Origin of the sequence: Coprococcus phoceensis, assembly GCF_900104635.1 — a bacterium.
GTDB lineage: Bacteria > Bacillota > Clostridia > Lachnospirales > Lachnospiraceae > Faecalimonas > Faecalimonas phoceensis.
This window is the reverse complement of record NZ_FNWC01000007.1, coordinates 1,553,869-1,611,539: the sequence shown is the minus strand read 5'-3', so window position 1 is coordinate 1,611,539 and position 57,671 is coordinate 1,553,869. Positions and strand designations below refer to the sequence as shown.

The window sequence follows — 57,671 nt, the reverse complement described above, 5'->3', positions numbered from 1 at the left end:
CAGATGATTCTCGAAAAGAACAACATGCACGAATTCGATACATTCAACATCTTCAAGTGGATTTTCAAGACTTTTGTTGCCACTTACCTGCTCACCAACTGTTTTACGATTGTGATGGCGGTCTTTGATGTGGCCCAAAATGTGGTGTCGCAAAGTGCCGGTGTCATAAACGGGAACCTGGATGTGCAGGCGGCGTTGTCTGATCTGGAAACCCAGCTTGAAGTAATGGGAATGTGGGAACTGATTGGACTGTGGCTGGAAACCAACATCATCAATCTGTGTATGTGGGTACTGTCCATCGTGATCTTTGTCATTGTATATGGCCGTATGATCGAGATTTATTTAACCGTGAGCCTTGCACCGATCCCGTTTTCCACAATGGCAAACCGGGAATGGGGACAAATGGGAACCGGGTATCTGCGTTCCCTTTTTGCCCTGGGTTTTCAGGGTTTTTTGATTCTGATCTGTGTTGCCATTTATGCAGTGCTGGTCCAGTCTATCCCATCGTCCGGCGACGTGCACGGCGCGATCTGGGGAACGGCGGGTTATACGGTACTGCTGGCCTTTGCCCTGTTTAAGACAGGTTCGTTATCCAAATCCATATTTAATGCAAGATAGCATGAACAAAACCAATTCTAAAAAGGAGGATTTTATATATGAGTAAAACCAATACAGAAAAAATGGCGCCGGAGACACAGACGCCGGAAATGACAAACGGCATGAAGCTGGATGTCCGCGTGCGTCCGATCGCCCCAATGGGAAACCTGCTGGCGTTTGCCAATGTTACGATTGGCGGATGCTTTAAGATTGACGGCTTCCGTATCTGTTCCAGTGAAAAGGGGCTGTATGTCAATATGCCCGCAACCCAGGATAAGGGAGGCAACTGGAAAGATGTCTGCTGGCCGGTTACGGCAGAGTTCCGCAAACAGCTTAATGACGCTCTGATCGATGGATATGGGCAGGCTATTGAAAATTTGCAAGCAACTCTTGAAGCAACAAAGGGAGCTGCGGAAAAACCTTCCCTGACCGGTGCATTGAAGGAAAATGCCGGTAAGGTCAAAGAACAGCCGGCCAAACCTGCCCCATCTAAGAATGAGCAGGCTCGCTAATGCCGGAAACGAAACAGTACGGCATTATCTATGCCGATCCGCCCTGGCGCTATGATAGGAAACATGGAAGCGGCGTTGCGGAGAACCATTACCCCACAATGAGCATTGAAGAAATCTGTGCCCTGCCGGTATCGGAACTTGCCGCAAAAGACAGCACCCTTTTTCTGTGGGCGACCTTCCCGCAGCTCAATGAAGCCTTCCGGGTGATCGATGCCTGGGGATTCAAATATAAAACGCTGGCTTTTCTATGGCTCAAACAGAACCGGAAAGCGGATAGCTGGTTTTATGGCATGGGCTTTTGGACCCGATCTAATGCGGAGGTCTGCCTGCTGGCAACCAGAGGCCGACCGAAACGCCAGTGTGCGGGAATCCATCAGTTTGTAATCTCCCATATTGAGCAGCACAGCAAGAAACCGGACGAGGTGCGGGATAAGATCGTAAAACTCATGGGCGATCAGCCCAGAGTGGGACTGTTTGCAAGACAAAAGACACCCGGCTGGGATGTATGGGGCAATGAAGTGAACTGTACGCTGACTATGCCGGAGCGAAAGGGGTGATTTTGATAGAACAAGATGCAAAGCGGCTGCTTATGGAACGGCTGGACGAGTGTTTGAAGGTTCATGCGGATATGCTGGATGCACAGAACATCGGCAGTATTTACGAGTTACAGGGACTTTCGGAACTCCACTATTATCTGAAGGTTGAGCATGTATTTACTCCGGCGGAAGTAGAGGCGCTTCTTTCTTTTCAGGACCCGTTGGATGTAGCCCGATGGTGTTGGGAAGAAAATAACCATGAACACAGTTTCCCGATCTGCGATCTTCTCAAAGAAATTGATGCAGAGCAAAAATTTGAACATTTCACAAGCGAGCCTTCCGCACAGGACAAATATACGCTCCTGATGAAACGACTGGGACAGAATTACTTTGCCTACCGGGAAAGCCTTATGTCAAAGGATAAGGAATCCTTAATTGAAAAAGCTGCTGAAATTACAGCCATGCAGGAGGCGTATTCCTATCTGACAACAAAGTTTGAGTTCGGGGATGAAATGCTGGATGATGTGCTGGCGCTTGAGAATCCTTTGAAATACTTTGCAGACCGTTGGCTTTTGCCAGTTTCGGATGTGTTCGACGTGGATATGGATATTCGTGAAAATATTGCCGGAATCCGAGACAGCCAGGAATACCTGTGTCAGAGAGGACCGGCTGTTTCTGTCCTGGCACGGCTGCAAAATGCGGCTCAGGAAGTGCGGGAATGTCCGGCTGCGGAGAAAGCGGTACGCGATTTTGGTGCACGCTAATGGACCGGAAACTATATTACGATGGGAGGTGTATAGATGCCTTATGTACCTGTACCAAAGGATTTAACCAAAGTTAAGACCAAGCTGGCCTTCAATCTGACGAAGCGCCAGCTTATTTGTTTCAGCCTTGCCGGGCTTGTCGGCCTTCCGGTGTATTTCTTTACCCGCGGGGCGATCGGGAACTCGGCGGCTGTACTTTTGATGATCGGGCTGATGATGCCCTTTTTCTTCTTCGCCATGTATGAGCGTGACGGGCAGCCGGCAGAAAAGATTTTGAAGAACCGGCTCCGTTATAAGCTCTGGCCGAAGGACCGTCCATACAGGACGGATAACCTGTATAAATCTATGTCAAAGAAGGAGGTTACAAAGATTGCCAAAAAACAAGCAGCAGGAAGCTCAGGAAAAGCGTCTGCAAAAAAACATCAGGCAGGCCAAAAAGACCAGAGCCGATGCAAAGCAGGGCAAAACTAAGTCTGCCCGTTCCAAGCCGTCTAAAAAAGGCGGCTTTTTTGCCGGGCTGAAAGCAGATGCCCCGCAGACGGTCCAGCAGAGCATTCCCTACCGTGAAATGTACCGGGATGGGATCTGCCGGCTGACTGATACCCTTTACACCAAAACGGTGCAGTTTTTTGATATTAACTATCAGCTTGCACAGGCAGATGATAAAGCACAGATCTTCGAGGGTTACTGCGATTTCTTAAATTACTTCGACGCCTCGATCCATGTGCAGCTTACCTTTATCAACCAGCGGGCCAATATGCAGGATTTTACCAGAAGCATTGACATCCCTCCCCGCGGCGACGAGTATGACGGAATCCGCAGGGAATACGGGGATATGTTAAAGAACCAGTTGCAGAAAGGAAATAACGGTCTCACCAAACGTAAATACATTACCTTTGGGATCGAGGCAGATGACCTGCGTACTGCTAAAATGCGTCTGGAACGCATTGAAACGGATGTGCTGGCAAATTTCAAGACCCTTGGAGTCCAGGCAAGATCCTTAAACGGACTGGAACGTCTGGAGCTTCTTCACAGCCAGCTTCACCCGGACGGTCAGGAAAAGTTTCATTTCCAGTGGTCGGATCTGCCTAAGACCGGTCTTTCTACCAAAGACTTCATTTCCCCATCCGGGCTGTCTTTTTCAAAGGATGGAAAGACATTCCGGGTAGGCGATCATTCCGGTGCTGTCTCCTTTTTGCAGATTTTGGCGCCGGAGCTTACCGACCGGCTTTTAGCGGATCTTCTTGACTTAAACGACGCCGTGACCGTCAACCTGCATATCCAGTCTATCGACCAGGCGCAGGCGATCCGAAACATCAAGCGTAAAATGTCGGACCTGCAGAAAATGACCATTGAGGAACAAAAGAAAGCGGTCCGATCTGGGTATGACATGGACATCATTCCCACCGACCTTGCCACCTATGGAGAAGAAGCCAAAAATCTTTTGCAGGATTTACAGAGCCGCAATGAGCGCATGTTCCTTGTGACGGTACTGGTGGAAAATATCGCTGCCAAACGTCAGAAGCTGTTCAATGATATTTTTGCCGCTTCGGGTGTGGCACAGAAATACAACTGTGCCTTAAAACGGCTGGATTACCAGCAGGAACAGGGGCTTATGTCCTCGCTTGCTCTTGGTACGAACCAGATTGAGATTGAGCACGGGCTTACGACCAGCAGCACAGCGATCTTTGTACCGTTTACCACCTGTGAACTGTTCCAGGAGGGCGAGGCATTGTATTACGGCCTGAACGCCCTTTCCAATAACTTGATCATGGCGAACAGAAAAACGCTGAAAAACCCCAATGGGCTGTTTCTCGGTACCCCAGGAAGCGGCAAATCTTTCTCTGCCAAGCGTGAGATCGTCAATGTGTTCCTTCTGACGGAGGACGACATCATTATCGCCGACCCGGAAAATGAGTATGGGCCGCTGGTACAGCAGTTCGGTTCCCAGGGGCAGGTCATTGATATTTCCCCTACTTCCACGAACTACATCAACCCGATGGACATCAATCTGGACTATTCCGATGATGAAAACCCGATCACTTTGAAAAGTGATTTTATCCTGTCGCTGTGTGACCTTATCATCGGCGGCAAAGAAGGACTTTCCCCCATTGAAAGGACGATCATCGACCGTTGTACCAGACTGGTGTACCGGGAATACCTGCAGGACCCGTGCCCGGAAAATATGCCGATCTTAGGTGATCTTTACGAGCTGCTTTTGAAACAGTCTGAACCGGAGGCACAGAATATCGCAACAGCGCTGGAAATCTATGTCAATGGTTCCCTTAACGTGTTCAACCACCGTTCCAATATCCAGATGGATAAACACCGGGTACTGTGTTTCCAGCTTAAGTCACTGGGAAAAGCCTTAAAGGAAATCGGGCTTTTGATCATGCAGGATGCGGTGTGGAACCGTGTCACGGCCAATCGCTCCAAACATAAAACAACCTGGTTCTATATCGACGAATTCCATCTTCTTTTGAAAGGGCAGACAGGAAGTTTCAGCGTGGAGATCTGGAAACGCTTCCGTAAATGGGGCGGAATTCCATCAGGTTTAACGCAGAATGTCAAGGACCTTCTGGCTTCCCGTGAGATCGAAAATATTTTTGAGAACTCGGACTTTATCTATATGCTCAACCAGGCCCAGGGAGACCGTCAGATTTTGGCAAAGCAGTTGGGAATCTCCCCGCACCAGCTTTCGTATGTGACCCATTCCGGTCCCGGCGAGGGGCTTTTGTTCTTTGGAAATGTGATCATCCCTTTTGTGGACCACTTCCCGAAGGACACACTCTTGTACAGCGTGCTTACCACAAGACCGGATGAAGTAGCGGGGACCAAAGCGTGAGACAAAAATTAAAATGGATCGGAGGTGAGAACAATGGCACACGACAGGGAATTTCAAAGGAGGCGCAAAGATACCCGGATGCCGGTGCGTGATTCCCACGGGGAGGATCAACCGGCAGCCAGGCAGACCGAACAGGATTTTGACCTGCGCAGGGCACGGGACACCCCTTCTTCTGTCAACGGCAAGACACACAGGCAGGACATCCCTGTACAGACGGAATTTTCCCATCTGTCACCGGAAACACCGGCGTCCTTGCTGGAACAGGGCGAAGCGTATGCAACCGCTTTGGATGGTTTTTCGGAACACTTTGAGACACCGGATGCTACCAGGACAGCGCCCCCGATACAGGACAACGTGCGAAGCAATTTCCGGCAGGAGGCTTCCAGGCGTTCTTTTGTAACAGAGGATGTGACAGACCATGATACCGGAAAATATGCTCCTTCTTCCGAAGGCTCAGCCCCACCGAACGGCACAGACAGATCCGGTCAGGAACACCGTTACCGAACACACCAGCATGGGAACAAATATCAGCAGCGTTTTCAGGAAGCGGCACAGGCGGAGGAACAGGCAGCGCAGAAGGAAAAGGGTATGGATAGCGAACCGCCGAAAACATCCAAGCTGGAATTTACTGCGGATGAACTACCGCCGGAGACAAAGGATAAAAAGCTCACCCATGCAAGACGGAAGGCGGAACGGACTGCACAAAAAGCAGAGCAGGCGCAAAATCGTCTACCTGCCCGGAAGAAACTGCGCATGGAGACGGTTTCCGACCCGGAGACCGGAAAAGCCAAAAAACACTTAAAATTTGAAAAGGAGGTCAAATCCCAAAAGGTCCATGTAAAAGGACCTGTACCCCTGCGTCCGGTCAAGGCGGGCGCCAATACTGCCATTGGTTACGCTCATAAAAAGATTTATGAGGCAGAGGATGAAAATGTGGGCATCAAGGCAGCCCACCGCTCTGAACTTGTGGGCGAGGCAGGGCTTCGCACGGCATATCACCGGCATAAAACTGCCCCCTACCGAAAGGCAGCGAAATTACAGCAAAAATCAGCAAAAGCAAACGCAAGACTTGCTTACCGGCAGGCTCTTAGCGACCACCCGGAGCTGAAGAAACATGCGATTGCCCGGATATGGCAGAAACAAAAACTGAAAAGGCAGTATGCCAAGGCTGCCCGTGAAGCCGGGAAACAGGCAAAAAATGCCGCAGTCGCAACAGAGAGGGTCAGCGTCGGTATTGTCCATGCGGTCAAACGGCACCCTGTAATCTGCCTTGTCCTCCTGCTTCTCCTTTTGGTAATTTTCCTGATCACATCCCTGTTTTCCACGTTCTCCAATATCGGGACCGGCGGTTTGGGAAGTCTGGCTGCTTCTACCTATCTTGCAGATGATCAGGACATCAACCAGGCGGAGCTTACCTATACCGAATGGGAAACGGATCTGCAAATGGAAATAGACCGGGTGGAATCAGACCGCCCCGGCTATGACGAATACCGGTATAACCTGGGCGCAATCGAGCATGACCCGTATGTGCTGATGGGGTATCTGACTTCTGCTTATCAGGGATTTACTTACGATGAAGTGGAAAGCGTGCTGCGGCAGCTTTTCCAGGAACAATATACCCTGTCCTTTTCAGAAGAAACCGAGATCCGTTACCGCACCGAAACTTCCGTTGATCCGGAAACCGGGGAAGAAACCCAGGAGGAAGTGCCTTATGAATGGCGCATCTTAAATGTCAAGCTCACAGTCACACCTCTAGAAAACCTGGTCGTTTCCCGGATGAACGCAGACCAGAAAGAGATCTGCGAGATCCTGCTGCAGACAAAAGGAAACCGCCAGTATGTCAAAAATGTCTTTGGCACCAACTGGCTCCCTTATGTGACCAGCTATTACGGCTACCGGGTACATCCCATCAGTGGGGAAAAGAACTATCACACCGGTGTGGACATCGGGATGCCGGAGGGCACAGAGATCCTTGCCGGGCATGACGGAACGGTCACCCTTGCGGGAAATGCCGGCGGTTATGGCTTGTGTGTCGCTATTGAAGGCGAGGCATACGAAGGACATACCCTGACGACCAAATACGGGCACTGTTCCCAGATCCTTGTTTCTGCCGGGCAGGAGGTCAAAGCCGGGGATGTGATTGCAAAGGTCGGGAATACCGGAAATTCTACCGGGGCCCACCTGCACTTAGAAGTCCTGGTTGACGGCCAGTATTTGAATCCCCTGTATTTTGCCGATACCGGCGATACCAGCGAACGGCACCTGCCGGAAGTTGGTTCAGGCGGTACAGGAAACTACTTCGATTATGACATTCCACCGGAAGCCCTTGCGGATGAACAGTTTGCCGCAATGATGGCCGAGGCGGAAAAATATCTTGGCTATCCGTATGTATGGGGAGGCGCAAGCCCTTCCACTTCCTTTGACTGTTCCGGCTATGTGTCCTGGGTGATCAACAACTGCGGCGTTGGCTGGAATTTCGGAAGGCTGACCGCGGATGGTCTTTTAGGTGTATGTACGCCGGTATCAAGTGCGGATGCAAAACCGGGCGACCTGATCTTCTTCCAGAGGACCTACAACACCAGCGGCGCAAGCCATGTAGGGATCTATGTGGGAAATGGAATGATGATCCACTGTGGAGACCCGATTTCTTATGCAAACATCAATACAAGCTACTGGCAGCAGCATTTTTATACATTTGGGCGTCTGCCTTAACAGATTGGAGGTAATAAATTGAATCCTAAAATTGAAAAACTGGAAAAGGAAATTGAAAAGACCAAAACAAAGATTGCGGAAATGCAGGCAAAGCTCCATAAGCTGGAGGAACAGAAAACAGAGCTGGAAAATACCGATTATGTAGCGGTGGCGCGCAGTTTCAAACTGACGCCCCAGCAGCTTGCGGATTTTTTGAAATCACAGCAGGCAGCCCCTTCGGAAACTGTTTTACCGCAGGAGAAGGAGGATGTGCATGAGGCTTAAAAAACTTTCCCTGCTGCTGGCGCTTACGCTTCTTGTAAGTGTCAGCGCATTACCTGTAACGGCTCATGCCGGCGGTTCCAAAGACACCACACCGCCAACGCTGACTGCTTCCATGGAGGGCGATGCCCTGAAAATAGAAAGCAGTGACGATCTATCCGGCGTGGAGGCGGTCTTTGTTGATGAAAACCGTATCAACTCCCTCACCGACGGGAAAGCGTCGGTCGCACTGAAAGATTATGCCGGAACAGAAAAACAGGTAAGCATATACGCAAAAGATTATGCCGGCAACCGTTCTGATATGGTAAAGCTGGATAATCCGTATTACAAAGAACCGGCTCCTGAAAAGAAACCTGCTACGACAGCACCCCAGAGTCCGTCCGGTACACAGACAAAACCGCCTAAGGAAGAAAAACCTTCCGGCTCAAACGCTGCAACCCCTTCCGGCGGCGGAAATTCTTCCGGTTCAGATAACAGTACCGGACAGCAGGAAAATACTTCTGCGATCCCGGAAGGTGCATTTACCCCGGAAGGCACCGGAACGGTACAGGACAACATCAGCGGTACGGATGGGGAAAAACAGTTTTACACCATCACTACGGACGCGGGCAATGTCTTTTATCTGGTGATCGACGGGAAACGGGAAGATAACAATGTCTACTTCTTAAACGGCGTCACAGAGTCCGACCTGATGGCACTTGCAGAAAAGAACAATGGCAGCATGAGCATGATCCCCCAGGAAGAAAGCTGTAACTGCACAGAAAAATGTGAGGCAGGAAAGGTTAATACCGGCTGTCCGGTCTGCAAAAATGACTTAAATGGCTGCAAAGGAAAAGAAAAGCCGGCGGAAACTGAAAAACCGGCAGAACCGGAAAAGCCGAAGAAAGAAACCGGCAGCGTCGGCACGATCCTGTTTATCCTTGCTGCCTTACTTGCGGTCGGCGGGATCGGTTACTATGTAAAAATCGTGCGTCCGAAACAGCAGGCCGAGGACGATGCGGAATTTGAGGATGACGGTTATGGCGAAGGCTTTGACCCGGATGAGGCATACGGGGAACCGGAATATCTTTCCGAGGATGATTTTGACGACAAGGACAGCAAATAAGGCTGTCCTTTTAGATTTTATGAAAGTGAGGATTTTTTCATGGAACATATCATAACCAGACGCCGCGGCTTTCGCAAGCTGTTGGCGTTTTTGCTTTGTATGGCAAGCATTTTGGGGCTTCTTCCGGCTCAGGCTTTTGCCATGTCTGTCGGACAGACGGCAAGCTCCTGGCTGGGCGACCAGTATGTGGGCTCTGATGGGAACCACTACCGTGCCCCGGCGCCTTACACCTATCTTGCCTACCATGCAGACGGAACCATCGATGTACACACCAGTTCCGGGGGCAATGCTTACCGGCACTATATGCTGACGGATTCTGACGGGATCAGCCACCAGGTTTACTGTGTGGAGAGCGGGATTCCTTACCATACTTCGGAAAATACCTATGTTTCGGAAAGCGGGACCAACAGCCAATACCTGAACCTGCTTCCTGCCGAGGCAAGGAGGGGGATCACCCTGACTGCGATCTATGGCTGGAAACCCGGTGCGGCGCTCCCTGTTTCCGGAATCAACGAGGATGACTATAAGATGGCAACCCAGATCATCCTTTGGGAATACCAGCAGCAACTTAGAAGCGATCCGTACAGCCGCCACGGAAACGGCCACGCAGACGCCGACCAGTATTTCAGCGTGATCGCCGGACGACCGGCAGAAAAAGCCTATGACTGGATTCTTGCACAGGTCGCTTCCCATTCCACAGTACCTTCCTTTACTTCTTCTAAGAAAAGCGAAGCACCGGAACTGGAACTGAAATGGGATGTAGAAAAAAAGGTCTATACCCTGACGGTCACAGATACCAATAACTTGAAGATCGATCTGGAGGCTTTGAAAGGCAGCGGCGTTTCTGTGACAAGAAACGGAAATGAATACACCTTTACCAGCAGGCAGATGATGATGGACCCGGTGCTGTTTGAATTCCGAAAGAATATCCCGGTGGCAAACGACATGCTGATCTGGGGCAGACCCGGCTACCAGACCATGATGACCGGCGCCAGCGATCCGGTTTCCTTCTTTGTAAAATTCAAAACGGAAACTTACGGTACCGCAAAACTTGTCAAGACCAGTGAGGACGGCATTGTTTCCGGTATCACCTTCCATATCTCCGGTACGGACATTTTGGGAAATGAAGTCAATGAGGAAGTTACGACCGGAGAAAACGGCCAGATTGAAAAGAAGCTCCTGCCGGGAACCTATCTGGTAAAAGAACTTCCGGTGAACCGCTATGTGACCCCTTCCGCACAGTACGTGACCATTGAAAGCGGGCAGACTTCTTCGGTACATTTCAGCAATATTCTGAAGAAATTTCGCGTCCATGTGGTAAAGAGTGATGCTGACACCGGAAATGCTCAGGGGGATGCCACGCTTGCAGGGGCGGCCTATGGGATCTTCCGTGATGGCGAACTGATCGACACTTATACTACCGGACCGGATGGCAGCTTTATGACCCGCTATTATGTATGCGGGGATGGCTGGACGATCCGGGAAATCGAACCGAGCACCGGGTATCTTCTGAATGAAACCATTTATGAAGTGGGTGCATCCCCTTCCCTGTATGAAGTGGAACTCAATACCACAGAAAATCAGGTGACGGAAACGGTTATTTACGGAAGTATCCAGCTTGTCAAGCACACCGATGACCTGGACCCGGATGTGCCTGAGGGCGAAAATACCGACGATCCCAATGCTGGTATCATCGAACGCCCGGAAGCAGGCGCAGTCTTTGAAGTTTACTTAAAGGCAGCCGGGAGCTATGACGCGGCAAAGGAAAGTGAACGTGACCTTCTTACCACGGATGCGGATGGTTTTGCTTCCAGTAAACCGCTTCCTTATGGACATTATACGGTCCATCAGATCGCAGGCGAGGAAGGCAAAGCCTTTGTCCCGGACTTTACGGTATTCATTTCCTCTGACGGAAAGACTTACAGCTATATCCTGAACAACCGCACCATCACAGCCCGTCTGAAAGTTGAAAAATGTGACGCAGAGACCGGAAAGATTATCCCTGTGACCGGAACCGGTTTTCAGATCAAGGATCTTTCCACCGGGGAATTTATCACCCAGACCGTCTACTATCCGAACCCGGAAACACTGGATACCTTCTATGTTTCTGACGAGGGCTGGCTGATGCTGCCGGAGCCTTTGGCCGCCGGGGATTATGAACTTTATGAGGTGGCTGCCCCTTATGGCTATGTGCTTTCCGATCAGCCGGTACCGTTTACCATTGACGGCAGCGAGGCGGTTGTGACGGTCACTCAGTACAATATGCCGCAGAAAGGCCAGCTTACCATCACAAAGACCGGAGAAGTATTTGCTTCTGTCCAGGAAAACGACGGACTGTACCAACCGGTATATGAGGTTGCCGGACTTCCTGGAGCGGTCTATGATGTGATCGCAGATGAAGATATTTATACCGGTGACGGTACCTTGCGGGCAGAAAAAGATACGGTTGTGGAAACACTTACGACCGGCGAGGACGGCACAGCGAAAAGCGGGTCTCTCTATCTTGGCCGTTATCGTCTGGAGGAACGTCAGGCGCCTTCCGGCTGTGTGTTGAATCCTCAACCGGAATATGTGGAACTGACCTATGCGGGTGAGACCGTAGAGGTTACACAGACAGCGGCCGGTCTTTATGACGAACGCCAGAAAGTGGATGTCACACTTTTCAAGGCAATGGAGACCGATGACCTGTTCGGTCTTGGCATGAACGAGGAATATAAGGATATTTCCTTTGGACTTTATGCTTCCGCAGACCTGACGGCGGCAGATGGCAGCGTAATCCCGGCAGGTGGACTTCTGGAAGTGGTCTCTGTTTCGTCTGAGGAATCCGGCGGTTATAGCGCTTCCTTCGCTTCCGACCTGCCTTTTGGCAGCTATTATGTCAAGGAACGCACAACCAACGGCGCCTATATCCTTTCGAATCAGGAATATCCGGTTGTCTTTGAGTATGCTGGTCAGGAAACCGCCCTGGTACAGATCCTTGTCAATGAAGGCGAGGCTGTTTCCAATGAACTTCTCCGTGGGCGTGTAGACGGTGTAAAAGTCGGGGAAAACCCGGAAGGCGGCGAGGATGTCACGCTTGCCGGTGCGCTCATGGGTCTGTTTAGACCTGATACCGAAGAATTTACTGAAGAAAATGCGCTGCTTACTGCTATTACCGGAAAAGACGGCAGTTTTTCCTTTGAGAACATTCCTTACGGACACTGGATCGTCAAGGAGATCTCTGCCCCTGACCTTTATACGGTAAGCCCGCAGCAGCACCATGTATATATCGGTGCAGACGGACAGCATATCGAGATCCGTGTGGAAAACACCCTGATCCGCGGCAGTGTGCAGGTAACTAAAACCGAAGCTGTGGAGGAACCGTCCCCTGTGGAAAAGGAGGATAAGAAAGACAAGAATTCTTTCCTGCGCTTCCTGCCCGGTGCAGTGTTCGACCTGTATGCGGATTCCAACGCCAACCAGGAATATGATCCTGACGATCAAAAGATCGGTACGCTGAAAGAAACCGATGCAGGCTATCATACGGCGGAAAACCTTCTGGCTGGCGGCTACTTTATCAAAGAAAGCAAAGCGCCGGAGGGCTATCAGCCTGACTCAAACGCTTACTATTTTTCCATCACAGAAGATGGACAGGTCGCAGTTGTGGAAAATGGAGAAGCCGGGCACGGATTTACCAATGAGGCTTACCGCGGCAACTTAAAGATCACAAAGGATTCCAGCGACGGGCGCAAAGATGGTTTTGCCATCGAGGTTAAGAGTGCGGACGGCTCCTACTGCGAGACATTCACCACTCCAAAATCCGGCGTGATTGAAGTTAAGGGCCTTCGTGTCGGTATTTATACCGTAACAGAAGTTGCAAACCGGGCAAGCAAGGATTACATCATTCCTGATGCCGCTACGGTGGAGATCAAGGCAGATCAGACATCTACGGTCCAGTTCTTTAATGAAAAACCGGAAAAGCCGGATAACCCAAAGAACCCGGAAAAGCCTTCTGTTCCCTCCAATCCTTCCACCCCTCAAAAGCCGGTACCGCAGACCGGGGATGATCCGTATATTTTCCTGTATGGCGGACTGCTGGCAGCCGCACTGATCGGCGGCAGCGTATTTGCTGTGTATTATTTCAAAAAGGGAAAATACAGCAGGACTTCCCTGAAAAGAACGGCTGTCGGGGTTTCTGTCCTTTCACTCTGCGTTCTGGTGGCTCTTGGCAGCGGTTTTTTGGTGTTCCGTGACTTGAACCAGTATGCTGAGAGTAAAGATGCCTATCGAGATCTTGCCGGATATGTGGAAGTGCCGGAGCAGACAGCTTCCCCGGAGTCGGCACCCGATCCGACAGAACCAAAACGGGACGATACCGATATTATCCTGCCTTCGGTAGACTTTGAAGCGCTCCGTGAAAATGGACCGGACATCATCGGATGGCTTTCCCTTCCTGATACGGTGCTCAATTATCCGGTGACGCAGACCGACAACAACGAGTATTACCTGAACCATCTTTATGACGGGACCTATAACAAGGTTGGCTGCCTGTTTGCCGACTATGAAAACCAGGCAGATTTTTCAGACCGCAATACGATCATTTACGGTCATAATATGCGGGATGGTTCCATGTTTGCTCTGCTGAACCGGTACGATGAACAAAGTTACTTTGATACCCACAGGCAGATGTATCTCGTTACTCCGAAGGGTGGTTATGTCATGGAGATCTTTGCGGCGTTTGCAGCAAAGCCGGAAGAATCCGGCAGTGAAACCTCTCCCTGGCAGCTTTCCTGGAAGGATGACGGTGCTTATACTACCTGGCTTACAGCTATGAAGGAACGTTCCGCGGTGGAAAGTGATGTGACTGTGACCTGCAGTGATAAGGTACTGACCCTTTCTACCTGTACGCCGGGCGGCACAGGACGCTTCCTTGTCATGGGAAAACTCGTGAAAGTAGATAACGAAATATAGATTTTAGGCGGTGCGGGGGCAAAAGCTCCCGCACCTGCTGTTTACAAGGAGGATTTTATTTTATGGTAAATACCATGATTTCCATTCCCGGCTATGTCCATCTTTACCGCTCGCTTTTGCGGTTTTACGACATGCCGGAAAATGAAGTCCGGGAAATGCTCTATCTTCTGAATACGGCAAACCTGGACTGCTATGAGTATTATCACCCGGACCGCAGTGTGATCCAGAGCGGACCGGTCGCTTTTTGCGGATGGCTGGAAACGAAAGATTGCCGCCCTTACCGCACAGAGGTACAGCTTTACAAATCGCTGCTGTTTTTGAAGCGCAGCATTGACCGTGACCTGATTGTATCAGCTCAGAGGGAGGCTCTGCAAACCCTGCGCTGTATTATCTCCAATCTGGAATACCGCTTTTATAAAGCCTATGGCATGGAGATCGAGGATAAACGCACGGTCTATGGGGAATGTACCTACCGTCTGGTTCCCAGGGAGGATGAACCCAGCGTGTGCCTGATGCACGACTGGATCTACCTGCCGAGTGCTTAAAATGCAACGGAAAATATATAAAATTTGTTGCAAATCAAATACCTTTTGCTTCTGTTATTGTGTATCAGAGGCTTCTTTTTTGGGAACACTAAAAAATAGGAGCCTCAGATGATTGAAAAAATGCAACGGATAGTATATAATATTCGTTGCAAAGGAGGTGCAAATCAGTGGCAAAAGGATATATGCAGGAAATTCGTGAAAGGATTTTATCTGCGGAGGAAGGAAGTGTTTTTTCAACTTCTGATTTTGCGGATATTGCAGACACAAATACAGTGCGCTCCGCTTTATATCGGCTTATTCAAGATGGAATATTGCGCCGGATTCTTAATGGTGTTTATGAAAAACCAAAATATAGCAAACTTCTGGATGAATATGTGGCGGCAGACCCGGAAGCAGTGGCGAACGCATTGGCACGAAGTTATCACTGGACGATTGCTCCATGTGGGAATACAGCATTGAACCTGTTAGGTCTTTCAACACAGGTAACAGCAGTATGGTCCTATATCAGCGATGGTCCATATAAGACCTACGAGTGGAACTCTACAAAGCTGGAATTTAAGCACCGGACCAATAAAGAGATTACCGGATTGTCCTATATGACAAGTTTGGTTATACAGGCATTAAAAACGCTTGGCAGATCGAATATTACGCCAGAAGTCATACAGATGCTTTCCGAAAAACTGACAGACAAGGATAAACAGGCTTGTTTGAAAGAAGCAACAGAGTCTACGGATTGGGTTTACGATACGATACGGCAGATTTGTGGAGGTGAAAAGGTACAATGAGAAATATAGCAAGACTTTCAGATAACGACCGCAGGGAGCTGTTCAGAAATACAGCAGATAAAATGGGGCTGAATGATGCCATCGTGGAAAAAGACTTTTGGGTATGTTTTACGCTGGATTATTTATTTCACCGCTCACTATGGAAAGAGTCCATCACCTTTAAGGGTGGTACCAGCCTTTCAAAAGCCTTTCACCTGATCAGCCGGTTTTCAGAAGATATTGATTTGATTCTGGACTGGCGTGTATTGGGATATGGCAAAGATGAACCATGGGAGAAACGTTCCAATACAAAACAGGATGCTTTTAACAAAGAAGCCAATGCGCGTGCGGAAGTATTTCTGTCCGAAACATTCTGCCCGGCAGTCAAAGCCGGCTTATCCCAGGAAATCGGTTGTGAAGCAAATGTCTACATAGATGAAAAGGATAAACAGACGGTCATTTTCGCCTATCCGCACCTTTTTACAAATACGGCGACCTTACAGGTGATCCGTTTAGAGATTGGTGCGCTGGCAGCGTGGACTCCTGCAAAAACAGCGCAGATCGAACCATACGCGGCAAAATATTATCCGAAGATTTTTGAGCAAAAAGAAACCGCAATCCTTACCGTTGCCCCGGAACGGACCTTCTGGGAAAAAGCCACAATCCTGCACCATGAAGCGAACAGACCGGAACATTTGGAAATGCCGCAGCGGTATTCCAGACATTATTATGATCTCTACCGCATGGCTGCAACACCGGTCAAAGAAGCTGCTTTTTCCAGGCTTGACCTCCTGAAGAAAGTTGTAGATTTCAAAATGAAATTCTATCCCAGAGCATGGGCGAAGTACCCGGAGGCTGTGCCGGGCACATTAAAATTACTCCCGCCGGAATATCGGTTTGCAGCATTGGAAGCGGACTATAACTCTATGCAGGATATGTTGTATGGGGATGTTCCGACATTTGAGACAGTCATAGCAGCGGTCCGGGAACTGGAAAAAGAGATCAATACACTATAACAATTACATATCCATTTATTTGCCGGTTATTCTAAGATGCTTTAGAATAGCCGGTTTCTTGTTTTCAAAGGAGGGATGCTATATTACGCAAAATGAAGTCAATGCCGTTTTTGACGAACAGGTGCGGCTCTGTGCTGATACCTTGAAACGGAAAACCAAAGAATACACCGGGGATGATCCGGACCGGCTGGGTGCATTTAAGGCAGCGGCAACTTTACAGCACACAACGCCCCAGCGTGCCCTTGCCGGTATGCTGGCAAAGCATATTGTTTCTCTATACGATATGTGCTTTGCCGAGGAAACAGTTTATCCGATGGACACATGGGACGAAAAGATCACAGACAGTCTTAACTATCTGTTCTTACTGAAAGCGATTGTAAAGGAGGGACATACCAATTAAACAGATTGAAGTAAAAATTTTGAACTGCCAGGCGGTAGCGGAAGCAGAAAAAAACATGGTCTTTGCGGCAAGACTTACCCAGCAGGGACATAAGATTGCCTCAATGGACGACCTGATGGAGCTCTACGAAAAATCATTCAGCGTTCAGACAGTAGCAGCTATGGGGGCGCTTCCCCATCCTACCATCCAGAAATTTGCGGTGATCACGGTAGCCATTGTCGGCGCCAGCAGGCGTTTTCTGGCGCAGATCACCCGCCACCAGAACGAAGTAAAATTTATGAGTGCATCGCTGCAGTACAGCAACTATACGGGACAGGCGGATTTCGCTGTCCCGTATTCTATTATGACGGCTCCGGCTGTGGTACGGGAGCTGTACTTAAAAAGTTGTAATGAAAGCATGAAATGTTATGAAGCCCTGTGCACTGCCGGAAGCGGGCACGATGCGGCCGGCTATGCCACGCCCCAGGGATTACGGAATGTACTGCTCATCAGCGCCACCCCTTATCAGTGGAAACATATCATCGGCCAGCGGGTATGCCGAAGAAATACAGATGAAACAAGGATCGTGCTGTTAAAGGTCTGGAAAGAACTTTATGACCTAAGCCCTGCCTTATTTGCCCCGTCACTGACCGGGCCTTTCTGTCAGTTGGATCGATGTCTGGAAGGGAAAATGACCTGCGGGCGAAAACTGCAGGCAGATATGACGCCAGAGGATATTTTAGAAAAAGACTATCCCGCTCTTTGGGAAGGAGGCTGCCGATGAAAATAAAACTAATCGATTTTGGCGTGCCGGAGCACCAGCGTCCTTACCGTCCTCATGGCAATGATGCCGGAGCAGATGTTTATCTGCCCTATGACTGCACCTTACAGCCCGGAGAAATCGCCAAAATTCCTCTTGGCTTTGGACTGGAAATACCGGATGGGTATGCGGGATATATCTTTCCCCGTACCAGTATGGCGGTAAAAGGTCTGGTCTGTGAACTGCCGCCTGTGGATTCCGGCTACCGAGGAGAGATCCATGCGATCATCAGCAATGTAAGCAATCAGGCGCAGTCTCTTTTTAAGGGAGCCCGTATCGGGCAGCTTGTGATCACGCCGACTGTCATTGCGGATTTTGTAACAGATCTGGGAACAGAGCGAGGAACCGGCAGCTTTGGCAGTACCGGCGAATAGAAAAAGGCTGTTTGGGGAACAGTTTTTGAATACTTATCGGTATAGGGAGCGGACATTTCGAGAACATTATAAAATATAATAAAGAAAGTCACGAAAAAAGCGGCCATTACCGTGACCGCCTACTTTCTGCTATTGAGTTCTTTCATAATACCAAGGATATATTGCATGGATTGAGGATCAAGCTGTCTTGCCTCTGCAATGAATTCCTTCAAGGTTTCCGGGTAAGTATTTCCTTCGTCAAAGAATTCCTGCGGAGTCACACCCAGATATTCGCAGATGTAGAAAAAAGACTGCATAGCGGGAAGTGACTTTTTATTCTCAATATTATTGATGTAGTTGTTTGCCTGACCTAACGATAAAGACATATCGCGTGCGGAAACTCCTTTCTGTGTCCGCAGCTTCGCTAATCGTTCCGGGACAAAATCTTCATACATCGCCTTCACCTCCCATTCTGTAATAGATTGTACCTTACACCCCTTTATTATCCGCAAAGAGAAAAAGGGTATTATCGTTGACTTGCTAAATAAAATCTATTACTATGTGAAAAGTGAAGAAATTTACCTATCAGATGGAGGGATGACCGATGAAAGGAAAGACTTGCTGTGTTACCGGACACAGGGATTTGCCGCAGAATGAGATCAACAAAATAAAAGCCGCTTTGGAACATGAGATCGATGCTGCCGTTACAGATGGATTTACCTGTTTTATGAGTGGCTTTGCAGATGGCGTGGATCAGTATTTTGCAGAGCTGGTGTTGGAAAGAAAGCAGACTAATCCGGCGCTGGAGCTGATCGCAGTGATCCCTTACCGCAAACGTCTGGACAGCCTGAATAAGAAAACAAGAACCCGTGAACTGCTGGAGGCTTGTGCGGATGTTGTTGTCATACAGGAAAAATATCTCCCAAGCGTCTACTCCCACAGAAACCGCTATATGGTGGAGCACTCCGACCGAGTGATCGCTGTATATGACGGACGGGAAACCGGCGGTACGGCAAAGACGATCCGCTTCACCCATCGGATGAAAAAGGAACTGCGGGAAATCCCGGTTGGAGAGATCGTCCTGCCGGATCACTTGAAACCAAAAACAAAATAGATACCTGTTGATGCGCTCACTTTGAAGTGGGCGTTTTTCTTTACCCATTTTTAGGAGGAATGCTTATGTGGAACCTGATTTCACATTTCCTTACCTTTGCCGGAGGAATGGCTTCCGGCGTTATGTTGATGTGTCTTATGCAAACCGGAAAACTTGCGGATAAAGAATTTGAAACTATGAAGGAGGAATAAAAATTGAAACTTGTGATTGCAGAAAAGCCCTCTGTTGCTATGTCACTGGCAGCAGTATTAGGCGCAACGGAAAGAAAAGACGGTTATCTCGAAGGTTCCGGTTATCTGGTGAGCTGGTGCGTGGGACATCTTTTGGAACTGGCACAGCCGGAGGCTTACAAAGAACAGTACGCCAAATGGCGGTATGAGGACCTTCCGATCCTACCGGAAAACTGGAAATATGAAGTTCCAAAGGATAAGAAAAAGCAGCTTGCCCTTTTGTGCCGGCTGATGAAGGACAAACGGGTTGATTCTGTGGTATGCGCTACGGATGCCGGGCGTGAAGGAGAACTGATCTTCCGTCTGGTCTATGAATATGCCGGATGTAATAAGCCTATGGAACGCCTTTGGATTTCCAGTATGGAGGATGCGGCGATCCGTGAGGGTTTTGACCATCTCCGTCCCGGCAGTGATTACGATAAACTCTATGATGCGGCAGTATGCCGGGCAGGAGCCGACTGGCTGATCGGGATCAATGCCACCCGGCTTTTTTCTGTCCTGTATGGTGTCACACTAAATGTCGGCCGTGTTATGTCACCGACGCTGGCACTTTTGGTACAGCGTGAGTCGGATATTGAATCCTTCATCAGCAAGCCTTTTTATGTGCCGGAAATCACCTGCGGAGGTTTTACTGCTTCCGGCGAAAAAATGACGGAACGATCCGAGGCTGAAAAAATCCGTATGGACTGTGACCACAACTCCGCTTTTGTGCGTTCTGCGGAAAAGCAGGTAAAAACTATACAGCCTCCCCGCCTTTATGACCTTACAACTCTGCAAAGGGAATGTAACCGTATTTATGGCTATACGGCTCAACAGACCCTTGATTATGTGCAATCTCTCTATGAAAAGAAGCTGGCAACCTATCCGAGAACGGACAGCCAGTATTTGACGAAGGACATGCAGGCAACCGCCGCTTCCCTGATCCTATGGCTGCGTGACAATATGCCCTTTGGAAAAGGCTGCGCCGGAGAGCCGGACATTGACCGGGTAACAGACGACAGCAAAGTGACCGACCACCATGCCATCATCCCAACTGTGGAGATTGCACGGACAGACCTGTCGGAGCTTCCTTCCGGGGAGCGGGATGTGCTTACCCTGCTTGCCGTCAGACTGCTTTGTGCCACAACGCAGGTACACCGATTTGAAGCGGTCACCGCTATATTGGACTGCCAGGGATATACTTTTACGGCAAAAGGAAAGACTATTTTACAGTCCGGCTGGAAAGAGGTGGAACGGATTCACCGTATGAGTATCAGGCAGAGTGAAACGGAACACAAAGAAAATGAAGCTGTCGCTCTCCCTGTGCTGCAGGAAGGACAGACTTTTGAAGCTGTATCAGCAAGTCTCCGTGAAGGGAAAACTTCACCGCCGAAACACTATACGGAGGACACACTGCTGTCCGCTATGGAGACTGCCGGTGCGGAAGATATGCCGGAAGATGCCGAGCGTAAAGGATTGGGTACTCCGGCTACCCGTGCGGCAACACTGGAAAAGCTGGTTTCTGCCGGATTTGTACAGCGAAAGAAAAAGCAGCTCATTCCTACGGAAAAAGGAAAGAACCTGATCGCAGTCCTGCCGGACAATATCAAATCTCCCATCTTAACTGCAGAATGGGAATCCATGCTGAAACAAGTGGAACATGGCGAACTGTCGGCAACATCTTTTATGGATCAGATTGCAGATATGAGCCGGACGCTGGTAAAAGAACATACTACCCCGGAAGAACGTTTTGCGGATCTGTTTCCTTCTTCCAGAGGAACTGCACATGAAGCCGTAGGGGTATGTCCTCGCTGCGGAGCCCCGGTATATGAAGGAAAGAAAGGTTTTTTCTGCGACAACAGGGAATGTTCTTTTGCTCTTTGGAAAGATAACCGTTTCTTTTCCAGCAAGAAAAAATCCATCACAAAGTCTGTGGCAGCGGCTCTTTTGAAAGAGGGCCGTATTTCTATGTCCGGGCTTTACAGTGAAAAAACAGGAAAGACCTATGATGCGGAAGTGATTCTGGATGATACCGGCGGTAAATATGTGAATTTCAAGCTGGAATTTCCAGTAAAGAAAGGCAGGCGTAAATGAGCGATCGAAAAACCTTTGAATATGGCGGTTATCACTTCACGCCCATACGAAAATTTCACAAAAAAGAAGGCGACTTTTTCGCCATATCGAAACGGCTGGCAAGTGACCCCAACTTAGGGCTGTGTACCTATCAGGATCGGCAAAAAGCACCTTATGATTACAAAGACTTTTATACCGTTTCAACAGACAAAGAATGTGATATTTTCCGCTGCGAAGAAAATGGCTTGTTGTATGTACCGGGAAAAAACGAACTTTTTATTTACCATGAACCAAAACAGAAAAAGCGGAACTCTATCGCCGATGCCCTTTCACAGTCCAGGAATGTTACTGATGCAACCGGAATTTCCGGCGGCAGACAAAGCAGTGACCCGGAAAGGTAGGCATTATGGCAGAGAGGGAATTAAAACGCTCGGAGCAGTCTGCAATCCGAAAGCTGGTTACAGAGCTTTGCGCCAACTATGACTCTCAGGATAAGATCTGCCTTCCCCTGGACAGCCCTTGCTACATGCTGAATAAATGGTGGACCGGTGCTTATTGCCGGTACTTTGAAAAAGCGGTGTTGCCGGTGGATGCAGCACTGGAATCAGCCATTACCGGCGAGGACACCTCCATGAGACAGAAAATATGCTCTGTGTGTGGAAAATCATATCTTCCTATAACCAGCCAGGCATATTGCTCCGATGCCTGCCGGGTCTATGCAAGACGGAAATCCGAGCGGAAACGCAAACGCCGGCAGCGGCAAAACCAACCATGATATGTCCGCAACTTAGCCCCAAAAGTCCTTGATTTTCAATGGCTATTCGCATCTGTTTTTAAGGGAGCTGTATAAGAATACTCCGGTGCTTTGAAATGAGGTTAAGTTGCGGACAAAACTTATATTTTAACAAAAACGATAGGAGGCGATTTTTTGAATATCAACACGATTACTGCAGAGGATCTTCGCCGTATGCCGGATAAGGAAGGACTGATTTTACAGGGCTGCGGCGGAGATCTGACAGAATGGGTGGACGGGATCAACGAAATGCTGACAAATGCAGGCATATTGAAAGATGGCAGCCAGTTTGAAAATGTGTTTGCTTTTCAGCACGGAGAACTGACCTGTCTGCTTTACCCTTTTGATGATGTGAAACTGGATATAGGGAAACTTGCCCTGTGGCGTTTACAGACCCATGAAGTCTATGGCGGCACATGGCTGTCGGACTTTGTGCCGAATTATTTAGGCGGATTTATAGAAACACCGGAACCATTGGCAGATAAACCGGACTGCCCTCTGATCGGAGCAGATGGGAACATTTTTAATCTGCTTGGTATTGCTTCCCGTACTTTGCGGGAGCATGGTCTAAAAGAACAGGCAAAAGAAATGTCTGACCGGGTATTTGCTTCCGGCAGTTATGGAGAAGCGCTCTGTATCATTGGCGAATATGTCAACATCACAGATTCCGAACCGGAGCATAAGAATTCTCTCCGTCAGCAGCTAAAGGCAACAAAACCGGCAGACCCAGTAAAAAAGCAACAAACTTCCAAACAGCAGGAACGATAAGGAGGGATGCGAAATGGAAAGGAAACGGACCTATGGTGTATGGGCAGTACGAAGCAGCACTTCTATTTTCGGACCGGCACAAAGCTGGTGCAAGGAAAATGGAAAACCGTTGGAGTTTGATAGCAAAGCCGACGCTGAAAACTATGCAAAGGAAGCCAACGAGCATACGACAGCAAATGTCCGATACTATGTGAAAGAAAAAGAACCGGAACCCGGCGCTGTTCGGAAAGGAACATCTCAACCGGAACTGGATGCGCGCAGCCATGAAGAAGTAATACCAAGAAATGATGCAGCGGAAAAACAAAACGAGATTCCGGGCAGACAGATCCCTTCTCAAACAGATCCGCTGGTAGAAATCCGCTCTGCGGTCCATAGTAATTACGCGGGTATGGTCGCTATGCTGGGTGCGGACAACCGTGTGTATTTGGGCCGTGAGGAACGTTGCCATTACCAGGATATGCAGCCATCTTACTATGACAATCAGGACGGTTCCCTGTGTTTTGTCTGTGATCAGCCCGATATGTATTATTTTCTTTATGGAGAAGGCTGGGCGCATACCCAGACGGAAATGTTGGAACGAGGGCTTACCTTGCGCCAGTATGAAGAATTTGCGAGACTGCAAAATGGGGTCCTTGCACAGTTTACCACCCAAAGAGAAATTCTGTTTGCCGGACAGCCGTTTCAGGCGCCGGAAAGTTATCTTCGCAATGCGGAACTTTATGAGGAAGGACAAACCGGGAACTACAATATGCTGGATGGCAGGCTGAACAACGAACCTCCTGTGCGCCCGGATCTGACAGACGGACAGACGGATGAAGAAATCCGGGAGCTGGTGCCGGAAGCAAAGCCGTCTTTGATGGACCGTTTGAAAGCAGACAAACCGGAGCATGAAGCAAGGCAGATGATCCCTCCTGTGCCGGAAAGGGAACGCTGATGGCCGGGGTAAGATTTGAGGATGTAGATCTTTTGGGTGCTCTTTCCCGTATCGTAGATCTTCATACCCAACATTATAAAGAGGACTTTGACCTGGATAAGGAACTGATTTCAAAACTGGCTGTGTCAGACCGTTCAGAGGATAAACAGCTTCTTTGGATGTCACGCCCTTGCGGAACCTATACCCTGCGCGAACGGGAAGTTTATCTGGATGGAAGCCATGAAAATAAAGTGTGGCGGTTTTACCAGGAACAGACAAATGATCCCGTTTTGGCTTATGCCATCTCTTTGAAAGAAGTCAGGGACGGAAAAATATTTGGCAATCTCTATCCGCTAAATTATAGAGAACATGTGGAACGGATGAAAAAGCTGACCTGTCCAATCGGAAATGTAGCCGTTGCATTTGCGGATGGAAATGTTATCACGATTCCCTATCAGGAACGGAGACAGCTTATGAACCGGTTTATGCCAGAGCATGGAGCCCCTAAAACAATGACTTATCTGCCGGAAAATGAGCCGGAGCTGATGATGATTCTAAAACGGGAACGCTTCAAACGCAGCTATCATGCGACAGCCGGAAATCTGGAGGAATATCTTGATAAGCTGGAAAAGACCACCCTGCGGGAAAAACTCAAAAGAGCAAAGACGGTGGTTTCAACACAGGAGGTCTCATCTCATAAAAGAGGGTTGGAACGATGAAGGGCGGGCATAACAAAAAATCCGTCCGCGTCGAATTTGTCATGTCCGAACCGGAGGCCGAACTGGTAAAAGAACGCATGGCGGAACTTGGCATTACCAACCTGTCGGCATATCTGCGAAAGATGGCCGTAGACGGTTACATCATTCACCTTGATATGGGAGATATTCAGGAAATGATCCGGCTTCTCCGCATTTGTTCCAATAACTTAAACCAATATACCAGACGGGCCAATGAGACCGGCAATATTTATGCCGCAGATATAGATGACATCCGCACCCGTCTGGACAGCCTTTGGGATGGCATGGACAAACTGATCCGGGGATTTGCAAATCTTTCATAATATTAAACTAATTTTGAAATGGCATCTTGATATGGGTTCATTTATTCTTAACAGTTTTTTATCGACGATATTATTATGTGGATAACGATAAGTTCCTATGATAAAATAATTTGGCATGGAGGTAAATAAAAATGTGTAAAATTGTTATTATTGAAGATGATATAGATATTTGCAATATGATTAAAAAATTCTTGGAAAATAATAAATATAGTGTTCAATATGCTTTAAATGGTATAGAAGGAATAAATTTGTGCAAATCTTTTGTTCCGGACTTGATAATACTTGACATTATGTTGCCAGGGCTGAATGGGGATGATGTATTACAGAAATTGCGAAAATTTACAAACGCTCCTGTTATTGTTGTATCAGCAAAAACAATGGTTCAGACCAAAATAGAATTATTAAAAATAGGGGCAGATGACTACATGACAAAACCATTTGATTTGTATGAGCTTCTTGCACGTATTGAGGCAAATTTAAAACGGACTGTCGATAATCCTTATCAAAATAATAATACTTTGATATACAAAAATATAAAGATCAATAACTCTTTGGTTTATATAAACGGAGTATTAGTACCATTTACATCAACAGAATTGAGCATTTTAGAATTGCTATTGCAATACCCACAGAAAATATTTTCAAAACAAAATTTATATGAATCCATTTGGAATGAACCTTATGCGTATGATGACGATACAATCAATACTCATATTAGTCATATTCGTAAGAAAATTAAATCAATTACAAATGAAGATTATATACAAACTATTTGGGGGATTGGATATAAAATGAAATAATCTTTAGATTTTCTTTAGAGTTATCATATATAGTGGCATGGAAAGGAGTTGTTTAGGATGACAAAATTTATATGCGAAACAAAAAACCTGAGCAAAAAATATAAAGATTTCTATGCTTTAAAAAATGTAAACTTAACTATTCCAAAAGGCGAAATATATGGACTTGTGGGCGAAAATGGAGCAGGAAAAACAACGCTAATCAGATTATTGACAGGTCTTAATTTTAAAAGTGAAGGAGAAATTATTCTATTTGGGCATAATGATAATCTGCAATACGAACGATTAAAAATCGGGTGTACGATTGAAATGCCGGCACTATATAAAGATATGACTGCTTCACAAAATCTGGAAGTGCAAAGAATACAGAGAGGTATTCCGAATAAAAGCTGCATTGCTGATACTTTAGAATTGATTGGCTTATCGAACGCAGGTAAAAAAAGAGTAGCGCATTTTTCATTAGGGATGAAACAGCGGCTTGCACTGGGCGTTGCATTATTAGGTGAGCCAGAATTTTTAATATTGGATGAACCTGTCAATGGACTTGATCCTACGGGAATTATCGAATTACGGGAACTTCTTAAAAAATTAGTGAAAGAACGGGAAACCACCATTTTAATATCCAGCCATATATTAAGCGAATTGCACCAGCTCGCCACTTGTTATGGCTTTCTTCATAAGGGAGAACTTTTAAAACAAATTTCTGCTGAAAAATTGAATGAAGAATGTAAACGGTATATTTGTTTGAAAACAGATAATATACAGAAAACCACTCTCATATTAGAACAAAAAGCTAATATTAAAAACTATTCCGTTTATCCAGACAATTCTATTCGGATTTATGATTGTTTAGATAATGTAAGAATGATTTCCAAATTACTAACCGACAATGAAATCATCATTGATGAAATCTCTGTTCAGGGAGAAGATTTGGAAACATACTTTGAAAATCTAATAGGGGGTAGAAAAAATGTATAATCAAATACGGGCAGAATTTTATAAATTATTTCATACAAAGGCGTTATATCTAACATTTGCATTGATTTTAGCTGTTTTTGGTATCTTTTCCATAGGAGGTCAGCAACAATTTGTAGTATCTAGTTCCAGCGTAGATGAAACATGGAAGATAGGAGAAACCGTAGGATTTCTTGCTCGTGCATATAGTGATCAGGTACATCCAATGATTGAAGAAATTATAAGGACTGCCACGTCTTATACGGTATTTTTCTGGCTGATTGTTCTTATATTTTCTGTTGTTTTCTTTTCCAGAGAATATACAGATTCAACGATTAAAATTGCGATTGCAAGTGGACAAAGCCGACTAAAATTCTTTATTGCAAAGTATATCGTGATTACTGTTACCAGCATCATTTTATATTTTTCATTTATTATGGTTGCATTTATAATTGAATGTACAAAATACAATGTGCCGATACAATTACTTCCAATGTTGAAAATTGCAGGGCTAAATTGCATGGTTATGGGAGCCTTTATCGGTATTACACTCATGCTGTGTGTGATATTTAAGCATACAGCTATTGTGGTAGGAACTATGTCATTATTTACTTTTAGCGGACCTCTTATTTATATGATGACATGGGATAATATGTCTGCTCAATCGTGGCGAGTTCTAACGTACTTAAAAATCAATCCGATGTATTATTGGATGAATACGTGTTCTTATAATATGGTAAATCATTTGGAAATCAATATCTTACTTTATTTTGTAGGAACTGTAATTATTACATTCCTGGTGTCAGCATTGATATTGAGAAAACAAGAAATACACTAATTACAACAGAAAGGGGAAATGCGGATATGTTCTATTTTTTATTGATATGTTCTATATTCATATTAGCATGTTCCCTTTTTTCTATTACTAGAACAATTCGCAATATAAATAAGCAGATAAAGGAAAAACGAAAAATAAGAGTATCTTTATCAAATAGAGATATTGAAGAGTTAGCTTATGCGATCAATCAAAAAGATACCCTGCATAAGAAACTGCAAGTTCAAATTAAGCAAGAAGAAGATCAGTTAAAGCAATCTATATCTAATATAAGCCATGATCTAAGAACCCCATTAACATCTATACAGGGTTATCTAACACTTTTACAAGAATGTGAAGATAAACAGGAGCAAGACCAATATATTGAAATCATTAAAGCAAAAACAGATTATCTCACAGATCTGGTGCAAGAATTTTATGATTTATCTGTGGTGGAAAATGAGCAGTTTGATGTTGAATGTGAGAAGGTTGATATAAATAGAATTGTTACAGATTGCTTAATTGAAAAGTATTATGAATTTGGGGAAATCCAGCCGATTATTCAAACAGAAAAATCTCCGGTGTGGATATATGGCAATAACCTTATTTGTAAACGTATTATTGAAAATCTAATTACAAATGCAATCCGTTATTCTGATAACTATATTGAAGTGTCCATTAACCAGGAAGGCGTGTTCATGATTAAAAATTCAACGCAATCCCTTGATGAGATGGATATAAATTTATTATTCAGCAAGTTTTACACCGTTGATAAATCACGCACCAAAGGTGGTTCCGGTTTGGGATTGTATATTGTAAAAGAATTACTAAAGAAAATAGATGGAAAAATCGGAAATATAGAATATAATAAGCCAATTTTATCTATAACACTTTTTTTTCGATTGTTTAAATAGCCTTTAAGATGGCATGGATAAACTGATCAGGGGATTTGCAAACATTTCATAAACAGCCGGAAAGCCGTTGCTTTCTTTTTGCCGTCACGGTAAAATTTTTATAAGGGCAGATGCCCTTCTGAAAGGAGGCAAAGCGTATGCGTTTGATAGGTAAATTACTGGCACTTCCCTTTATGCTGGTTACGGGGATTCTTTATCTGGTATGTAAATTTTTAGTGGTTCTTTCCGGTGCGGTACTTGGGATTCTTTCCGGGATCATCTTTCTGGCGGCATTGGTGCTGTTCTTTGTCGCAGGATTTTTGCCGGGTCTTGCATGGCTTATGATCGCCTTTCTTATCAGTCCATATGGTCTGCCTCTGGCGGCTGCATGGCTGGTAGGAATCATTGGTGGGGCAAACAGTGCCTTAAAGGATTTTATATTTGGTTAAGCAGATTTGGCGGGGCGCATAGGAAGCCCCGCTCTTTTTCTGCAATTATAACTTCTTTGATTGGAATTAAGTTAAGGGGGGTGACGAAAATAGCGACCACAAGACTGATGCCTCTGCATGTAGGAAAAGGTCGGAATATCTCTACTGCGATTGCAGATATTATTGATTATGTAGAAAATCCGCAGAAAACCGATTTTGGAAAATTCATTTATGGCTATGAGTGTGATACCCGGCTTGCTGATGCAGAGTTTCTTCTTTCCAAACGACAGTATGCAAATCTGACCGGCAGAAACCAGGGTGCGGACGATGTGATCGCCTACCATCTCCGTCAGGCATTTAAGCCCGGCGAAGTTACGCCGGAAGAAGCCAATCAGATCGGCAGGGAGCTGGCGCTGAAGCTCACAAAAGGAAACCATGCCTTTGTCGTCTGCACCCATGTAGATAAGCACCATGTCCATAATCACATCATTATCAACTCTACTACACTGGACTGTCAGAAAAAATTTCGCAACTTCTGGGGCTCTACCTGGGCAATCCGGCGAATGAATGACAAGCTGTGTTTAGAGCATGGACTTTCGATTGTAGAAAATCCGAAACCCAGCCGGGAGCATTATGGCACATGGCTGGGAAATAAAAAGCAGCCATCCTTTCAGGAACAGATACGCATTGCTATTGATGCTGCATTAGAGGAAAAGCCAAAAGATTTTGAGGAACTTCTAAAGAAGCTGGAAGCTGCCGGGATTGAAGTTAACCGTGAAAGAAAACATTTTCGCTTCCGAATTCCGGGACAGGAAAATTATACCCGATGTGATACGCTCAAAGGCGATTATACAGAACAGGCCATCAAAGAACGGATTGCTGGTACACGGACAGTAAAATTCCGCCATGCTTCTTCAAAAAAACCGGTTTCCAAAGTTGGATTGCTGGTTGATATTGAAGCTGCGATCCGTTCCGGCAAAGGTCCCGGTTATGAGCGTTGGGCAAAAGTGTTCAACTTAAAACAGCTTTCTCAGGCAGTGCTCTACTTAAAAGAACATGGCGATATGGGTTATGAGGATCTTCTGGAAAAAGCCAACGCCGCTACCACTAATTTCAATACCTTATCCGTTCAGATTAAAGATTTGGAGTCAAGAATGAATGCCAATGCCGAGCTGCAAAAGCAGATCGTAAACTATGCGAAAACGAGGGCTGTCTATGTAGAATATCGCAAAGCCGGGTACAGCAAAAAATTCCGAACAGCACATGAGGCTGAAATTTTGTTGCACCAGGCGGCAAAGAATCATTTTGACGAGTTGGGAATCAAAAAGCTCCCCTCTGTCAAATCTCTCCGGGAGGAATACACCGACCTTCTGGAACAAAAACGGAAAGCCTATTCTGCCTATAAGCAGGCCAAAAATGATATGAAAGAACTTCATAATGTTCGGGCCAATGTGGAATATCTATTGGAGATTTCTTCCCCGCCACAACCGCAGCGCAGCACAGAAAAATCCCGTCAATAAGGTTTGTCTGCTTTTCGCTTTCAGCGTTCCAACGGAATGCGCAGCCATTGCCACCGGCAATGATTTCAGGGGTTTGGGGATATGTCACCAACAAGCATTTAGCAGGAATTCCGGGAACGGGATTTCTGCTAAATACGCAATCTTACGTAAGATTGCATTGCTTGCCAGTAGTTTAGCCCCATGTATTGACATCTTATCCTCACTTGTGTTATACTGTTATACACAACAGCATAACAGTTAAAACACACGGAGGATGCAGCAATGAAACTGATTATTTCAAATGTATCTGGCGTCCCCATATACGAGCAGATTAAACAGCAGATCAAGGCGGCTATTTTATCGGGCGAACTTCAAGCCGAAGAAACTTTGCCCTCCCTTAGAACACTTGCCAAAGACTTAAAGATCAGCGTCTTAACAGTGACAAAGGCATACACAGAATTAGAGCAAGAGGGCTTTGTTAAAAATGTGCAGGGGCGTGGATGTTTCGTAATGGGGTCTGGTTCAGAACTGATTAAGGAGCAGCTTATTTGCAAAGTAGAAAACAATCTTACCGAAGCAATAAAAGCTGCAAGAATGGCAAATCTATCCACAGAGGAATTACATCGCCTTTTGGACATTTTAACGGAGGTAAAAACAGATGACTAATTATTTAGAGGTAACGAATCTTTCAAAATCTTTTGATTCTTTTCAGCTTCACAATATCAGCTTTACTTTGCCAAAGGGATATATTATGGGCTTGATCGGCCCGAATGGTTCTGGCAAAACAACGACAATCAAACTGATTTTGAATATGCTCAAGCGCACCGGCGGCACAGTCAAAGTGATGGGGCTGGATAATATCGCAGAAGAACAAAAAGTAAAATCAGAGCTGGGCGTTGTTTTCGATACAAATTATTTCAGTGATGATTGGAAAGTGTCGCAGGTTGAAAAATCCATTTCGGTATTTTATCCAAATTGGGACAGCCAGAAATTTGCGGATATGTTACGGAAATTTCACATTGCACCAACCAAAAAGGTAAAAGAACTTTCCAAAGGTATGCAGATGAAGTTAATGCTTGCCTGTGCGTTTTCATACGACGCCAAACTGCTGATCCTCGACGAGCCGACCAGTGGACTTGATCCGGTTTCCAGAGATGAACTTTTGAAAATTCTTTCAGAGTATATTGAAGATGGCGAGCATAGTGTTTTGTTCTCCACCCATATCACAGGCGATTTGGAGCGTGCAGCCGATTATATTACCTACATCAGTTATGGCGAGCTGTACTTTACTGGCAGCAAAGATGATTTTGTAGATATGTTCCGCATTGTAAAAGGTGGAATTGAGGAACTGTCCGATGATCTGAAAAATAAGGCGGCTGGTATTCGTACATTCCCTACGGGATTTGAGGCTCTGATGAAAACCGAAGATATTAGCGGTTTCCCTAACCTGACCGTTGATCCTGCCACCATTGATGAAATTGTAGTGTTTACAAGCAAGAAAGGTGACGATTATGAGTAATTTTTTGAAATCCACAAAATTAGATATTGCATTGGTAAAACCATATTTTAAGACGATTTGCTTTACCCTGCTCCTGCCGATTGTGTTTGCCGCAATCAATCGTTCTTTGCTGACAGGGGTATCATTTGCTATGTGCTTTATTGCCATGACGACGGGATATACCTTTTCCATCACAGAAAAAAACAGCATGGATCGTCTGTTTGGTATTTTACCTGTTCGTAAAAGCGAGCTTGTGATCGGACGCTATGTTTTTGTCCTTGCAATGGGGCTTCTTTCCCTGATTATTTCTTTGATTGCACAGCCGCTTGTCTTGAAAGTGCTGGGTGAAACAGTTGGCGCATTTGACATTGTGACCGCCGCTATTGCAGGAGTATTCTTATTTGCACTCTATACTGTGTTCCAGATTCCGGGATATTACAAGTACGGTTCAATCAAAGGACGGGTATTTATGTATATTCCAGTGGCCGGTTTTTTGGTTACTTTACTTCTTCTCTCTAAAATGCCAGCTATCGGGAACTCAATTATTTCAGTCGTTGAATCGTCTCCGATACTTCTTATTTTGCTTGTGGTTTTTGCTATTGTCGTGATGTATGCGGTTTCAATCTTCTTGTCCATTCGGATTATGAAGAACAAAGAAATGTGAGGTGATTGTATGGATTTCACAATTTTGGCAGTTGTGCTTTTGATTGGTGTTGGCGTTCCCATCCGTAATAAACTCATACGGAAATATCGGGATAAAAAGAAACAAGAAGATAATAAGGATGAGCTGAAATAATATATAAACAGCACCGGGAGGAATATGAAAATATCTTCTTTGGTGCTGCTTTTTAATAGAGCTATATTTTGCTGATAGATTTTTTGAAAAAATCCGTCCGCTGTAACATTTCGCGGACATTTGCCTGTTATACTATCTGCAAAAAGCAAAGGAAGTGAGGATATGAAGCAGATTTTAATTGTCGAGGACGACAGTTTTTTGAATAAGATGTTGGCCTATAACCTGACCGCGGACGGCTACGGCGTGACTTCTGCCCTAAATGCCAGAACCGCAGCCGACGCCATCCGCCAGCGGGAATTTGATTTGGTGCTGCTGGACATCAACCTGCCGGATGGAAATGGTTTTGAGCTGTGCAAACTGATAAAGCCCCAGCACCCGGACACCATCGTGATTTTCCTGACCGCCAACGATCAGGAGAGCGACCAGATACGGGGCTATGAGGTGGGCGCGGTGGACTACATCACAAAGCCCTTTGTGATCGGGGCCTTGCAGCGAAAAATCAAAGCCATGTTCGCCATGCTGGAACACCACAAACCGGCCAAGGACATTTACGACGACGGGCGGCTGTTTCTGGACTTCTCCGAGCAGACAGCTTCCTTAAACGGCAAGCCCCTGACCCTATCCCCGATGGAATACAAAATGCTGAACCTGTTCCGTAAAAATCCCCGGCAAGTGCTGACCCGTGGGCAGCTTTTGGAAAAGCTGTGGGATATAGACGAAAGGTTTGTGGACGAACACACCCTGACAACCTCCATCAGCCGGATTCGCAGCAAGATTGAAGCCGACGGCGGTGCGCCCTACATCAAGACCGTTTACGGCATGGGCTATCAATGGACGGGAGGCGAGGCAAAATGAAGTTTCAGAACCTTTCGGTAAAGCGGCTGTTTGGCTGGGTGGCAATGGGACTTGTCCTCTCCATGTCCGGGATCACCATAGTCCTGTTTCTTGTGACAAAACAGATTGCGGTGCTGCTGACGGGCGGGGCGCTGCTGCTGTGCGCCCTTGTGGGGATTTTTGTACTGACACAGGCGTTTGGAAAGCGGCTGTCGCAGTTTACCGCTGACCTGTGCCAGACCTTAGACCACATGATCGCCGGGAATGAAGCACCCCAGCGCCCGGAGGACAGCGAAACCCAGCTTGCCAGAATCGGACACCGGCTGGCAAGGCTCTACCAGATCATGCAGGAGAACCGCCGCCGGGTGGACGAGGAACGGCAGGAGTTGCAGACCCTTGTATCGGATATTTCCCATCAGGTGAAAACGCCGGTAAGCAATCTGAAAATGGCGACGGACACCCTGCTGGAAAAGCCTATGACCGAGGCGGAGCGCACCGACTTTATCCGGGGAATCCGCAGCCAGACGGATAAGCTGGACTTTCTCTTTCAGGCCCTTGTGAAAACCTCCCGACTGGAAACAGGCGTGATCCAGTTGGATAAGAAGCTGGGCCGTCTTTTTGATACTGTGGCGCAGGCCATGAGTGGGATCGTGTATGCGGCGGAGAAAAAGGAAATCGCCGTGTCCGTGGACTGCCCGGAGGATTTGACCGTTTCCCATGACAGCAAGTGGACATCGGAAGCCCTCTTTAACCTGCTGGACAATGCGGTGAAGTACACCCCGGCAGGCGGGAAAATCTCTGTGTCGGTGGTGCTGTGGGAAATGTATGTGGAGATCAAAGTAACCGACACCGGCAAGGGCATTTCCGAAAGCAATCAGGCTGCCATCTTCCGGCGCTTCTATCGTGAGGAAGAAGTACACGAACAGCAGGGCGTGGGCATTGGTCTGTATCTGGCCCGCGAGATCGTAACGCGGCAGGGCGGCTATATCAAAGTGGTTTCGGAGCCGGGCAGGGGTTCGGAATTTTCCATTATGCTGCCTACAAAATAGAACGCGGCGGACGGCCATTCCCGGCTGCCCGCCGTAAATTTTTTGAAATGTCCGAGCGTTGTAACATTTCACCCCGATTTTCAATGAATTTTTTTGGCCGCTGTAACATTTCGCGGACATTTGGGTTTTACAATAGCCTTATCAACAGGCAGAAAGCCTTGAAAGGAGTTTTGAGTATGAGCGTTTTGCAGACGATTGATCTGAAAAAGTATTACGGCACAGAGCCGAACATCACCCGCGCCCTTGACGGCGTGAACTTCTCTGTGGAGGACGGCGAGTTTGTGGCTGTTGTGGGAACCTCCGGTAGCGGCAAGTCCACCCTGCTTCACATGATGGGCGGGCTGGACAATCCCACCAGCGGAACCGTGATTGTCCGAGGCGAAGAACTGGCAAAGAAGAACGACGAACAGCTTACCATCTTCCGCCGCCGCAACATCGGTTTTATCTTCCAGAACTATAACCTTGTTCCCATCCTGAATGTGTATGAGAATATCGTCCTGCCGGTGGAGCTGGACGGGGATACGGTGGATCAGAAGTTTTTGGACGAGATTGTTCACCTGCTGGGACTGGAAGATAAACTGAAAAATATGCCGAACAATCTCTCCGGCGGACAGCAGCAGCGTGTGGCGATCGCACGCGCCTTGATTACCAAACCGGCTATTGTACTGGCCGACGAGCCGACCGGCAACCTTGACAGCAAGACCAGCGCCGAGGTGCTGGGACTTATCAAGCGTACCAGTGCGGAGTTCCGGCAAACTGTCGTGATGATTACCCACAACAACGACATTGCCCGCCTTGCAGATCGGATTGTCCGCATTGAGGACGGCAAGATTGTGGAGTAAGGAGGTGGCAAGCTATGACATGGCCTTTTGAAAATGATACCAGCGCCATTACAAAGAAGCTGGCAAACAGAAGCATTAAAGCAGATAAGCGAAGAAACATCTTTATTATTGTAACGATTGCTTTTGCTGCTTGCCTTATGACCGTTCTTGCGCTCTATACATTTGGAAAATCACATGAATTGAAAACATTCTTACAGGGGCGCTACCAAGCGGCAGTTATTGATGTGGATTTGGAAACAATCAATGATTTAAGGCAAGATTCTAACATTGAAATGGTAGGAACAGAGGCTTTAGTTGATAGTTTCCGTGTTGATGATTATACATTGAATGTTAATTTTCGGGACAGGAATAATCTGTATTTGTATTCCACAGAATTTGTTGGGAACTTACCTGATAAGGAAAATGAAGTTGCAGTTTCAGAAGCCTATTTGAAACATATTGGCCGCCCTGTTGAATTGAACCAAGAAATCGAATTACCGTTGCAAAATGGGAAAAATGCAAATTTCACTGTATGCGGTCTTTTACATGACGATGGTGCAAATAGGCGATATCAAGTATTGGTATCTGATTCTTTTCTGCAATCGTATTTTCAAGATCACATCCCTTATAATGCTACACTACGGATAATGGGAAGCGGATCATTCAAAGAGGACGAATTGAAAAATTTGATTAAATCCTGTTTGACCCCTTATGGAATCAGAGAAGAACAGATCGCTTATAGTTCGTCTTACTTTGATAGTGTTGATAACTCAAGCCGAGATATGCTGGGCGTAGCGGCAATTAGTATTCTAATTGTGATTGCCTGCTCCACCGTTATATACAGCCTATTTTATATTTCAGTCGTTGGGAAAGTCAAAGAATATGGCCGTTTAAGGGTAATTGGCATGACCCAAAAACAGATTAAACGCATGGTAAAAAGAGAAAGCTGGCAATTATCCCGCACTTCAATTCCATTAGGGATTGTAGTTGGCTGCTTAATAGGATATGTGCTTGTACCCAAAGGCTGGAATTGGCTTAATACATTGGCAATTATCGTTGTTATCTCCATATTGACTGAATTATCGGTTGTTCTATCAATTCGCAAGCCGATTAAAATTGCAGCAAGCATTTCTCCCATTGAAGCTGTACGCATATCAACGACAACTGAAAACGAAAAGTTAAACACCAAAAAATTAAGGAGAAAACTAACTCCTGAAAATTTGGCTAAAATCGGTTTTATGCGAAACCACAAAAAAGTGATTTTGACTTTAATATCATTGGGATTTTCAGGAATTTTGCTGATGAGTGCAGCAACATTTCTGGCTTCTATTGATGAAGAAGATATGGCCCGACAGTCATTTGGTGATAAGGAATTTTTGATTACACTTTCCGATGAATATAGCGGCAATTCCTTGAAAGATAATCCACTGGACGATAGCATGATGAATCTTTTGACAGATTCTCCATATATCACAGATGTTAAATCTATAAAGGGATGTTCCGCAGACATTTTGCTTCCAGATAAAAAAGAACCGTCCTCGTTCCGTGAAATTATAGGATTGTCGGACGATGAATTTTCCGGCTTATCGAATAACCTACTATCAGAGGAAATAAGCTACCAAGAACTTGTCGGGAAAAATGGTATCTTAATTGATGACACAGCCGGTATGCTAAAGTCATGGGAAGATTATAGTGTTGCTTTAGGAGATGTGGTAACAATAGTATCTGCTTCTGGAAAGAAAATCGAATTATCTGTCGTCGGAACTATTGATATGAGCGATACGGACTACAACGGAACATATTTCTTTGTCCCGGAAAATGTACTATCCGAGATATATCCAAAGAAGAAGAATTTTAATACTGAATTTGTTATAAATGCAGATGTAAACCAGCTTCCTGCGGCAGAAAATGTTGTCTTAAATGCAATCGGTGACAATCCTGATATTCAATTTAATAGCTTTGATGACGCACTATCTTCCATAAAAATGCACATGACAGGGTATCAGATTCCGATCTACGGGTTAATTGTTTTTATTGCAATTTTCGGTATTATCAACCTTTGCAATACCTTGATGACGAACCTTGTATCCAGACAACAAGAATTTGGCGTATTGCAATCTATTGGTCTATCAAATAAGCAATTATATAAGATGTTGAGAATGGAATGTTTGTATTATGTGTTTGGGACAATGGCAATAACATTTATTTTCGGCACAGCAGCAGGTTATATTCTATGCCAGATATTTAATCAAGTTGGAGTGTTCGGAAAATTGCATTATACTTTCCCATTCTTGCAAGTGCTTCTATTTTTTGCAGTCCTCGTAGTAATTGCATTGATATATTCGACTTTAGCCATTCGCTATTGCCATAAGCAATCTCTTGTAGACCGCATTAAGACGATGGAATGACCTTTTGAGATTGGCGGGGCGGCGTATGCTGCCCCGCTTTTTTCGCCATTTCTCAAAGAAATTTTTGAAATGTCCGAGCGTTGTAACAATTCAGCCTGTTTTTCTGTCGAAATCAAAGGTACCTCGGACATTTGTGTAACATTTGTAGTTTATGCTTGTGGTAAATCAATATTGGGGGTGAGGATACATGAAAAAGATACTGCTGATCGACGACAGCGACACCTATACATGGTGTCTGCAAAAATACTTACAGCACCGGGGTTACCCGGTGAAAACGGCTTGTACACTGAAAGAAGCTCGGGCCGCCATCCAAGAGGAAATGCCGCTGGTGGTCTGCTGTGATCTCGACCTGCCGGACGGTTCCGGCATGGACTTTCTGGACGAGGTGCGGGCCGCAGACAAGGAGCTGCCTTTTATTCTGGCGTCCTGCCATGATAAAGAGGACTACGAACAGGAGGCCAAGCGCCGGGGCGCGACGCTGTGCATGGACAAAATGAAAGGGCTGCTGCTGCAAGATAAGCTGGTGGAATATGCCTACCGTCAATTATCCGGCGAAAAGGCCCCGACTTTTCACAAGCTGCTCTTTGTCCATACGGAAGATACCAACGCCGAAGTGCTGCGGGCTGCTATGCTGCAAAAGGGCTTTGACCTGATTCTGGTTTCCTCGATTGAGGAGGCCAAGCGCCATATTTTTGAGGATAAGGAAATTGAACTGATCTTGTGCAATCTGGAACTGCCGGATGGCACAGCAATGGAGTTGTTTCATACGCTGCGGCGGGTGGCGGGGATGTTCCAAATGAAGAATCCCCCTGTCCGGCTTCTTCTGTTCTTTATCCTCACCGAGAACAACGACCTTGCCACGGAATATGAATACCGGCATGAGGGCGTGAACGACTATATCACCGCCCCGGTCAATATCCCAGAGCTGATCCGGCGGGTGCTGTTCTTTGTGGAGTAATTGAAAAATTTTACGGAGGTGAATACCATACCGGCGTGTGTGAGATTGTGTAGAGAAAGATTATCTTTACATAAATTCAATGTAGCGTTTAGCATTTCAACGGAGCGTTTCTTGAATACAGTGTTTTTTGTGATATTGTAAAAGCAGATAGAAAGAAGGTGAAAATATTGAACGTTCAAAAAACAGGCAGTTTAATTGCTACTATCAGGAAAGAACAAAATCGTACTCAGCAGGATTTGGCAAATGAATTAGGTGTATCAAGTGCAGCTATTTCAAAATGGGAACGAGGCATCGGATTTCCAGATGTATCTCTTATTGAGCCATTAGCTACATCCTTGGGGATTACCATAGCAGAATTATTCAAGGGTGAAAAGGCAGAAAATAATGTTGATCACGAGTATGAGAGTTTATTATCAGATGTTGTGAAAGTATCTGCTAATGAAATAAGCAAGAAGAAAAAAATAACAAATTGGATTATCGCTATTACCGTGGCTATTCTTTATTTGCTGATTTCTGTAATATCACACAGGTGGGAAATAACTTGGGTAGTTTGGATTGTATATTGTTTTTATCGTATTTTTACTGAATACATTTATAAAAAATATTAGTATCAGATAGTGGATGTGCAGTTCCTTTTCGGAGAGGTAATCTTACAGGAGGGACTGGTACCTTTTTATGGTCTGGTTACAATCCTGCTATTCTGTGCAATCTACTTGACCTATTTTGGTGCAACAATGTTTTTGTTCAAGCGGGTTATTCTTCGACCGGAAATGAGATAAATGATATATTTTTTGTAAAATGCTTTTGTGGAGGTGATGTGATGGGACATTAGCTGTTTTTGATATAGAAGAATCCGGCAAACAGATTGGCGAAAAGTTATTTCTGCTTCTTAACGAGGAACAAAAGAATGCTCTAATGCAATATATTTTGGAACAAGGAGTCTGTCATGGAACGGTATTCAATTCCTGTCACACTTCCTTTGCTGCAGAGAAGAATCCGCTTACAGAAATACAAGAAGGCGAGCTTTATCTATGCCTGGAACATCGTACTGTCAGGGTTCGCGAACGGATTATCAACCTGACAAGTAAGGAGTTTGATATACTGGCATTACTCATTGCCAATCCCAAACGTGTTTTTACTTACGAACTGATTACCGATTTGGTTTGGAAAGAGGATTGTGATTCCTATTCGAGAAAAGCCATTCATAATCATATAAGTAAGTTGCGTAAGAAATTGCGCTTTGAACCGGATCTTCCAAACTATATTGAGAGTGTCGCCGGAATCGGCTATAAATTTGAACACTTGTAATCTAAAGCCACGAGATTTTCTTGTGGCTTTAATTTTTTAACGTCCACTTCCAAACACTTAATATTGAAGGTTGTATTGTTCGAGCTAAAGAACTATAATAGATTCTATGGAGGTGCGATATGGAATATATGACATTGAAAGAGGCCGCCGAGAAGTGGGGCGTGACACCTCGTAGAGTAAATTATTATTGTGCCGGTGGGCGTATCTCCGGCGCTGTGAAGATGGCCGGTGTTTGGCTGATTCCCAAAACTGCAGAAAAGCCGATTGATGGCCGGACAAAACAAGGAAGGTGCAGAAAGCATGAAACGATATAAAATTATGATAATTGAAGATGATCCTGTGATACAGGGAGAATTGCAAACATTATTGAATGGAAATGGATATGCAACGATTGGCATAAAGGATTTTTCTGCTGTGATAGAACAGATTCAGGATGAAAAGCCACATCTGATTTTGTTGGACATTAAGTTGCCCGGAGAGAATGGCTTTGCTTTATGCTCTAAAATCCGTACCTTCTCCGAGGTGCCGATCATTTTTGTAACGAGCTGTAATACAGATATGGATGAATTAAACAGCATTATGCTGGGTGGCGATGCTTTTATCACGAAGCCCTATAACACAGCAATCCTGCTTGCGAAAATCGCTTCCCTACTGAAAAAAGCTTATCCCGCACAGCAGCAGGAACAGATCGTCTATGGAGATGCGGTGCTGCATTTGGAATCCAGCAGTTTGGGCTATAATGGACAGAGCATAGAACTTACCAAAAACGAATTAAAAATTCTCTATTACCTTTTCAAGAATGGAGGGAAAATCTGTTCTCGTGGAGATATTATTGAGTATTTGTGGGACAATCAGCTATATGTGGATGACAATGCTTTGAGCGTCAATATCAACCGCATCCGGGAAAAACTTGTGGGCATCGGCCTGACGGATTTTATTAAGACAAAGCACCGACAGGGGTACACGATATGAACAGCAGACGATATTGGAAAAACAGGCTACCATTTCTGCTGACGAACCTTGTTTGTATGGCTGCACTCACTGTATTTTTGCTGGTGTGCGGCAATTCGGTTTCCGCAGTAGTATTGATCCTGATTGTATGGGCATTGATTTTGCTGACGGGACTTGTCCTCACTTACTGGAAACGGAAGCGGCAGATGAAAAAACTTCTGGATATGGCGGAGCAGCTTTCCGAAAGATACCTCATTTCCGAAGTGATGGAGCTGCCGGAACAGGCCGAGGAACAGGTTTACTATCAGCTTTTGAAAATGGCTGGAAAATCCATGTTGGAACAGATTGGAGAAGTCGAGCGAGAACGTCTGGAGTACAAAGAATACATTGAGCAATGGATTCACGAAATCAAAACGCCCATTACTGCCATGAAACTCCTATGTGAAAACCATCGGATGGACTGGACAAAGGAACTTCTGCTGGAACTGGAAAAGACCAACCGCTTTACCGAACAAGCTCTTTATTACGCCCGCAGTGAGCATACAGAGAAAGATTATTCTGTCCGGGAAATGGCACTGTCCCAAGTGGTGCATCAGGCGATTGCAAATAATAAATATCTGCTGCTCCAAAGTGGTATGCGTCTGGAAGTGGAGGAAATGCAGGACACGGTTTATTCAGATGAAAAGTGGGTGCGCTTTATTCTGAACCAACTGATTGCCAATGCGGTCAAGTATCGTACGGAACAGCCGGTTCTCCGCATTTCTACTCATAAACGGCAGGATCAGGTTGTTCTTGTCGTGGAGGACAATGGAATCGGGATTGCTGCGTCCGATCTGCCCCGTATCTTTGAAAAGGGATTTACCGGTCAGAATGGTCGTATGGTCCAGCAGTCCACAGGCATTGGCCTGTACCTATGCAAACGGCTCTGTGAAAAGCTGGGCATTGGCATTGCGGCAGAATCATCGGAACAAGGAACCGCTATTTCCCTGGCGTTTCACATCAACTGTCTGATCCATGAAGTGCAGGGCTGATTGCGGTCCTGCACTTCTTACATTTTTGTTAGAACTTTGTAAGAAAACTTGATACAAACGAAGCCACTCTTATTTTACAATAGAGATCAGAGGTGATAACAATGAAAGAAATTTTGAAACTGGATCATATCCAAAAATATTACGGAAATGGCGGGAATGTTACAAAAGCAATTCAGGACATCAGCTTTTCCGTTCAAGAGGGAGAATTTGTAGGAATCATGGGAGCATCCGGTTCCGGCAAGACCACCCTGCTCAACTGTATTTCCACCATTGATATGGTCAGTGCGGGACATATCTATCTGGATGGAACCGATGTGACGGAAATCAATGAAAAACAGATTGCCCGGTTTCGCCGGGAAAATCTTGGATTTGTGTTCCAGGATTTTAACCTGCTGGACACGCTGACCATTTCGGAAAACATAGCCCTGGCGCTGACCATCAACAAGGTTCCCGCAGGCGAGATTGATGGGCGGGTGCGGGAAATGGCCGGAAAGCTGAATATCACGGATATTCTGGATAAGTACCCCTATCAGGTGTCCGGCGGCCAGAAGCAGCGGTGCGCCTGTGCCAGAGCCATTATCAACCAGCCTAAGCTGATTTTGGCGGATGAACCCACCGGTGCGTTAGACAGTCACTCGTCCCAGATGCTGCTTTCTACGATTCAGAGTATCAACGAAGATCTCGGAGCCACGATCCTGATGGTGACACACGACGCTTTCTCGGCAAGCTACGCCAATCGCATTCTCTTTTTGAGGGATGGCGCGATCTTCACGGAAATCCGTAAGGGTGGTGATTCCCGCAGGACTTTCTTTGAAAAAATCCTGGATGTCCTCACCATGATGGGAGGGGGCATGAATGATGTACGCTAAACTGGCACTTCGCAATGTCCGCCGAACAGCCAGAGATTACTTGATTTATGTGGTTACACTGGTTTTGTCGGTTGGAATGTTTTATGGATTCTTTTCTCTGGTAAGTCCCTATTACAATGCGACACTTCCCGTACCCATCCATTTAGATGTACTGAAGAAAATGATGCGGATCGCGGTACCATTGGTGGGACTTTTTGTAGTATTTTTGATGTCCTATGTTAATTCCTATATGCTTCGGCGTAAACAGAAGGAATTTGCGATTGAAACGATTATTGGGATGGAGCAGAAAACAGTTGCCTTCTTATTCTTTTTGGAAACTTCTGTTATGGGAGCTGCTGCGATTTTATTAGGTGTACTGTTGGGAATGCTGCTTTCTCAGATTATCAGTGTGATTGTTGTTCAATCTTTCGGTGAGAATTACCATTTGCATTTGTCTCTGTTTCCGGACACTTTTCTTGGAACTGTTATCTTTTTTGGTGCGATTGTACTTTTGCTGGGAATTAAGAACCTGTTTGCTGTACGAAAACTGAAAATCATTCAGATGTTGCAAAATAGCCAGAAAGGTGTAGAAAATATTCCTTTAACGAGGCAGGTTGGGAAGTGGGTGGTGGTCTGTACCGCAGTTTCAACTGTGATCCTTGGGATGATGGCTGCTCTAAGCTGTTTGGTTTTACATTATCCGGCAGCTCTTTTCAGGGTATTGTTTCTGACTTTCCTGGCTGCTGGCTTTTTGGTATCAGCTGTGTTTTTCTTTCTTGCCGGCAGAAAGAAAAGAGATGGAAGTGGTCCGCTAATGGCACTCACAATTTTTGGAGCTGCTGAAGGGATTGCTCTTTTGGTTCTTTCCCCGCTTTTTGATTCGTTGGTACGCCAAAGAATAGCGATACAGGCGTATTTGACGATGCCACCAGTCTTTGCACTATTGCTTCTTGTATTTTCCTTGATTGCTTTTTTTAGCAATCTTACTTGGTGGCTATCAAAAATGATTCGTAAGCCTTCTGCCAGATACTATCGGAATCTGTTCTGGCTTGGGCAAATCAAGAGTAGAATGGGAACCAGTTCCAAGACGATGGGGGTCATCTCCTGCGTCCTGACAGCAGCTCTGGTCCTCTTTTCCTATCTTCCCGTTCTGGCGCTTCGGATTCAATCGTACCAGCTCGCTCTTTCTGTATACGATGTGCAGGTAGGGACGATGTACCGGGCAGAAGAATCTTTGTTACCAACAGGGACTCTGGACTATGATGCGATTACCGACTATCTGGAACAAGGGGGATACTCTGTAACTGGAAAGGCGCAGGGAGAGCTTTACTTCCTTGCGAATGAGGATATTGGTAACGGGCAAAAGAAAATTCCGTTTCTTGCGGTTTCGTTATCTGACTATAATGAATTGAGGGCGTTGTCTGGTCTGGAACCGGCTGTGTTGCCCAATGATACATTTGGGGTTTCTTGGAACCGGGAAGCAGTAGAAACGGAGATGCAGGAAATTGACCGAAATATCCGTCAGATCCAAGTGAATGGCATTGTTCTTAATAAGGCCCAGGACGCCGACTTTCAGGATTCGATAGGAATTAACCTGTTTACCAGCAGGACAAAAGCGGTTTATGTTTTGCCGGACGTAGCTATCTCAGACCTTCGGATTGCGACCACATTTTATTCTGCAAATACCGATAAGCCTTTAACTTATGAATTTGCAAAACAATTTGAAGAAAATATGGGCACATATCAGAGAGAACTTGGGAATTTCCCGCCGGAGTCTGCATTTATTCGTTTGAATACCTTACAGTCCAATGAGGGTATTTCAAATATGCTGTTATTGTCACTGATTGGCACTTATGCGGCGCTTGTGTTGTTAGTAAGCAGTTTTACTATGTTATCGGTGCAACAGCTTACAGATGCTATTGAACAAAAACATCGTTTTGACATCATTCGTAAATTAGGAGTGGAGCGTAAAGAATGCCAGAAAACTGCTCGTCGGCAAATGTATTTCTGGTTTGGACTTCCGGTTCTGATGGCGATAGTTGGAAGTATTGGAGTTTTTTCCTATTTGCTTTGGAGCAACTACAATGAGATTATCGCCTATGTTTTGCCTTCGCAAATTGGAATAATCCTGACCCTATCCTATATCTCTTTTATAATCGTCTTTGGATGTTATTTTGTGTCAACCTATTACCTGTTTCAAAGGAACATAGAAAAACATTAAAGGAAGGGAGGTCGTAATGATGTACTGGAAGTTAGCAATTCAAAATATCCGCAGAAGCCTGCGAGATTATATCATTTACTTTGTGACACTTACCTTGACTGCGCTCTGTGATGTCCTTCTATTTAGGGATGAGCTGTTCTATTATGAGAGCTTCGGTCTGTTTGCTGTTCTAATTCTGGTTCAGTTGGCAGCCACTGGCGCAGCAGCGTCCCGCATTTACTACAAACAAAGAAAAGGTTGAATAGAAAATAGGTATTATCAATCAAAAATATCATTGGAGGTAACTTATGGAAAAAGAAACAATGGGAACTGTAATTTCAGTTACAAAACAATGGTGGTTAAAAGTGAATCGTAAACCTGTCCGCGCTCATGCTATGGATGGCGCAGCCTTTCCGCATACTATCAAGGTCAAATATACGATAGACGGTAAAGATTACATCTGCCGAAAATGGATTGGTGCAGGAAACAACGTTCCTGACAAGGGAACAACGATTAAAGTTACCTATTGGGAAGATAAGCCATCGAAAGCAAGAATTGAGCTCTAATCAATAAATTTATCAAAATATGGAGGTGATGATGTGATGGGACATTAGCTGTTTTTGATATTGAAGAATCCGGCAAGAAGATTGGTGAAAAGTTATTTCTGCTTCTTAACGAGGAACAAAAGAATGCTCTAATGCAATATATTTTGGAACAAGGAGTCAGTCATGGAACAGTATTCAATTCCTGTCACACTTTCTCCGCAGCAGAGAAGAATCCTCTTACAGAAATACAAGAAGGCGAGCTTTATCTATGTCTGGAACACCGCACTGTCAGGGTTAGGGAACGGATTATCAACTTGACAAGTAAGGAGTTTGATATACTGACATTGCTCATTGCCAATCCCAAACGTGTTTTTACTTACGAACTGATTACCGATTTGGTTTGGAAAGAGGATTGTGATTTCTATTCGAGAAAAGCGATTCATAATCATATAAGTAAGCTGCGTAAGAAATTGCGTTTTGAACCGGATCTTCCAAACTACATTGAGAGTGTCGCCGGGATCGGCTATAAATTTGAACATCTATAACATGAGCCCACAAGGTGTTGTTTCCCCTTGTGGGCTTGCTTTTTGCAGCATATATTCTAAGAGCAGAATATGTAGAAAATTGCGAATATAAAGAGTAAAAAGCGAATGTCTGCGGACTGATACAGGAAACATAACCGATATAATTTTCTCCCAAGGAGGTATCAAGCAGCCGATTCAGGTTCCTCCATGATGGGAGGAAATGCCTATGCGTCTATGCAACACAGATTTGCAAATAAACTGCTTTACATTCGGTCACCTATACGTCGTAGTCCAGTTCGTATGGATTGCGGCGTTTTTGGTTTCGACAAAGTTAGAGCATTTTCGCTGTCAGCCTCCCGGAGAAATTTCATATTGCTGCTTTGGCGCGCCTGTTCTTTGTACGGGCGCGCTTTTTTGTACCCTTTTTTTAATCAGAAAGAGTCTAAGACACTATCACTGCCGCAGCCCACCCTCTGATTTCGATTTTTACCATCAACTCAAACATCGAAATTGGAGGAAATTACTATGAAAAAAATCAATCTTCGGGATTATTACCCGTATTATACACAAGACATGATCGTTGAGGTGCCGGATGAAGTTGCTTTGTTGCTTCGGGAATATATGTTGTTGGAAGAAGCCTATCGGATTCGTACATACCGCTATAAAGCATTTTACTCTCTGGATCGAGACGAAGGTATTGAGCGTGAGATATTGCAAAAGCCTCTTAACCCGGCAGAAATTTGGGAACAGCGTCAAATGACAGAGTTGATTTATAAAGGTCTTTCCAAACTTCCGGTAAAGCAGCGCCAACGGATCTATGCACACTTTTTTCTTGGCATGAGCAAAGCAGATATTGCCAAAGCGGAAGGAACACACAAAAGCCGGATCACCCGTTCTATCGAAGCCGGATTGCGTAGTCTGGAAAAATATTTCAAAGAAATTTTATAACAGACGGCAACTTTGCCCCTAAAAATGTACTGAATAGTAGAGGGACATATTCGGCGGGACAAGCTGGACGGGTGTGGTAAGGAAGCATATACATCCTCCCATCCCAACTGCAATATCAATTTGTCTGCCATGCCCCTTGCTTGTTCCTTGACAACCGAATATACGCTGTTACAGGTACTTCATTCTGTGTTCCGAGCGGCAGATGGGGCGGCGCGGTGACAGGCGGCCTAAGGAGGTGATGAATCCAGGCTGTCCGAGCGATAAACGCAACCTACGAAACCGGCTGTGGCAGGCCGGACGCGATAACGACACAGATCATAATGGTACTTCTTCACAGCTTCCTAAAGACTTGGGGAGAGTTCCTGCGGCGTTTGCTTGCTCTGGCAAAGCGGCGGCGTATGTGGGACTATGATGCGGTGACGCTACCCGCAGCCTGTAACAGCCCCGTCCTTATAACAGAAGGACTTGCCGGGGTGCGTGGCAAATACGGCAGTAAAATCGAAATCAGATATAATGGGCCGGATTTATGTGTGCAATAACCATAGATCCGACCTATTCATGTGGTTTTGATGATAAGATATAAAAATGTGGGAAGAAAGTGATCTATACTACAGGTGGAAAACATAGCGGCGGAAACTGCTGAAAGTATTGTTGCTGTGTGTTATAATCAATCAAGATGCAAATGCTTAAAGGATATAAGGAGTGAGATACAGCATGAAAATACTTTATGTTACAGACCTGCATGGAGATAAAAATAAATACAGAAAATCATTAGAAATAGCTATGAAACAAGAGATCAGAGTTATTGTGAATGGTGGAGATATGCTTCCAAAATTGGGAGAAAGACATACAGAACAACCGTTATTTATCAAAGGATTTCTAAGTAATTACTTTTCCATATTGCAAGAACATAACATTACATACCTTAATATGCTGGGGAATGACGATTTGCTATCTGTGGATAATCTTTTTGAACAGACTTGTGGGGGATTCGCAAATGTTCATAATATAGCAGGTAAAAAAATCCGCATTGACGAATATGAATTTATTGGAATGAATCAGATTTTGGATCATCCCTTTGGATGTAAGGATCGAGTTGTTACAGAGACAGATTATATTCCCCAAAGACAACTTAGCCTTTTTGCCGGTATATCGAATGAATATGGTTATGACAGAATTTTTGACTGGTTGGAGTATTCCAAAACAGAACTTCCATTGATGTGTGGAATTTTGAAAGAACTGCCTGAACCGGAGAGTCCGAAGAAAACGGTATATGTTATGCACATGCCTCCTGCCGGATTGCGTTTGGGACAGCTTCTATATCAGGATTTGGATATAGGATCAGTAGATATTTATGAGTTCCTTAAAGCCAAACAGCCGTTACTTTCTCTGCACGGGCATATTCACGAAAGTCCTGATACAGAAAAAGGATCATGGATGAATCAGATAGGTACTACAACCTGTATTCAGCCAGGGCAGACAGAGTTTGGCGATAGTAGTATGGTTTATGCAGAGATAGATTTAAAAAGCGGAGTATATGCACGAAGAATTGTAAATATATAGGAGCAAAAAAACACCAGTGATGGTGTTTTTTTGTTGCCCGGAAATGAGGTGAGCACATGGAAAATCCTAAACAGGAGAATGCAGTCCAAATTGGGAATACAACGTTTTATGTAACTTCCGTTTTTTCCGGTACGGTTCAGTTGGAGTATTTAATTAAACGACTGATCCAGAAAGAAATTGAGCAGGAAAACAATACCCGTTGATTGAAAAAAACAGTAGAGCAAATTGCTGAAAAGAGTGCTTAAACGTGTTATAATTATAAAGTACAAAGCAGTTTGTTTGCTGTTGGAAAGGAGCAGAAATGTTAAAACAGCAGACAAAACTAAGAGTTAGATTATATGCACGTTTATCGAAAGACGATGGGGATGCGGATAAGGAAAGCAACAGCATTACCAATCAGTTGCAGATGTTAAGGTACAATGCTAAGGAAAAAGGATTTGAAGTGATAGGCGAATATGTGGACGATGGTTATTCTGGAACCACCTTCAACCGGCCGGATCTGAACCGTATGATTAAAGATGCTATGGACGATCCGGAACCGAGCGGTATCATGGTAAAGGATATGTCACGTTTTGGACGTAACAATGCCATGTTCATGTATTATGTGGAAGAAATCTTTCCTAATAATGATATTTTGTTTATTGCTTTGAATGATGATGTCGATACAAGATTTGATGAAAACGAGATGATGCCGTTTAAATCTATTATGAATGAGTATTATGCTCGTGATACATCAAAGAAAATCCGAAGCGTAAAAAAGACAACAGCATTGAGTGGTGGGTTCTGCGGTTCATTTGCACCTTATGGTTATGTGGTGGACCCAGAGAACAAAAGAAAGCTATTGGTTGATTCTGATACAGCACCTATTGTCAAACGAATTTTTGAATTATCGAAACAGGGCAACAGCGTTCATCAGATTGCGAGAACCTTGTGCGAGGATGGTGTTCTGATTCCGAGAGCATACAGGGCAATGAAGAACGGCACTCTGGAAACAAGTACAGGATTTAAGTTTCCAACGGATTGGGTAGCAAAGAATGTGAAGATGATTTTGGAGAATCAAGTGTACCTGGGACATATGGTTTCTCATAAGACACAGACCAAATCATTTAAGAATAAGAAGCCGGTTGCAGTTCCGAAAGAAGAATGGATCATAGTACGGAACACCCACGAAGCGATCATTGATGAAGAAACCTTTGAACTGGTGCAGAAATTCATCAGTGTAAAAAAACAGCCGAATAAAACAGGACGTCCTAATATATTTGTGGGTCTTGTGAAATGCCCGGATTGTGGTCGCAACATGGCGTTTTCTAATCCAAATGGAAGGGAGCCTCGCTTTCGCTGCAGAACTTATGTAAGGAATAGCAATCTTTGTACAACACATGCCATTTCTTATGAGGCGTTGCAACAGATTGTTATGAGTGATATTCAAAAGCATATTAAGAATATGGAAGCCTTAGGAGATCAGTTTATACAGGAAATGCACGAATTGAGCGAAAAAGGCGGCAGTAAGAAAATCAAACAGTTCGAGAAAGACTTGGAAGTAGCAGAAAAACGGATTGCAGAAATTGATAGTGTGATTATGAAGCTCTTTGAGCAGAATGCACTCGGTAAGATTTCTGATGAACGCTTTGAAAAGATGTCCTCAGCTTATGAAAGTGAGCAGAAAGAACTTGCTCAAAAAAGAGACGAATTAAGAACTAAAATCAGAGCGGAAGAAAAGAAAACACAGAGTACCAATCAATTTTTGGAAACAATTCGTAAGTATGAAACAGTAACAGAACTGAACCGTTCTATGCTGGTGGAGCTGATTGATAGTATTTATGTATATCAGGCAGAGGGAACCGGCAAAGATCGTAAGCAAAGAGTGAAAATTAACTATCGTTTTCTTGCGGGGTCTCAATGTGGTATCGCCTGATATTGAAAGCTGTGTCGATAAGATGGCGAAAATGTATGGAAATGTATTTTTTGTGGTGGGAAAAAGTTTTGCCGGTATGAAGAACATAAAGGACTGTTATCAGAAAGAAATCAAAGATATGGTAAACAGGCAGTTTTATTTTAAGGAAAAATCACTGCTTGTATTAGAGATGCCACAAGTTTTGGAAAAAGAACAACGGTTTCCCTTTGCGGATTATTCAGAACTGTTACTTCATAGTCGCTTTGCAGATGCAATTGCGATGCTCAAAAAATATGTGTTTTATTTGAAAGAGCGACAGGTAGAGGAGTACCGCTTGAAAAATTTGACCAAGAATTTATTATACAATTATCTGATGGAAATCGAGCGGTATGAAGTGGAAAGCGAGCAATTGCGGCAACAATATTTTAACTGGATTGACAATACACACTATATCGAAGAATTTGTGCAGGTGTTTCAAGATATTATAGAAAAATTGGAAGCATTGCGAGTTTATCAGCTAGAGGCAGAAGATGTTAAAATTTCGAAAATGAAAAAGTATATTAAAGAGCATTATCAGGAGCAGCTGGAACTTTCGGAAATTGCAGAAAATTTTAACTTTAATTATCATTATCTGTCTTCGTATTTCAACAAACATACAAAAGAAGGATTCAGCGGATACTTGAATAAAATCAGAATTGAGAAGGCTTGTGAACTTTTGCGAAAGGGAGATATGAGTATATCACAAATCAGTGCTGCAATCGGATATTCGGACCATAGTTATTTTTGCCGAGTATTCAAAAAAATGATTGGAAATACACCGAGCTCTTATAAAAGACAGATGAAAAAGGAGTAACACATGAAGAGGCAAATCCATATAAATATGTTATTTGTAAAAATTTTATGCACCGTGATTGTGGGAATCACTTGTCTTTCGGTGGCTCTTAGTACATTGAATTTATTTATTTCCAAAAAGGTATTTGTAAATAATTTTTCAGAATCACAGCGAAAAATTTTCAAGCAGATTGACAAAGAATTTTATAAGTTTTTTTCGGATGTGATTGAGATTACCTCGAAAGCAAATATGAGCTGGGCGGTTCGGGAATATCTAACGACACAGAATCAGACAGATGAAGAAGAGATGAAAACGATATATTATATGCAGAAACATATGAAAGAGACAAAAGTAGATGAGCACAGTGAGCTTGGTGTAATGCTGATGGGAATGAACGGGAAAAATTATATTTTGAATAATGCCAGAAAAGATATCTCAGCGGAGGCAATTTTGCAAAGTGAAGTGGCGAAAAAGGCGATGAGCAATCCAGGAAAGCTGATTTGCGAGTATGAAGAAAAAGGATACACCGACGATCAAAAAAATGTGCCGGTTTTGGTGATGGCAAAGAGTCTGAATTACAGTGAGAAGGATGTTTGCGATGGAATTATATTTATATCGATCAAAGAATCTGAGTTTCAAAAAATGTACGATTATTTTACATCGGATACAAGTGATATTATTATCTTGAATCAGAATGAAAAGGTGATCTCTTCAAATGAGCGAGAATATTTAAACGGTGAAGGCAAAAAGGAATTGGAGATGATTTTGGATCAAGTCGACGGTGAAGGGAAGAGTCTGGGAAAGATGTATTTGACGCAGAAACTTCAAGGTACAAACTTTCGGATGGTCGGCGTTATAGATCCGGATTTTGCATTCATACAGCAGTATCATCTGAAAAGCAATATACTTCTCACGCTCGGCATTACGGTTTTGATAGGACTGTTTGTATTTATTTTTATTAAACAACAGACGAGACCATTATCAAAACTGGCAGATAAGATGAGGCTTGTGCAGGAAGGAAATATGCAGGAATATGTAGATGTGGAAGGAACAGAAGAAATTCAAGAACTTTCGAAAGCTTATAATACGATGCTGGAGCGAATCAATCAATATATAGAAGAACGCATGAAAATTCAGGAAGAAAAACGAAACGCGGAAATTCACGCATTGCAGATGCAGATTAATCCACATTATATGTATAATACATTGGCAAGTATAAAGTGGTTGACATGGCAGGGGGATGTGAAAAAATCGACCGCAGTCATCGATGCCTTTATTTCCTTGCTTCGCAATACGATAAGTAATACGGATGAATTTGTGACAGTAGAACAAGAAGTGGCAAACTTGAAAAATTATGTTTTGATTAATCAGACGAGATATGGAGATGCAGTCGGAGTCGAATTTTATGTAGTGGACAAATGTAAAGAATATCTCGTTCCAAAGTTGATTTTGCAGCCTTTCGTAGAGAATGCATTTTTTCATGCATTTCCAGAAGGAATGGAGGGGGAAATTTCCGTTTTTATAAAAGAAGAAAAGAAATATCTGAGATTTGACATTGAGGATAACGGTGTAGGAATGGATGCAGAGCAGTTATATACTTTGAATAATAAAAAAGATAAAAAAAGTGAACATTTTACAGGGATTGGAATTAACAATGTAGATGATCGTATTAAATTGATTTATGGTATGGATTACGGAATCAATATTGTTAGTGAAAAAGATAAAGGGACAACAATTACAATTTTGTTGCCGAGAAAGGAAAAAGAACATGGCAATTCAATTTGATAAAGAAAAAAATATATTTACATTAGAGAGTAAAAATACTGCATATCAAATTATGATAGGAGATTATGGAGTATTACAACATCTATACTATGGAAAGCGGGTCGGTAAGTGTGATATGTCTTATTTAGTGCAGATGTACGATAGAGGATTTTCTGGACAAATACCAGATGCGGGTAATCGCCGGGAATTTTCGATGGATACACTGCTTCAGGAGTATTCCACATATGGAACAGGTGACTATCGTACAGAGTCATTGCGTATCATAGATGGGAATGGAGGATATGGTGCTGACCTTCGTTATGAATCGCATAAGATTTACAAGGGAAAATATAGTATTTGCGGGCTTCCTGCAATGTATGCGAAAGAAGAGGAAGCGGATACATTAGAAATTAAGCTTAAAGATTTCACAACAAATGTTGCGGTCATATTGTATTATGGCGTGTTTCATGAGTTAGACATCATTACAAGAGCTGTCACTGTAATTAATGAGGGAACAGAGACTATTATATTGGAAAAGGTGGCATCAGCATGTTTGGAGTTTTACCACAAAGAGTTTGATATGGTACACTTTCATGGAAAACATGCGATGGAGCGGGAACTGGAACGTCTTCCAATAAGGCATGGAATGCAGTCCATTGGAAGTGTGCGTGGGACATCCAGCCATCAGCACAATCCGTTTGTGATTTTATGCAGTAAAAATGCAACAGAAACGACAGGGGATTGTTATGCGATGTCGTTTGTGTATAGCGGCAATTTCCTTGCTGAGGTAGAAGTGGATCAAATTGAACAGACACGTATGGTTATGGGAATTCATCCTACGCAGTTTTCTTATCAATTAAAACAGGGAGAGGTGTTCGATGCTCCGGAAGTGGTAATGAGTTATAGTGGAGAAGGGTTTTCAAAACTTTCTAATACATTTCACAAGGCATATAGGAATCATCTATGCAGAGGAAAATATAAACTTTCGAGACGCCCGATTTTAATCAATAACTGGGAGGCTACCTATTTCCAATTTGATGAAGAAAAGCTATTTCAAATTGCAAAGGAGGCAAAAGAACTTGGCGTAGAAATGTTCGTTATGGATGATGGCTGGTTTGGAAAGAGGGAAGATGACACCTCTGGACTGGGAGACTGGTTTGTGAATGAAAAGAAGATAAAAGGCGGGCTTGGAAAGCTGGTAGAACGTATTAATCAGATGGGTATGAAGTTCGGAATTTGGTTCGAGCCGGAAGCTGTTTCGGAGGACAGTGAGCTATATCGGGCACATCCGGACTGGTGTCTTGCCATTTTAAACCGAAAACCAAACAGAAGCCGTTATGAATTGATCTTGGATATGGCGAGAGCGGATGTGAGAGAATATCTGTTTCAAGCTATGTGTGAGGTGTTAGATTCTGCAAATATAGAGTATGTGAAGTGGGATATGAACCGGAATCTGAGTGATGTGTGGTCTGCATATTTTCCGAAAGACAGACAGGGAGAAATTTACCACCGCTATGTACTCGGATTGTATGAATTGTTGGAAAAGCTGATTCAGCGATATCCGGATATTCTGTTTGAAGGGTGTTCCGGAGGAGGCGGGAGATTTGACGCCGGGATGCTCTATTATACACCTCAGATATGGTGTAGTGATAACACAGATGCAATTGAGCGGTTATCTATACAATACGGGACTTCTTTCGCTTATCCGATTAGCACAGTCGGATCTCATGTGTCGGTTTGTCCAAATCATCAGACAGGAAGAAACACACCGATGTATACAAGAGCAGTTGTCGCAATGGCTGGAAGTTTTGGGTATGAATTAGATGTGAACCAGCTGTGCGAAAAAGACAAAGAAGAGATTCGATATCAAATAGAAGCTTATAAAAAATACCAAAGCCTGATTCATGACGGAATATACGACCGTTTGTCAAATCCTTATGAAAACCATACGTATACAGCATGGCAATTTACAAGTGAAGATAAATCAGAGGTGCTTGTAAATTATGTGCTGACGAAAAAGCATGCGAATGAAAAAGTGTATTATTTGTATTTGCGAAATTTGGAGGAGGAAGCATTCTATCAAGACAAAGAAAATGGGAAAATTTATACCGGAGCCGCATTGATGTATGGTGGATTGCCAATGCCGAGAAATATTCAAGAGTATGAGGCCGTGCAGCTTTACTTTGAACGTTTGGAAAAAAGTAATTAAGAAAAAACTAAGCAAATTTTGAAATAATCCGTAGAAAAATATGTTAGAATCATATATCATATTTTGATATACGGGGGTTGTAGTATGACAGCAAATCACAGAAGAAAAAAAGGGAGAAGTAAGAACAGAATGAAACGGCGAATCCAACTCTATACACGAGTTGGCGCGGCCTGTCTGATTTTGCTTACGGTTGTGCTTGGGGGAATGAAAGTGTTTCATATTGGACCATTGGGTAATGGATATATGGAAATTACAGGTGCAGATATAGATGCTGCTAAGCCGGATATCGATGTGCAACTTTTAACGGTAAATGAATATTCTAGACCGGGGACAAAGACAGAGCGAATCAATGGAATTGTAATTCATTATACGGCGAATCCCGGATCGACTGCTATGCAGAATCGAAATTATTTTGAAGGCTTAAAAGACAGTCACATAACGAAGGCAAGCAGCCATTTTATTGTAGGATTAGATGGAGAGATTGTGCAGTGTATTCCGACGTGGGAGGAAGCATACGCATCCAATGACAGGAATCCTGACACGGTTTCTATTGAGACATGTCATCCGAATGAAGATGGAAAATATACACAGGCAACCTACAAATCTATGGTACAGCTGACAGCATGGTTATGTAAAAAATTTGATTTGACCGAAAAAGATGTAATTCGTCATTATGATATTACCGGCAAGATTTGTCCGAAATATTTTGTAGAAGATGAAGCGGCATGGGAAAAGTTTCGGGAAGATGTAAAAATTGTATTGGCTAAAATGTAAAAGAGTCCAACTCGGACTCTTTTTATCATGTGCGGTTAACTTACTTATTAGCAAAGATAATAGTTTTTATCTATAGATTATAGAGAGAAATTGTGATATACTTAACAAAACTTATTTGAAGGAGAGAGGCATATGAATTTAAATCAATTGCATTATTTTGTAACACTAGCCTATATGGAACATTATACGAAAGCGGCGAAGCAACTATCTATCACGCAACCAAGCCTCAGTCATGCAATTGGTATGTTGGAACAGGAACTGGGGACTTATTTATTTGAAAAACAAGGACGGAACGTAGTTCTTACAAAATATGGAAAAGTATTTTTGAAATATGCCGAGGAGTCTTTGCGGGTGTTGGATACCGGAATTAAAAAGACGAGATCGATGACAAGTGAGACAAGCGGTGAGATTGATATCGGATACATCTATACACAGGGGAGTGAATTTATACCGGAGCTGGTTAAAAATTTTTTGGACGAGAACAAAGAAAAAGATATCCAATTTCACTTTAACAATGGAGTGACAGAGGAGATTGTGAAAGGTATCAAATCAGAACGTTTTGACCTTGGATTCTGTTCTTATATGAAAAATGAGCCGGATATTGAATTTATCCCGGTTACAAAAGAAGAACTTGCAGCAATTGTGCCATATGGACACCCATTAGCAGATCGGGAGAGTGTAAAATTTGAAGAGATTGCCAGTTATCCTCAGATTTTTTTCAATAAAACGAGTGGACTTCGTGCGGTGATCGACGGGCTTTTCAAAGACGCAGATATTACTCCGGATATCAAGTACACGGTGGACGAAGACAGCGCACTTGCCGGACTTGTGGCAAAGGGATTTGGTGTCGGGATTGTACCGAATATTCCGATTTTGAAGAGCCTGCAGGTGAAGATTATCCCGATTGAAAAGCTGGCGTATCGAAGATATATTTATATGGCGATCATGCGGAACAAATATTTATCGCCGATTGTAAAGCAATTTCTGCAATATGTTCAAAAAAACTATAAAATAGAAATTGAACAATAGAAGTGTGTCGGCTATAATAGATGGAGAAAATAAGGGAGGTTTTACAATGCAGAAAGAATTTGATGTAATCGCATTGGGAGAATTATTGATTGATTTTACGATGCACGGGGAGAGTGAACAGGGAAACAATCTTTTTGAGGCGTGTCCGGGTGGGGCGCCTTGTAATGTGCTCGCAATGCTGAACAAGTTGGGAAAGAAGACGGCTTTTTTGGGGAAAGTAGGACAGGACCAGTTTGGAACACTGTTGAAAGCTACACTGGATGATGTTGGAATCGACACCTCCGCTTTATATATGGATCAAGAGGTGAATACCACATTGGCATTTGTGCATACATTTCCGGATGGGGACAGGGAGTTTTCGTTTTACCGGAATCCGGGAGCTGATATGATGCTGACAGCTGATGAAGTAGATG

General features: G+C 44.4%; 61 protein-coding genes (2 of these 61 only partly in view). 60 read left to right on the top strand and 1 reads right to left on the bottom strand.

The annotated features are described in order from the left end of the window. From BQ5364_RS11600 to BQ5364_RS11525, 16 genes are all read left to right on the top strand, one after another. On the top strand, positions 1-618 hold the 3' portion of the coding sequence (locus BQ5364_RS11600) for a VirB6/TrbL-like conjugal transfer protein, CD1112 family (protein WP_071144314.1). It extends 246 nt beyond the left edge of the window; 618 of the gene's 864 nt are visible here — the last part of the coding sequence; its start codon lies beyond the left edge, outside the window; its stop codon occupies positions 616-618. A 38-nt stretch (positions 619-656) separates the two neighbouring features. Further along, entirely contained in the window at positions 657-1,109 is a 453-nt protein-coding gene (locus BQ5364_RS11595) for a SpoVG family protein (RefSeq protein WP_015542955.1), read from the top strand. Next, entirely contained in the window at positions 1,109-1,666 is a 558-nt protein-coding gene (locus BQ5364_RS11590; protein WP_071144313.1) for an MT-A70 family methyltransferase, read from the top strand. The genes BQ5364_RS11595 and BQ5364_RS11590 overlap by 1 nt, the downstream gene beginning before the upstream one ends. A 2-nt stretch (positions 1,667-1,668) precedes the next feature. Beyond that, positions 1,669-2,409: a hypothetical protein gene (locus BQ5364_RS11585; protein ID WP_216880893.1), complete on the top strand. Its 741-nt coding sequence runs from the start codon at positions 1,669-1,671 to the stop codon at positions 2,407-2,409. A gap of 36 nt (positions 2,410-2,445) precedes the next feature. After that, positions 2,446-2,880, top strand: a complete 435-nt coding sequence (locus tag BQ5364_RS11580) for a PrgI family protein (protein WP_071144312.1) — start codon at positions 2,446-2,448, stop codon at positions 2,878-2,880. Further along, positions 2,819-5,254: a VirB4-like conjugal transfer ATPase, CD1110 family gene (locus tag BQ5364_RS11575; RefSeq protein WP_408606912.1), complete on the top strand. Its 2,436-nt coding sequence runs from the start codon at positions 2,819-2,821 to the stop codon at positions 5,252-5,254. The genes BQ5364_RS11580 and BQ5364_RS11575 overlap by 62 nt, the downstream gene beginning before the upstream one ends. A 33-nt stretch (positions 5,255-5,287) precedes the next feature. Further along, positions 5,288-7,966 carry a CD1108 family mobile element protein gene (locus tag BQ5364_RS11570; protein WP_071144311.1) on the top strand — a complete coding sequence of 893 codons (2,679 nt, stop codon included), beginning with the start codon at positions 5,288-5,290 and terminating at the stop codon, positions 7,964-7,966. An 18-nt stretch (positions 7,967-7,984) separates the two neighbouring features. Then, the gene (locus BQ5364_RS11565) at positions 7,985-8,230 is read left to right on the top strand and encodes a DUF4315 family protein (protein ID WP_025577937.1); all 246 of its coding nucleotides are present in this window, start codon (positions 7,985-7,987) and stop codon (positions 8,228-8,230) included. Then, complete coding sequence (locus tag BQ5364_RS11560; RefSeq protein WP_064785863.1) at positions 8,220-9,332, top strand: DUF4366 domain-containing protein; 1,113 nt, start codon at positions 8,220-8,222, stop codon at positions 9,330-9,332. Before BQ5364_RS11565 ends, BQ5364_RS11560 begins: the two co-directional genes overlap by 11 nt. Positions 9,333-9,371: 39 nt before the next feature. Then, entirely contained in the window at positions 9,372-14,282 is a 4,911-nt protein-coding gene (gene srtB, locus BQ5364_RS11555; RefSeq protein WP_071144310.1) for a class B sortase, read from the top strand. A gap of 62 nt (positions 14,283-14,344) precedes the next feature. Then, positions 14,345-14,827 carry a hypothetical protein gene (locus BQ5364_RS11550; RefSeq protein ID WP_071144309.1) on the top strand — a complete coding sequence of 161 codons (483 nt, stop codon included), beginning with the start codon at positions 14,345-14,347 and terminating at the stop codon, positions 14,825-14,827. A 182-nt stretch (positions 14,828-15,009) separates the two neighbouring features. After that, positions 15,010-15,612, top strand: coding sequence for a DUF6088 family protein (locus tag BQ5364_RS11545; RefSeq protein WP_055157009.1), 603 nt, complete (start codon positions 15,010-15,012; stop codon positions 15,610-15,612). After that, a complete protein-coding gene (locus BQ5364_RS11540; protein ID WP_071144308.1) occupies positions 15,609-16,607 on the top strand; it encodes a nucleotidyl transferase AbiEii/AbiGii toxin family protein in 999 nt (332 codons plus the stop codon). Before BQ5364_RS11545 ends, BQ5364_RS11540 begins: the two co-directional genes overlap by 4 nt. Before the next feature lie 82 nt (positions 16,608-16,689). After that, positions 16,690-17,007 (top strand): hypothetical protein, encoded by a 318-nt coding sequence (locus BQ5364_RS11535; protein WP_055158538.1) that lies wholly within the window; start codon positions 16,690-16,692, stop codon positions 17,005-17,007. After that, complete coding sequence (locus BQ5364_RS11530; RefSeq protein ID WP_268874330.1) at positions 17,003-17,770, top strand: FAD-dependent thymidylate synthase; 768 nt, start codon at positions 17,003-17,005, stop codon at positions 17,768-17,770. Before BQ5364_RS11535 ends, BQ5364_RS11530 begins: the two co-directional genes overlap by 5 nt. Further along, positions 17,767-18,180 carry a dUTP diphosphatase gene (locus tag BQ5364_RS11525; protein ID WP_055158506.1) on the top strand — a complete coding sequence of 138 codons (414 nt, stop codon included), beginning with the start codon at positions 17,767-17,769 and terminating at the stop codon, positions 18,178-18,180. Before BQ5364_RS11530 ends, BQ5364_RS11525 begins: the two co-directional genes overlap by 4 nt. Before the next feature lie 119 nt (positions 18,181-18,299). On the opposite strand, the gene BQ5364_RS11520 is transcribed toward BQ5364_RS11525, so the two are convergent. Continuing rightward, the gene (locus tag BQ5364_RS11520) at positions 18,300-18,614 is read right to left on the bottom strand and encodes a helix-turn-helix domain-containing protein (protein ID WP_005361112.1); all 315 of its coding nucleotides are present in this window, start codon (positions 18,612-18,614) and stop codon (positions 18,300-18,302) included. A gap of 149 nt (positions 18,615-18,763) precedes the next feature. On the opposite strand from BQ5364_RS11520, the gene BQ5364_RS11515 reads away from it, so the two are divergent. The 44 genes from BQ5364_RS11515 to BQ5364_RS11310 form a co-directional block, all read left to right on the top strand. Then, positions 18,764-19,273 (top strand): SLOG family protein, encoded by a 510-nt coding sequence (locus BQ5364_RS11515; RefSeq protein WP_055158503.1) that lies wholly within the window; start codon positions 18,764-18,766, stop codon positions 19,271-19,273. A gap of 65 nt (positions 19,274-19,338) precedes the next feature. After that, entirely contained in the window at positions 19,339-19,464 is a 126-nt protein-coding gene (locus tag BQ5364_RS17480; protein WP_081017347.1) for a DUF3789 domain-containing protein, read from the top strand. A gap of 3 nt (positions 19,465-19,467) precedes the next feature. Then, the gene (locus BQ5364_RS11510) at positions 19,468-21,576 is read left to right on the top strand and encodes a DNA topoisomerase 3 (protein WP_071144307.1); all 2,109 of its coding nucleotides are present in this window, start codon (positions 19,468-19,470) and stop codon (positions 21,574-21,576) included. Then, positions 21,573-21,956 carry a hypothetical protein gene (locus tag BQ5364_RS11505; protein ID WP_071144306.1) on the top strand — a complete coding sequence of 128 codons (384 nt, stop codon included), beginning with the start codon at positions 21,573-21,575 and terminating at the stop codon, positions 21,954-21,956. Before BQ5364_RS11510 ends, BQ5364_RS11505 begins: the two co-directional genes overlap by 4 nt. A gap of 5 nt (positions 21,957-21,961) precedes the next feature. After that, positions 21,962-22,330, top strand: a complete 369-nt coding sequence (locus tag BQ5364_RS11500; RefSeq protein ID WP_015542943.1) for a cysteine-rich VLP protein — start codon at positions 21,962-21,964, stop codon at positions 22,328-22,330. Positions 22,331-22,522: 192 nt separating this feature from the next. Further along, positions 22,523-23,116, top strand: coding sequence for a hypothetical protein (locus BQ5364_RS11495; RefSeq protein WP_442871277.1), 594 nt, complete (start codon positions 22,523-22,525; stop codon positions 23,114-23,116). A 13-nt stretch (positions 23,117-23,129) separates the two neighbouring features. Continuing rightward, complete coding sequence (locus tag BQ5364_RS11490; protein WP_064785837.1) at positions 23,130-24,050, top strand: DUF4316 domain-containing protein; 921 nt, start codon at positions 23,130-23,132, stop codon at positions 24,048-24,050. Next, positions 24,050-24,748, top strand: a complete 699-nt coding sequence (locus BQ5364_RS11485) for a hypothetical protein (RefSeq protein WP_015542941.1) — start codon at positions 24,050-24,052, stop codon at positions 24,746-24,748. The genes BQ5364_RS11490 and BQ5364_RS11485 overlap by 1 nt, the downstream gene beginning before the upstream one ends. Then, positions 24,745-25,089 carry a plasmid mobilization protein gene (locus BQ5364_RS11480; protein WP_067536905.1) on the top strand — a complete coding sequence of 115 codons (345 nt, stop codon included), beginning with the start codon at positions 24,745-24,747 and terminating at the stop codon, positions 25,087-25,089. The genes BQ5364_RS11485 and BQ5364_RS11480 overlap by 4 nt, the downstream gene beginning before the upstream one ends. 131 nt (positions 25,090-25,220) lie before the next feature. Beyond that, a complete protein-coding gene (locus BQ5364_RS11475; RefSeq protein ID WP_015542939.1) occupies positions 25,221-25,889 on the top strand; it encodes a response regulator transcription factor in 669 nt (222 codons plus the stop codon). Positions 25,890-25,946: 57 nt separating this feature from the next. Then, a complete protein-coding gene (locus BQ5364_RS11470; RefSeq protein ID WP_071144305.1) occupies positions 25,947-26,864 on the top strand; it encodes an ABC transporter ATP-binding protein in 918 nt (305 codons plus the stop codon). Further along, positions 26,857-27,678: an ABC transporter permease gene (locus BQ5364_RS11465; protein WP_015542937.1), complete on the top strand. Its 822-nt coding sequence runs from the start codon at positions 26,857-26,859 to the stop codon at positions 27,676-27,678. Before BQ5364_RS11470 ends, BQ5364_RS11465 begins: the two co-directional genes overlap by 8 nt. A 26-nt stretch (positions 27,679-27,704) precedes the next feature. After that, a complete protein-coding gene (locus tag BQ5364_RS11460) occupies positions 27,705-28,568 on the top strand; it encodes a sensor histidine kinase (protein ID WP_064786730.1) in 864 nt (287 codons plus the stop codon). 137 nt (positions 28,569-28,705) lie between these two features. Then, complete coding sequence (locus BQ5364_RS11455; protein ID WP_005361132.1) at positions 28,706-28,996, top strand: CD1845 family protein; 291 nt, start codon at positions 28,706-28,708, stop codon at positions 28,994-28,996. An 89-nt stretch (positions 28,997-29,085) separates the two neighbouring features. Next, positions 29,086-30,495 carry a relaxase/mobilization nuclease domain-containing protein gene (locus tag BQ5364_RS11450; protein ID WP_067538181.1) on the top strand — a complete coding sequence of 470 codons (1,410 nt, stop codon included), beginning with the start codon at positions 29,086-29,088 and terminating at the stop codon, positions 30,493-30,495. Positions 30,496-30,756: 261 nt separating this feature from the next. Further along, on the top strand, positions 30,757-31,140 hold the full coding sequence (locus tag BQ5364_RS11445; RefSeq protein WP_002578893.1) for a GntR family transcriptional regulator: 384 nt from the start codon (positions 30,757-30,759) through the stop codon (positions 31,138-31,140). Beyond that, complete coding sequence (locus BQ5364_RS11440) at positions 31,133-31,993, top strand: ABC transporter ATP-binding protein (protein ID WP_004611597.1); 861 nt, start codon at positions 31,133-31,135, stop codon at positions 31,991-31,993. The genes BQ5364_RS11445 and BQ5364_RS11440 overlap by 8 nt, the downstream gene beginning before the upstream one ends. Next, positions 31,986-32,636, top strand: coding sequence for an ABC-2 transporter permease (locus BQ5364_RS11435; RefSeq protein ID WP_071144304.1), 651 nt, complete (start codon positions 31,986-31,988; stop codon positions 32,634-32,636). The genes BQ5364_RS11440 and BQ5364_RS11435 overlap by 8 nt, the downstream gene beginning before the upstream one ends. Before the next feature lie 9 nt (positions 32,637-32,645). Continuing rightward, positions 32,646-32,768 carry a hypothetical protein gene (locus BQ5364_RS18465; protein ID WP_004611599.1) on the top strand — a complete coding sequence of 41 codons (123 nt, stop codon included), beginning with the start codon at positions 32,646-32,648 and terminating at the stop codon, positions 32,766-32,768. A gap of 162 nt (positions 32,769-32,930) precedes the next feature. Continuing rightward, entirely contained in the window at positions 32,931-33,623 is a 693-nt protein-coding gene (locus BQ5364_RS11430; RefSeq protein ID WP_021632060.1) for a response regulator transcription factor, read from the top strand. Next, entirely contained in the window at positions 33,620-34,651 is a 1,032-nt protein-coding gene (locus BQ5364_RS11425; RefSeq protein ID WP_004611601.1) for a sensor histidine kinase, read from the top strand. The genes BQ5364_RS11430 and BQ5364_RS11425 overlap by 4 nt, the downstream gene beginning before the upstream one ends. 176 nt (positions 34,652-34,827) lie before the next feature. Continuing rightward, positions 34,828-35,493, top strand: a complete 666-nt coding sequence (locus BQ5364_RS11420; RefSeq protein WP_071144303.1) for an ABC transporter ATP-binding protein — start codon at positions 34,828-34,830, stop codon at positions 35,491-35,493. Between the two features lie 14 nt (positions 35,494-35,507). Next, positions 35,508-37,880: an ABC transporter permease gene (locus tag BQ5364_RS11415; protein WP_071144302.1), complete on the top strand. Its 2,373-nt coding sequence runs from the start codon at positions 35,508-35,510 to the stop codon at positions 37,878-37,880. Positions 37,881-38,067: 187 nt separating this feature from the next. Continuing rightward, the gene (locus tag BQ5364_RS11410) at positions 38,068-38,838 is read left to right on the top strand and encodes a response regulator (RefSeq protein WP_071144301.1); all 771 of its coding nucleotides are present in this window, start codon (positions 38,068-38,070) and stop codon (positions 38,836-38,838) included. Positions 38,839-39,005: 167 nt separating this feature from the next. After that, the gene (locus tag BQ5364_RS11405) at positions 39,006-39,446 is read left to right on the top strand and encodes a type II toxin-antitoxin system RelB family anti-toxin (protein WP_071144300.1); all 441 of its coding nucleotides are present in this window, start codon (positions 39,006-39,008) and stop codon (positions 39,444-39,446) included. 307 nt (positions 39,447-39,753) lie between these two features. Beyond that, entirely contained in the window at positions 39,754-40,146 is a 393-nt protein-coding gene (locus BQ5364_RS11400; RefSeq protein ID WP_071144299.1) for a winged helix-turn-helix domain-containing protein, read from the top strand. A gap of 119 nt (positions 40,147-40,265) precedes the next feature. Beyond that, positions 40,266-40,460 carry a helix-turn-helix domain-containing protein gene (locus BQ5364_RS11395; RefSeq protein ID WP_004611606.1) on the top strand — a complete coding sequence of 65 codons (195 nt, stop codon included), beginning with the start codon at positions 40,266-40,268 and terminating at the stop codon, positions 40,458-40,460. Continuing rightward, entirely contained in the window at positions 40,447-41,118 is a 672-nt protein-coding gene (locus BQ5364_RS11390; protein WP_004611607.1) for a response regulator transcription factor, read from the top strand. The genes BQ5364_RS11395 and BQ5364_RS11390 overlap by 14 nt, the downstream gene beginning before the upstream one ends. After that, positions 41,115-42,128, top strand: a complete 1,014-nt coding sequence (locus BQ5364_RS11385) for a sensor histidine kinase (RefSeq protein ID WP_071144298.1) — start codon at positions 41,115-41,117, stop codon at positions 42,126-42,128. The genes BQ5364_RS11390 and BQ5364_RS11385 overlap by 4 nt, the downstream gene beginning before the upstream one ends. Before the next feature lie 101 nt (positions 42,129-42,229). Continuing rightward, positions 42,230-42,997 (top strand): ABC transporter ATP-binding protein, encoded by a 768-nt coding sequence (locus BQ5364_RS11380; protein ID WP_071144297.1) that lies wholly within the window; start codon positions 42,230-42,232, stop codon positions 42,995-42,997. Next, positions 42,984-45,197: an FtsX-like permease family protein gene (locus tag BQ5364_RS11375; protein WP_071144296.1), complete on the top strand. Its 2,214-nt coding sequence runs from the start codon at positions 42,984-42,986 to the stop codon at positions 45,195-45,197. Before BQ5364_RS11380 ends, BQ5364_RS11375 begins: the two co-directional genes overlap by 14 nt. Before the next feature lie 16 nt (positions 45,198-45,213). Beyond that, complete coding sequence (locus BQ5364_RS11370) at positions 45,214-45,438, top strand: hypothetical protein (protein WP_330594270.1); 225 nt, start codon at positions 45,214-45,216, stop codon at positions 45,436-45,438. A 46-nt stretch (positions 45,439-45,484) separates the two neighbouring features. After that, positions 45,485-45,742 (top strand): hypothetical protein, encoded by a 258-nt coding sequence (locus BQ5364_RS11365; RefSeq protein WP_015542931.1) that lies wholly within the window; start codon positions 45,485-45,487, stop codon positions 45,740-45,742. A 131-nt stretch (positions 45,743-45,873) separates the two neighbouring features. Further along, the gene (locus BQ5364_RS11360; protein ID WP_071144294.1) at positions 45,874-46,266 is read left to right on the top strand and encodes a winged helix-turn-helix domain-containing protein; all 393 of its coding nucleotides are present in this window, start codon (positions 45,874-45,876) and stop codon (positions 46,264-46,266) included. A 504-nt stretch (positions 46,267-46,770) separates the two neighbouring features. After that, positions 46,771-47,193 carry a hypothetical protein gene (locus BQ5364_RS11355; RefSeq protein WP_015542925.1) on the top strand — a complete coding sequence of 141 codons (423 nt, stop codon included), beginning with the start codon at positions 46,771-46,773 and terminating at the stop codon, positions 47,191-47,193. A 714-nt stretch (positions 47,194-47,907) separates the two neighbouring features. Continuing rightward, a complete protein-coding gene (locus tag BQ5364_RS11345) occupies positions 47,908-48,756 on the top strand; it encodes a metallophosphoesterase family protein (RefSeq protein ID WP_071144293.1) in 849 nt (282 codons plus the stop codon). Between the two features lie 56 nt (positions 48,757-48,812). Next, on the top strand, positions 48,813-48,959 hold the full coding sequence (locus BQ5364_RS18100; RefSeq protein ID WP_015542922.1) for a hypothetical protein: 147 nt from the start codon (positions 48,813-48,815) through the stop codon (positions 48,957-48,959). Positions 48,960-49,057: 98 nt separating this feature from the next. Continuing rightward, positions 49,058-50,671 (top strand): recombinase family protein, encoded by a 1,614-nt coding sequence (locus tag BQ5364_RS11340; protein ID WP_071144292.1) that lies wholly within the window; start codon positions 49,058-49,060, stop codon positions 50,669-50,671. 76 nt (positions 50,672-50,747) lie between these two features. Beyond that, positions 50,748-51,503, top strand: coding sequence for a helix-turn-helix domain-containing protein (locus tag BQ5364_RS11335; protein ID WP_235837163.1), 756 nt, complete (start codon positions 50,748-50,750; stop codon positions 51,501-51,503). A 27-nt stretch (positions 51,504-51,530) separates the two neighbouring features. Then, positions 51,531-53,267, top strand: coding sequence for a cache domain-containing sensor histidine kinase (locus BQ5364_RS11330; protein ID WP_159431685.1), 1,737 nt, complete (start codon positions 51,531-51,533; stop codon positions 53,265-53,267). Then, a complete protein-coding gene (locus BQ5364_RS11325) occupies positions 53,251-55,455 on the top strand; it encodes an alpha-galactosidase (RefSeq protein ID WP_004611372.1) in 2,205 nt (734 codons plus the stop codon). Before BQ5364_RS11330 ends, BQ5364_RS11325 begins: the two co-directional genes overlap by 17 nt. A gap of 129 nt (positions 55,456-55,584) precedes the next feature. Further along, positions 55,585-56,229, top strand: a complete 645-nt coding sequence (locus tag BQ5364_RS11320; RefSeq protein ID WP_044986654.1) for a peptidoglycan recognition protein family protein — start codon at positions 55,585-55,587, stop codon at positions 56,227-56,229. Between the two features lie 132 nt (positions 56,230-56,361). Then, positions 56,362-57,258 carry a LysR family transcriptional regulator gene (locus tag BQ5364_RS11315; RefSeq protein WP_004611370.1) on the top strand — a complete coding sequence of 299 codons (897 nt, stop codon included), beginning with the start codon at positions 56,362-56,364 and terminating at the stop codon, positions 57,256-57,258. A 46-nt stretch (positions 57,259-57,304) separates the two neighbouring features. Further along, positions 57,305-57,671: the start of a carbohydrate kinase family protein gene (locus BQ5364_RS11310; RefSeq protein WP_022250609.1), read on the top strand. 590 nt of this gene lie beyond the right edge of the window; only the first 367 of its 957 coding nucleotides appear in the window; its start codon is at positions 57,305-57,307; its stop codon lies off the right edge, out of view.

Bases quoted from the DNA above. Each gene is read 5' to 3' on its own strand.
- BQ5364_RS11595 (WP_015542955.1), top strand. From the start codon at position 657: ATGAGTAAAACCAATACAGAAAAAATGGCGCCGGAGACACAGACGCCG.
- BQ5364_RS11590 (WP_071144313.1), top strand. From the start codon at position 1,109: ATGCCGGAAACGAAACAGTACGGCATTATCTATGCCGATCCGCCCTGG.
- BQ5364_RS11580 (WP_071144312.1), top strand. From the start codon at position 2,446: ATGCCTTATGTACCTGTACCAAAGGATTTAACCAAAGTTAAGACCAAG.
- BQ5364_RS11570 (WP_071144311.1), top strand. From the start codon at position 5,288: ATGGCACACGACAGGGAATTTCAAAGGAGGCGCAAAGATACCCGGATG.
- BQ5364_RS11560 (WP_064785863.1), top strand. From the start codon at position 8,220: ATGAGGCTTAAAAAACTTTCCCTGCTGCTGGCGCTTACGCTTCTTGTA.
- srtB (WP_071144310.1), top strand. From the start codon at position 9,372: ATGGAACATATCATAACCAGACGCCGCGGCTTTCGCAAGCTGTTGGCG.
- BQ5364_RS11550 (WP_071144309.1), top strand. From the start codon at position 14,345: ATGGTAAATACCATGATTTCCATTCCCGGCTATGTCCATCTTTACCGC.
- BQ5364_RS11545 (WP_055157009.1), top strand. From the start codon at position 15,010: ATGCAGGAAATTCGTGAAAGGATTTTATCTGCGGAGGAAGGAAGTGTT.
- BQ5364_RS11540 (WP_071144308.1), top strand. From the start codon at position 15,609: ATGAGAAATATAGCAAGACTTTCAGATAACGACCGCAGGGAGCTGTTC.
- BQ5364_RS11525 (WP_055158506.1), top strand. From the start codon at position 17,767: ATGAAAATAAAACTAATCGATTTTGGCGTGCCGGAGCACCAGCGTCCT.
- BQ5364_RS11520 (WP_005361112.1), bottom strand. From the start codon at position 18,614: ATGTATGAAGATTTTGTCCCGGAACGATTAGCGAAGCTGCGGACACAG.
- BQ5364_RS11515 (WP_055158503.1), top strand. From the start codon at position 18,764: ATGAAAGGAAAGACTTGCTGTGTTACCGGACACAGGGATTTGCCGCAG.
- BQ5364_RS17480 (WP_081017347.1), top strand. From the start codon at position 19,339: ATGTGGAACCTGATTTCACATTTCCTTACCTTTGCCGGAGGAATGGCT.
- BQ5364_RS11505 (WP_071144306.1), top strand. From the start codon at position 21,573: ATGAGCGATCGAAAAACCTTTGAATATGGCGGTTATCACTTCACGCCC.
- BQ5364_RS11500 (WP_015542943.1), top strand. From the start codon at position 21,962: ATGGCAGAGAGGGAATTAAAACGCTCGGAGCAGTCTGCAATCCGAAAG.
- BQ5364_RS11495 (WP_442871277.1), top strand. From the start codon at position 22,523: ATGCCGGATAAGGAAGGACTGATTTTACAGGGCTGCGGCGGAGATCTG.
- BQ5364_RS11490 (WP_064785837.1), top strand. From the start codon at position 23,130: ATGGAAAGGAAACGGACCTATGGTGTATGGGCAGTACGAAGCAGCACT.
- BQ5364_RS11485 (WP_015542941.1), top strand. From the start codon at position 24,050: ATGGCCGGGGTAAGATTTGAGGATGTAGATCTTTTGGGTGCTCTTTCC.
- BQ5364_RS11480 (WP_067536905.1), top strand. From the start codon at position 24,745: ATGAAGGGCGGGCATAACAAAAAATCCGTCCGCGTCGAATTTGTCATG.
- BQ5364_RS11475 (WP_015542939.1), top strand. From the start codon at position 25,221: ATGTGTAAAATTGTTATTATTGAAGATGATATAGATATTTGCAATATG.
- BQ5364_RS11470 (WP_071144305.1), top strand. From the start codon at position 25,947: ATGACAAAATTTATATGCGAAACAAAAAACCTGAGCAAAAAATATAAA.
- BQ5364_RS11465 (WP_015542937.1), top strand. From the start codon at position 26,857: ATGTATAATCAAATACGGGCAGAATTTTATAAATTATTTCATACAAAG.
- BQ5364_RS11460 (WP_064786730.1), top strand. From the start codon at position 27,705: ATGTTCTATTTTTTATTGATATGTTCTATATTCATATTAGCATGTTCC.
- BQ5364_RS11455 (WP_005361132.1), top strand. From the start codon at position 28,706: ATGCGTTTGATAGGTAAATTACTGGCACTTCCCTTTATGCTGGTTACG.
- BQ5364_RS11445 (WP_002578893.1), top strand. From the start codon at position 30,757: ATGAAACTGATTATTTCAAATGTATCTGGCGTCCCCATATACGAGCAG.
- BQ5364_RS11440 (WP_004611597.1), top strand. From the start codon at position 31,133: ATGACTAATTATTTAGAGGTAACGAATCTTTCAAAATCTTTTGATTCT.
- BQ5364_RS11435 (WP_071144304.1), top strand. From the start codon at position 31,986: ATGAGTAATTTTTTGAAATCCACAAAATTAGATATTGCATTGGTAAAA.
- BQ5364_RS18465 (WP_004611599.1), top strand. From the start codon at position 32,646: ATGGATTTCACAATTTTGGCAGTTGTGCTTTTGATTGGTGTTGGCGTT.
- BQ5364_RS11430 (WP_021632060.1), top strand. From the start codon at position 32,931: ATGAAGCAGATTTTAATTGTCGAGGACGACAGTTTTTTGAATAAGATG.
- BQ5364_RS11425 (WP_004611601.1), top strand. From the start codon at position 33,620: ATGAAGTTTCAGAACCTTTCGGTAAAGCGGCTGTTTGGCTGGGTGGCA.
- BQ5364_RS11420 (WP_071144303.1), top strand. From the start codon at position 34,828: ATGAGCGTTTTGCAGACGATTGATCTGAAAAAGTATTACGGCACAGAG.
- BQ5364_RS11415 (WP_071144302.1), top strand. From the start codon at position 35,508: ATGACATGGCCTTTTGAAAATGATACCAGCGCCATTACAAAGAAGCTG.
- BQ5364_RS11410 (WP_071144301.1), top strand. From the start codon at position 38,068: ATGAAAAAGATACTGCTGATCGACGACAGCGACACCTATACATGGTGT.
- BQ5364_RS11400 (WP_071144299.1), top strand. From the start codon at position 39,754: ATGCAATATATTTTGGAACAAGGAGTCTGTCATGGAACGGTATTCAAT.
- BQ5364_RS11395 (WP_004611606.1), top strand. From the start codon at position 40,266: ATGGAATATATGACATTGAAAGAGGCCGCCGAGAAGTGGGGCGTGACA.
- BQ5364_RS11390 (WP_004611607.1), top strand. From the start codon at position 40,447: ATGAAACGATATAAAATTATGATAATTGAAGATGATCCTGTGATACAG.
- BQ5364_RS11385 (WP_071144298.1), top strand. From the start codon at position 41,115: ATGAACAGCAGACGATATTGGAAAAACAGGCTACCATTTCTGCTGACG.
- BQ5364_RS11380 (WP_071144297.1), top strand. From the start codon at position 42,230: ATGAAAGAAATTTTGAAACTGGATCATATCCAAAAATATTACGGAAAT.
- BQ5364_RS11375 (WP_071144296.1), top strand. From the start codon at position 42,984: ATGATGTACGCTAAACTGGCACTTCGCAATGTCCGCCGAACAGCCAGA.
- BQ5364_RS11370 (WP_330594270.1), top strand. From the start codon at position 45,214: ATGATGTACTGGAAGTTAGCAATTCAAAATATCCGCAGAAGCCTGCGA.
- BQ5364_RS11365 (WP_015542931.1), top strand. From the start codon at position 45,485: ATGGAAAAAGAAACAATGGGAACTGTAATTTCAGTTACAAAACAATGG.
- BQ5364_RS11360 (WP_071144294.1), top strand. From the start codon at position 45,874: ATGCAATATATTTTGGAACAAGGAGTCAGTCATGGAACAGTATTCAAT.
- BQ5364_RS11355 (WP_015542925.1), top strand. From the start codon at position 46,771: ATGAAAAAAATCAATCTTCGGGATTATTACCCGTATTATACACAAGAC.
- BQ5364_RS11345 (WP_071144293.1), top strand. From the start codon at position 47,908: ATGAAAATACTTTATGTTACAGACCTGCATGGAGATAAAAATAAATAC.
- BQ5364_RS18100 (WP_015542922.1), top strand. From the start codon at position 48,813: ATGGAAAATCCTAAACAGGAGAATGCAGTCCAAATTGGGAATACAACG.
- BQ5364_RS11340 (WP_071144292.1), top strand. From the start codon at position 49,058: ATGTTAAAACAGCAGACAAAACTAAGAGTTAGATTATATGCACGTTTA.
- BQ5364_RS11335 (WP_235837163.1), top strand. From the start codon at position 50,748: ATGAAGAACATAAAGGACTGTTATCAGAAAGAAATCAAAGATATGGTA.
- BQ5364_RS11330 (WP_159431685.1), top strand. From the start codon at position 51,531: ATGTTATTTGTAAAAATTTTATGCACCGTGATTGTGGGAATCACTTGT.
- BQ5364_RS11325 (WP_004611372.1), top strand. From the start codon at position 53,251: ATGGCAATTCAATTTGATAAAGAAAAAAATATATTTACATTAGAGAGT.
- BQ5364_RS11320 (WP_044986654.1), top strand. From the start codon at position 55,585: ATGAAACGGCGAATCCAACTCTATACACGAGTTGGCGCGGCCTGTCTG.
- BQ5364_RS11315 (WP_004611370.1), top strand. From the start codon at position 56,362: ATGAATTTAAATCAATTGCATTATTTTGTAACACTAGCCTATATGGAA.